Annotated in this window: 58 protein-coding genes and 2 pseudogenes (1 of these 60 cut by a window edge); 30 read left to right on the top strand and 30 right to left on the bottom strand. The window is 73.3% G+C overall.

Annotated elements, in window-relative coordinates; genetic code table 11:
* On the bottom strand, positions 1-852 hold the 5' portion of the coding sequence (locus IEY96_RS30555) for a Gfo/Idh/MocA family protein (RefSeq protein ID WP_189198268.1). The gene continues 117 nt to the left of window position 1, outside the view; 852 of the gene's 969 nt are visible here — the first part of the coding sequence; its start codon is at positions 850-852; its stop codon lies beyond the left edge, outside the window.
* A 58-nt stretch (positions 853-910) separates the two neighbouring features.
* Positions 911-1,033: pseudogene (locus IEY96_RS30550) on the bottom strand (DUF397 domain-containing protein); the annotation flags it as partial.
* A gap of 245 nt (positions 1,034-1,278) precedes the next feature.
* Here IEY96_RS30550 and IEY96_RS30545 point away from each other — a divergent pair.
* Positions 1,279-2,106, top strand: a complete 828-nt coding sequence (locus IEY96_RS30545) for an NUDIX hydrolase (protein WP_189198267.1) — start codon at positions 1,279-1,281, stop codon at positions 2,104-2,106.
* A 3-nt stretch (positions 2,107-2,109) separates the two neighbouring features.
* Here the strand turns inward: IEY96_RS30545 and IEY96_RS30540 are convergent, their stop codons facing one another.
* The gene (locus IEY96_RS30540) at positions 2,110-3,066 is read right to left on the bottom strand and encodes a helix-turn-helix transcriptional regulator (RefSeq protein ID WP_189198266.1); all 957 of its coding nucleotides are present in this window, start codon (positions 3,064-3,066) and stop codon (positions 2,110-2,112) included.
* A gap of 63 nt (positions 3,067-3,129) precedes the next feature.
* Here IEY96_RS30540 and IEY96_RS30535 point away from each other — a divergent pair, with 63 nt between their 5' ends.
* A complete protein-coding gene (locus IEY96_RS30535; RefSeq protein WP_189198265.1) occupies positions 3,130-4,320 on the top strand; it encodes an epoxide hydrolase family protein in 1,191 nt (396 codons plus the stop codon).
* A gap of 73 nt (positions 4,321-4,393) precedes the next feature.
* On the opposite strand, the gene pstB is transcribed toward IEY96_RS30535, so the two are convergent.
* The 7 genes from pstB to IEY96_RS30500 form a co-directional block, all read right to left on the bottom strand.
* Positions 4,394-5,170 (bottom strand): phosphate ABC transporter ATP-binding protein PstB, encoded by a 777-nt coding sequence (gene pstB / locus IEY96_RS30530; RefSeq protein WP_091317434.1) that lies wholly within the window; start codon positions 5,168-5,170, stop codon positions 4,394-4,396.
* A 20-nt stretch (positions 5,171-5,190) separates the two neighbouring features.
* Positions 5,191-6,279 carry a phosphate ABC transporter permease PstA gene (pstA, locus tag IEY96_RS30525; RefSeq protein ID WP_189198264.1) on the bottom strand — a complete coding sequence of 363 codons (1,089 nt, stop codon included), beginning with the start codon at positions 6,277-6,279 and terminating at the stop codon, positions 5,191-5,193.
* Positions 6,276-7,361, bottom strand: coding sequence for a phosphate ABC transporter permease subunit PstC (gene pstC, locus IEY96_RS30520; protein ID WP_189198263.1), 1,086 nt, complete (start codon positions 7,359-7,361; stop codon positions 6,276-6,278). Before pstC ends, pstA begins: the two co-directional genes overlap by 4 nt.
* Positions 7,362-7,405: 44 nt before the next feature.
* The gene (gene pstS / locus IEY96_RS30515) at positions 7,406-8,509 is read right to left on the bottom strand and encodes a phosphate ABC transporter substrate-binding protein PstS (RefSeq protein ID WP_189198262.1); all 1,104 of its coding nucleotides are present in this window, start codon (positions 8,507-8,509) and stop codon (positions 7,406-7,408) included.
* Between the two features lie 298 nt (positions 8,510-8,807).
* Entirely contained in the window at positions 8,808-9,734 is a 927-nt protein-coding gene (gene mshD / locus IEY96_RS30510) for a mycothiol synthase (protein ID WP_189198261.1), read from the bottom strand.
* Positions 9,735-9,800: 66 nt separating this feature from the next.
* Positions 9,801-10,670 (bottom strand): polysaccharide deacetylase family protein, encoded by an 870-nt coding sequence (locus IEY96_RS30505; protein ID WP_189198260.1) that lies wholly within the window; start codon positions 10,668-10,670, stop codon positions 9,801-9,803.
* A 155-nt stretch (positions 10,671-10,825) separates the two neighbouring features.
* A complete protein-coding gene (locus IEY96_RS30500; protein ID WP_091267462.1) occupies positions 10,826-11,539 on the bottom strand; it encodes a winged helix-turn-helix transcriptional regulator in 714 nt (237 codons plus the stop codon).
* A 249-nt stretch (positions 11,540-11,788) separates the two neighbouring features.
* Between IEY96_RS30500 and IEY96_RS30495 the strand changes: the two genes are divergently transcribed.
* The 6 genes from IEY96_RS30495 (at position 11,789) to IEY96_RS30475 (ending at position 16,236) form a co-directional block, all read left to right on the top strand.
* Positions 11,789-12,829 carry a hypothetical protein gene (locus IEY96_RS30495; RefSeq protein ID WP_189198259.1) on the top strand — a complete coding sequence of 347 codons (1,041 nt, stop codon included), beginning with the start codon at positions 11,789-11,791 and terminating at the stop codon, positions 12,827-12,829.
* Between the two features lie 82 nt (positions 12,830-12,911).
* Positions 12,912-13,697 (top strand): LmeA family phospholipid-binding protein, encoded by a 786-nt coding sequence (locus IEY96_RS30490; RefSeq protein WP_189198258.1) that lies wholly within the window; start codon positions 12,912-12,914, stop codon positions 13,695-13,697.
* 83 nt (positions 13,698-13,780) lie between these two features.
* Positions 13,781-13,858: an Ms5788A family Cys-rich leader peptide gene (locus IEY96_RS33450; RefSeq protein ID WP_311202345.1), complete on the top strand. Its 78-nt coding sequence runs from the start codon at positions 13,781-13,783 to the stop codon at positions 13,856-13,858.
* A gap of 205 nt (positions 13,859-14,063) precedes the next feature.
* A complete protein-coding gene (locus IEY96_RS30485) occupies positions 14,064-14,912 on the top strand; it encodes a sulfurtransferase (RefSeq protein ID WP_189198257.1) in 849 nt (282 codons plus the stop codon).
* A gap of 5 nt (positions 14,913-14,917) precedes the next feature.
* Positions 14,918-15,241 carry a DUF1416 domain-containing protein gene (locus IEY96_RS30480; protein WP_107075761.1) on the top strand — a complete coding sequence of 108 codons (324 nt, stop codon included), beginning with the start codon at positions 14,918-14,920 and terminating at the stop codon, positions 15,239-15,241.
* A 137-nt stretch (positions 15,242-15,378) separates the two neighbouring features.
* Positions 15,379-16,236 carry a hypothetical protein gene (locus IEY96_RS30475; RefSeq protein WP_189198256.1) on the top strand — a complete coding sequence of 286 codons (858 nt, stop codon included), beginning with the start codon at positions 15,379-15,381 and terminating at the stop codon, positions 16,234-16,236.
* Positions 16,237-16,245: 9 nt separating this feature from the next.
* Here the strand turns inward: IEY96_RS30475 and IEY96_RS30470 are convergent, their stop codons facing one another.
* From IEY96_RS30470 to IEY96_RS30460, 3 genes are all read right to left on the bottom strand, one after another.
* Positions 16,246-18,300, bottom strand: a complete 2,055-nt coding sequence (locus tag IEY96_RS30470) for an amylo-alpha-1,6-glucosidase (protein WP_189198255.1) — start codon at positions 18,298-18,300, stop codon at positions 16,246-16,248.
* A complete protein-coding gene (locus IEY96_RS30465) occupies positions 18,297-18,677 on the bottom strand; it encodes an SCP2 sterol-binding domain-containing protein (RefSeq protein ID WP_189198254.1) in 381 nt (126 codons plus the stop codon). Before IEY96_RS30465 ends, IEY96_RS30470 begins: the two co-directional genes overlap by 4 nt.
* A gap of 85 nt (positions 18,678-18,762) precedes the next feature.
* On the bottom strand, positions 18,763-19,137 hold the full coding sequence (locus IEY96_RS30460; RefSeq protein WP_189198253.1) for a DsrE family protein: 375 nt from the start codon (positions 19,135-19,137) through the stop codon (positions 18,763-18,765).
* Positions 19,138-19,149: 12 nt separating this feature from the next.
* Between IEY96_RS30460 and mtfM the strand changes: the two genes are divergently transcribed.
* Together mtfM and IEY96_RS30455 are read left to right on the top strand one after the other, a co-directional pair.
* Positions 19,150-19,254 (top strand): small membrane protein MtfM, encoded by a 105-nt coding sequence (mtfM, locus tag IEY96_RS33245; RefSeq protein WP_046570768.1) that lies wholly within the window; start codon positions 19,150-19,152, stop codon positions 19,252-19,254.
* The gene (locus IEY96_RS30455) at positions 19,248-19,838 is read left to right on the top strand and encodes a heme-binding beta-barrel domain-containing protein (protein ID WP_189198252.1); all 591 of its coding nucleotides are present in this window, start codon (positions 19,248-19,250) and stop codon (positions 19,836-19,838) included. Before mtfM ends, IEY96_RS30455 begins: the two co-directional genes overlap by 7 nt.
* A 70-nt stretch (positions 19,839-19,908) precedes the next feature.
* On the opposite strand, the gene IEY96_RS30450 is transcribed toward IEY96_RS30455, so the two are convergent.
* On the bottom strand, positions 19,909-20,757 hold the full coding sequence (locus IEY96_RS30450) for an aminotransferase class IV (protein WP_189198251.1): 849 nt from the start codon (positions 20,755-20,757) through the stop codon (positions 19,909-19,911).
* 67 nt (positions 20,758-20,824) lie between these two features.
* Between IEY96_RS30450 and IEY96_RS30445 the strand changes: the two genes are divergently transcribed.
* From IEY96_RS30445 to IEY96_RS30430, 4 genes are all read left to right on the top strand, one after another.
* Positions 20,825-21,253, top strand: coding sequence for a Fur family transcriptional regulator (locus tag IEY96_RS30445; protein ID WP_107077489.1), 429 nt, complete (start codon positions 20,825-20,827; stop codon positions 21,251-21,253).
* The gene (gene ygfZ, locus IEY96_RS30440) at positions 21,250-22,362 is read left to right on the top strand and encodes a CAF17-like 4Fe-4S cluster assembly/insertion protein YgfZ (protein WP_189198250.1); all 1,113 of its coding nucleotides are present in this window, start codon (positions 21,250-21,252) and stop codon (positions 22,360-22,362) included. The genes IEY96_RS30445 and ygfZ overlap by 4 nt, the downstream gene beginning before the upstream one ends.
* A gap of 118 nt (positions 22,363-22,480) precedes the next feature.
* Complete coding sequence (locus tag IEY96_RS30435) at positions 22,481-23,308, top strand: beta-keto acid cleavage family enzyme (protein WP_189198249.1); 828 nt, start codon at positions 22,481-22,483, stop codon at positions 23,306-23,308.
* A gap of 94 nt (positions 23,309-23,402) precedes the next feature.
* Positions 23,403-24,362: an asparaginase gene (locus IEY96_RS30430; RefSeq protein WP_189198248.1), complete on the top strand. Its 960-nt coding sequence runs from the start codon at positions 23,403-23,405 to the stop codon at positions 24,360-24,362.
* A gap of 14 nt (positions 24,363-24,376) precedes the next feature.
* Here the strand turns inward: IEY96_RS30430 and IEY96_RS30425 are convergent, their stop codons facing one another.
* Positions 24,377-25,174, bottom strand: a complete 798-nt coding sequence (locus IEY96_RS30425) for an alpha/beta fold hydrolase (RefSeq protein ID WP_229791984.1) — start codon at positions 25,172-25,174, stop codon at positions 24,377-24,379.
* Positions 25,175-25,285: 111 nt separating this feature from the next.
* Here IEY96_RS30425 and IEY96_RS30420 point away from each other — a divergent pair, with 111 nt between their 5' ends.
* The 5 genes from IEY96_RS30420 to IEY96_RS30400 all read left to right on the top strand — a co-directional run bounded on the left by IEY96_RS30420 (position 25,286) and on the right by IEY96_RS30400 (position 28,632).
* Positions 25,286-25,906 (top strand): helix-turn-helix domain-containing protein, encoded by a 621-nt coding sequence (locus IEY96_RS30420; protein WP_189198247.1) that lies wholly within the window; start codon positions 25,286-25,288, stop codon positions 25,904-25,906.
* Positions 25,903-26,607: a hypothetical protein gene (locus IEY96_RS30415; RefSeq protein ID WP_189198246.1), complete on the top strand. Its 705-nt coding sequence runs from the start codon at positions 25,903-25,905 to the stop codon at positions 26,605-26,607. Before IEY96_RS30420 ends, IEY96_RS30415 begins: the two co-directional genes overlap by 4 nt.
* A 71-nt stretch (positions 26,608-26,678) precedes the next feature.
* Entirely contained in the window at positions 26,679-26,999 is a 321-nt protein-coding gene (locus IEY96_RS30410) for a DUF2516 family protein (protein ID WP_189198245.1), read from the top strand.
* Entirely contained in the window at positions 26,996-27,883 is an 888-nt protein-coding gene (locus IEY96_RS30405; protein WP_189198244.1) for an alpha/beta fold hydrolase, read from the top strand. The genes IEY96_RS30410 and IEY96_RS30405 overlap by 4 nt, the downstream gene beginning before the upstream one ends.
* 11 nt (positions 27,884-27,894) lie before the next feature.
* Positions 27,895-28,632, top strand: a complete 738-nt coding sequence (locus IEY96_RS30400; RefSeq protein ID WP_189198243.1) for an alanyl-tRNA editing protein — start codon at positions 27,895-27,897, stop codon at positions 28,630-28,632.
* Positions 28,633-28,649: 17 nt separating this feature from the next.
* On the opposite strand, the gene IEY96_RS30395 is transcribed toward IEY96_RS30400, so the two are convergent.
* Positions 28,650-29,318 carry a nucleotidyltransferase domain-containing protein gene (locus IEY96_RS30395; RefSeq protein WP_189198297.1) on the bottom strand — a complete coding sequence of 223 codons (669 nt, stop codon included), beginning with the start codon at positions 29,316-29,318 and terminating at the stop codon, positions 28,650-28,652.
* A 77-nt stretch (positions 29,319-29,395) separates the two neighbouring features.
* Between IEY96_RS30395 and IEY96_RS30390 the strand changes: the two genes are divergently transcribed.
* Positions 29,396-30,310 carry an SDR family oxidoreductase gene (locus IEY96_RS30390; protein ID WP_189198242.1) on the top strand — a complete coding sequence of 305 codons (915 nt, stop codon included), beginning with the start codon at positions 29,396-29,398 and terminating at the stop codon, positions 30,308-30,310.
* Here the strand turns inward: IEY96_RS30390 and IEY96_RS30385 are convergent.
* Positions 30,301-31,299: a helix-turn-helix transcriptional regulator gene (locus IEY96_RS30385; protein WP_189198241.1), complete on the bottom strand. Its 999-nt coding sequence runs from the start codon at positions 31,297-31,299 to the stop codon at positions 30,301-30,303. The two genes, IEY96_RS30390 and IEY96_RS30385, sit on opposite strands and share 10 nt — an antisense overlap.
* A 64-nt stretch (positions 31,300-31,363) precedes the next feature.
* Between IEY96_RS30385 and IEY96_RS30380 the strand changes: the two genes are divergently transcribed.
* Complete coding sequence (locus IEY96_RS30380; RefSeq protein ID WP_189198240.1) at positions 31,364-32,158, top strand: EI24 domain-containing protein; 795 nt, start codon at positions 31,364-31,366, stop codon at positions 32,156-32,158.
* 1 nt (position 32,159) lies between these two features.
* On the top strand, positions 32,160-32,675 hold the full coding sequence (locus IEY96_RS30375; protein ID WP_189198239.1) for an O-acetyl-ADP-ribose deacetylase: 516 nt from the start codon (positions 32,160-32,162) through the stop codon (positions 32,673-32,675).
* Here IEY96_RS30375 and IEY96_RS30370 read toward each other — a convergent pair.
* From IEY96_RS30370 to IEY96_RS30335, 8 genes are all read right to left on the bottom strand, one after another.
* Positions 32,672-33,577, bottom strand: coding sequence for a GNAT family N-acetyltransferase (locus IEY96_RS30370; RefSeq protein ID WP_189198238.1), 906 nt, complete (start codon positions 33,575-33,577; stop codon positions 32,672-32,674). The two genes, IEY96_RS30375 and IEY96_RS30370, sit on opposite strands and share 4 nt — an antisense overlap.
* Before the next feature lie 10 nt (positions 33,578-33,587).
* The gene (locus tag IEY96_RS30365) at positions 33,588-34,052 is read right to left on the bottom strand and encodes a RidA family protein (RefSeq protein WP_189198237.1); all 465 of its coding nucleotides are present in this window, start codon (positions 34,050-34,052) and stop codon (positions 33,588-33,590) included.
* An 83-nt stretch (positions 34,053-34,135) separates the two neighbouring features.
* On the bottom strand, positions 34,136-35,143 hold the full coding sequence (locus IEY96_RS30360) for a LacI family DNA-binding transcriptional regulator (RefSeq protein WP_189198236.1): 1,008 nt from the start codon (positions 35,141-35,143) through the stop codon (positions 34,136-34,138).
* A gap of 19 nt (positions 35,144-35,162) precedes the next feature.
* Positions 35,163-36,530, bottom strand: a complete 1,368-nt coding sequence (locus IEY96_RS30355; RefSeq protein WP_189198235.1) for a GH1 family beta-glucosidase — start codon at positions 36,528-36,530, stop codon at positions 35,163-35,165.
* The gene (locus IEY96_RS30350) at positions 36,527-37,360 is read right to left on the bottom strand and encodes a carbohydrate ABC transporter permease (RefSeq protein ID WP_189198234.1); all 834 of its coding nucleotides are present in this window, start codon (positions 37,358-37,360) and stop codon (positions 36,527-36,529) included. Before IEY96_RS30350 ends, IEY96_RS30355 begins: the two co-directional genes overlap by 4 nt.
* Positions 37,360-38,346, bottom strand: coding sequence for a carbohydrate ABC transporter permease (locus IEY96_RS30345; protein ID WP_189198233.1), 987 nt, complete (start codon positions 38,344-38,346; stop codon positions 37,360-37,362). The genes IEY96_RS30350 and IEY96_RS30345 overlap by 1 nt, the downstream gene beginning before the upstream one ends.
* Positions 38,347-38,415: 69 nt before the next feature.
* A complete protein-coding gene (locus IEY96_RS30340) occupies positions 38,416-39,726 on the bottom strand; it encodes an ABC transporter substrate-binding protein (RefSeq protein ID WP_189198232.1) in 1,311 nt (436 codons plus the stop codon).
* A gap of 197 nt (positions 39,727-39,923) precedes the next feature.
* Positions 39,924-40,679: a maleylpyruvate isomerase family mycothiol-dependent enzyme gene (locus IEY96_RS30335; protein WP_189198231.1), complete on the bottom strand. Its 756-nt coding sequence runs from the start codon at positions 40,677-40,679 to the stop codon at positions 39,924-39,926.
* Between the two features lie 70 nt (positions 40,680-40,749).
* On the opposite strand from IEY96_RS30335, the gene IEY96_RS30330 reads away from it, so the two are divergent.
* Entirely contained in the window at positions 40,750-41,841 is a 1,092-nt protein-coding gene (locus IEY96_RS30330; protein ID WP_189198230.1) for a UDP-N-acetylmuramate dehydrogenase, read from the top strand.
* 106 nt (positions 41,842-41,947) lie between these two features.
* On the opposite strand, the gene IEY96_RS30325 is transcribed toward IEY96_RS30330, so the two are convergent.
* Positions 41,948-42,733 carry a class I SAM-dependent methyltransferase gene (locus IEY96_RS30325; RefSeq protein WP_189198229.1) on the bottom strand — a complete coding sequence of 262 codons (786 nt, stop codon included), beginning with the start codon at positions 42,731-42,733 and terminating at the stop codon, positions 41,948-41,950.
* Positions 42,733-43,497, bottom strand: coding sequence for an SDR family NAD(P)-dependent oxidoreductase (locus IEY96_RS30320; RefSeq protein WP_189198228.1), 765 nt, complete (start codon positions 43,495-43,497; stop codon positions 42,733-42,735). Before IEY96_RS30320 ends, IEY96_RS30325 begins: the two co-directional genes overlap by 1 nt.
* A gap of 171 nt (positions 43,498-43,668) precedes the next feature.
* Between IEY96_RS30320 and mshA the strand changes: the two genes are divergently transcribed.
* The 3 genes from mshA to IEY96_RS30305 all read left to right on the top strand — a co-directional run bounded on the left by mshA (position 43,669) and on the right by IEY96_RS30305 (position 46,720).
* On the top strand, positions 43,669-45,030 hold the full coding sequence (gene mshA, locus IEY96_RS30315) for a D-inositol-3-phosphate glycosyltransferase (protein WP_189198227.1): 1,362 nt from the start codon (positions 43,669-43,671) through the stop codon (positions 45,028-45,030).
* 48 nt (positions 45,031-45,078) lie between these two features.
* Complete coding sequence (locus IEY96_RS30310) at positions 45,079-45,612, top strand: type III secretion system chaperone family protein (RefSeq protein WP_189198226.1); 534 nt, start codon at positions 45,079-45,081, stop codon at positions 45,610-45,612.
* Positions 45,613-45,853: 241 nt separating this feature from the next.
* Positions 45,854-46,720: a hypothetical protein gene (locus IEY96_RS30305; protein WP_444543429.1), complete on the top strand. Its 867-nt coding sequence runs from the start codon at positions 45,854-45,856 to the stop codon at positions 46,718-46,720.
* Positions 46,721-47,117: 397 nt separating this feature from the next.
* On the opposite strand, the gene IEY96_RS30300 is transcribed toward IEY96_RS30305, so the two are convergent.
* Together IEY96_RS30300 and IEY96_RS30295 are read right to left on the bottom strand one after the other, a co-directional pair.
* Positions 47,118-48,374, bottom strand: coding sequence for an MFS transporter (locus tag IEY96_RS30300; RefSeq protein WP_189198224.1), 1,257 nt, complete (start codon positions 48,372-48,374; stop codon positions 47,118-47,120).
* Between the two features lie 102 nt (positions 48,375-48,476).
* The gene (locus IEY96_RS30295; protein ID WP_189198223.1) at positions 48,477-49,799 is read right to left on the bottom strand and encodes an MDR family MFS transporter; all 1,323 of its coding nucleotides are present in this window, start codon (positions 49,797-49,799) and stop codon (positions 48,477-48,479) included.
* Positions 49,800-49,949: 150 nt separating this feature from the next.
* On the opposite strand from IEY96_RS30295, the gene IEY96_RS30290 reads away from it, so the two are divergent.
* Positions 49,950-50,717 carry a phosphoglyceromutase gene (locus tag IEY96_RS30290; RefSeq protein ID WP_189198222.1) on the top strand — a complete coding sequence of 256 codons (768 nt, stop codon included), beginning with the start codon at positions 49,950-49,952 and terminating at the stop codon, positions 50,715-50,717.
* A 50-nt stretch (positions 50,718-50,767) separates the two neighbouring features.
* Here IEY96_RS30290 and phoU read toward each other — a convergent pair whose 3' ends face one another.
* Positions 50,768-51,421: a phosphate signaling complex protein PhoU gene (gene phoU / locus IEY96_RS30285; protein WP_189198221.1), complete on the bottom strand. Its 654-nt coding sequence runs from the start codon at positions 51,419-51,421 to the stop codon at positions 50,768-50,770.
* A gap of 212 nt (positions 51,422-51,633) precedes the next feature.
* On the opposite strand from phoU, the gene IEY96_RS30280 reads away from it, so the two are divergent.
* The 3 genes and pseudogenes from IEY96_RS30280 to IEY96_RS30270 form a co-directional block, all read left to right on the top strand.
* Complete coding sequence (locus IEY96_RS30280) at positions 51,634-52,926, top strand: sensor histidine kinase (RefSeq protein ID WP_189198220.1); 1,293 nt, start codon at positions 51,634-51,636, stop codon at positions 52,924-52,926.
* 23 nt (positions 52,927-52,949) lie between these two features.
* Positions 52,950-53,633, top strand: coding sequence for a response regulator (locus IEY96_RS30275; protein ID WP_091317550.1), 684 nt, complete (start codon positions 52,950-52,952; stop codon positions 53,631-53,633).
* A 564-nt stretch (positions 53,634-54,197) separates the two neighbouring features.
* A pseudogene (locus IEY96_RS30270) lies at positions 54,198-54,457 on the top strand (hypothetical protein); the annotation flags it as partial.

Genomic DNA, 54,457 nt, shown 5'->3' with positions numbered 1-54,457 from the left:
CACCTCGATCGCCTCGTGCTGGTAGCCGCCGCCGGTCAGGTCGGCCGGGATGGTCTCCGGCTCCGCGCCGAGCCGGTGCAGCACCGCGGCGCCGGGCCGGTAGAACGGCTCCGGAAGGTCGATCCGGCCGGTCGTGCCGGTGATCGCGGCGGTGATCGCCGTGGCGCCGACCATCCCGCAGCTCAGCGTCGCCACCGCCCCGGAGTTCCAGCCCAGGACGATGCCCGTGTTCTCGTCCACCTTCTCCGGGCTGAGCCTGGCCCAGGCCTGCACGTGCTCGGGGACGCCGAGCAGGAGGTGCGCCAGGCTCAGCGGGTAGACCCCGAGGTCGAGCAGGGCGCCGCCGCCGAGCGTCCGCGCCCGCATCCGGTGCTCCGGCGGGAACGGGCCGGCCGCCCCGAAGTCCGCCCGGACGTGGGTCACCTCGCCGATCGCGCCGTCCCGGATCAGCTCCAGCACCCGCAGGATGAGCGGGTTGGTCCGCATCCACATGGCCTCCATGAGGAAGAGACCGCGGGCGCGGGCCGTCTCGACCAGCTCCGTGGTGGTGGCCAGGTCGAGCGTGCAGGGCTTCTCCACCAGCACGGCCTTGTCGCCGGCCAGGCAGGTCAGGGCCGCCTCGTGGTGCGCGGCGTGCGGGGTGGCGACGTAGATGACGTCCACGTCCGGGTCCGCGGCCAGTTCCGCCCAGGAGGCGTACGCCCGGGGCACGTCGTGCCGCCGGGCGAACAGCTCGGCGCTCTCCCGGGTACGCGAGCCGACCGCCACCAGCTCGGCCTCCGGCACCAGCCGCAGGTCCTCGGCGAAGCGGGCGGCGATGTGGCCGGTGGCCAGGATTCCCCAACGCGTCATGCCGGCACGCTATCCCGGGCCGTCGCGCCGCCGGACAGAAGATCCACCCGTCGGGAAATCAGGACCGGTGAGCGACCCCGGCGACGAAGGCGCGCCACGCGGCCGGGGAAATGACCAGCGCCGGCCCGCTCGGGTCCTTCGAGTCCCGCACGCCGACGATCCCGGGCCGCTGACCGACGAGGAGGCCCGCGCCATCGCGCTGAGGCTCCGGTGAGCCGAGCGTCCCGACCGCTTCTCGGCGAGGTGGCGCGGTCGCCCGGTGCGGGACACCGCCACTCCGGCGAGATCTTGGACAGTTTCCGCTCGTGACGAACGGAAACTGTCCAAGATCGGAGCCGCCCTTTGTCGGCGGTGGCCGGTCTGACGCCGTCGTGGCCGTCCTGCTGCCGGACTGATGATCGACTGGTCGGGAACTAGGCTCGGGTCATGACGATCGACGGCTTCGCCGCACCCCCCGCCCTGGTGGAGCACGCCCGCCGGTTCCGCGCCGAGGGCGGCGTGCCGGCCGTGCCCCGGGTCGCCGCCACCGTGCTGCTGCTCCGCCCGGCCGGCGCCGACTTCGAGGTGTACCTGATCCGCCGGGTGGCCGCCATGGCCTTCGGCGGCATGTACGCCTTCCCCGGCGGCGGCGTGGACCGCTCCGACTCGCAGGCCCACCTGGGCTGGGCCGGCCCGACGCCGGCGGGCTGGGGCGAGCGGCTCCGCCTCGACCCGGCCGCCGCGCAGGCGGTGGTCTGCGCCGCCGCGCGGGAGGTCTTCGAGGAGGCGGGCGTGCTGCTGGCCGGCCCGGACGGCGGGACCGTGGTGGGCGACGTGAGCGGGGACGACTGGGAGGCGGCCCGGCAGGACCTGGTGGCCCGGCGGACCGGCTTCGCCGACCTGCTGGCCGGGCAGGGCCTCACCCTCCGCTCCGACCTGCTGCTGCCGTGGAGCCGGTGGATCACCCCGGAGTTCGAGCCGCGCCGCTTCGACACGTACTTCTTCGTCGCTTTGCTGCCGGAGGGGCAGCGGACCCGGGACGTCTCCGGCGAGGCCGACCACACGCTGTGGCTGCGCCCGGCGGACGCCCTGTCCCGGGCGGAGGCCGGTGAGCTGACCATGCTTCCGCCCACGATGGTCACCCTCGGCGAGGTCGCCGCCGCCGGCGACCTCGCCGGCGTGGCCCGTGCGGCGGCCGGACGCGACCCCGGCACCCCGGTCACGCCGCACCTCGACCTCTCCGACGCCGAGGCGCCCCGCTTCCGCCTCTCCTGAGGGTCAGCCGGCGGCGCGGAGGTAGCGGGCCGCGAGGGCGCGCAGCAGGTCGGCCAGTTCGGGCGGGTCTTCCACCGTGAAGTCGAGGTCCAGCAGGCCGAGCCAGACCGCGATGGTCTCCAGGCGGTCGGCGCCGGTGTGCAGGAGGCAGGTCGCGTCGCCGGTCGGCTCGACGGTGCCGACGGCCGGGTTGATCCGGTCGGCCACCACCTCGGCGGGGGCGTGCACGCGGATCGTGGCCCGGTGCCGCCAGGCGGCCGACGAGACCCCGTGCCGGACCCGGTCCACCACGTCCCCGGGCAGCTCGCGGGCCGCGAACCGGGGGCCGGTCGGGGTACGCGGGCTGATCCGGTCCACCCGGAAGGTGCGCCAGTCGTCCCGCGCCGGGTCGAAGGCCACCAGGTACCAGCGCCGGCCCCAGTTGACCAGCCGGTACGGCTCGACATCCCGCCGGTCCGCGGTCCCGTCGTGCCGGACGTAGTCGAAGCGCAACCGCTCCCGGTCCCGGCAGGCGGCGCTGAGGACGCTGAGCGTCTCGGCGTCCACGGTCGGGCCCGGCTCGTCGTGCGGCACCCGGACGGTGTGCGTGTGCAGGGCGGTGACCCGGCGGCGCAGCCGGTGGGGGAGCACCTGCTCCAGCTTGGCCAGCGCCCGCAGCGAGGTCTCCTCGATTCCGGCGACGCTGCCGCCCGCTGCCGTCCGCAGGCCGACCGCCACCGCCACCGCCTCCTCGTCGTCGAGGAGCAGCGGGGGCAGGGCCGCGCCGGCGCCCAGCCGGTAGCCGCCGACGGCGCCCCGGGTGCCGTGCACGGGGTAGCCGAGGGCGCGCAGCCGCTCCACGTCGTTGCGCACGGTCCGGGTGCTCACCGCCAGGCGCTCGGCCAGTTCGGTGCCGGTCCAGTCGCGCGGGGACTGCAACAGCGAGAGCAGGCGCAGCAGGCGCGCCGAGGTCTCCAACATTTCCCGGATTCTGCCAGGGCATTAGGAAGGGAGTGTTCCTAATCGATCCCTACGCTCGTGGGCATGGTAGACAACACCGCGATCGTCCCGTTCCGTATCGACGTCCCGCAGGCCGACCTGGACGACCTCGCCGACCGGCTGGCCCGGACCCGCTGGGCCGAGGAGCTGCCCGCCGACCCCGACCCGGCCGCGCCCGCCGGCCCCGTCCCGCCCGGTTGGGAGTACGGCGTCCCGCTGAGCTGGGTGCAGCGGCTGGCCGAGCGCTGGCGCACGGCGTACGACTGGCGGGGGTGGGAGGCGCGGCTCAACGCGTACCCGCAGTTCATCACCGAGATCGACGGGCAGCGGATCCACTTCCTGCACGTCCGCTCGGCCGAGCCGGACGCCACTCCGCTGATCCTCACCCACGGCTGGCCCGGCACCGTCGCCGAGTGGCTGGACGTGATCGGTCCGCTGACCGACCCGCGGGCACACGGCGGCGACCCGGCCGATGCCTTCCACCTGGTCATCCCGTCGGTGCCCGGCTTCGGCTTCTCCGGGCCGACCCGGGAGCGCGGCTGGAACCGGCACCGGGTGGCCCGCGCCTGGGCCGAGCTGATGCGCCGCCTCGGCTACGAGCGGTACGGCGCGGCCGGCAACGACCTCGGCGCGTTCGTGTCGCCCGAGGTGGGCCGGGCCGACCCGGAGCACGTGCTCGGTGTGCACGTCACGCAGGTCTTCTCGCTGCCGTCCGGTGATCCCGCCGAGCTGGCCGCGCTCACCGAGGAGGAGCGGGGCAAGGTGGCGTTCGCCGACTGGTTCGTGCAGCGGCGGGGCGGCTACGACAAGCTGCACTCCACCGAGCCGCAGAACGTCGCGCACGCGCTGGCCGACTCGCCGGTGGGCCTGCTCGGCTGGCTGGGCCAGCTCATGGGGGACCAGATCGACCCCGACCACGTGCTCACCAACACGACCATCTACTGGCTGACCAACACGGCCGCCTCGGCGGCCCGCTACTACTACGAGGACGCCGAGGTGGTGCACCCGACGCAGAAGGTCAACGGCCGGGGCACGGTGGCGCCGGAGCCGACCACGGTGCCGCTCGGCCTGGCCAACTTCGCCTGGGACTTCCAGTCGATCCGTACGCTCGCCGAGCGCGACCACAAGAACATCGTCTCCTGGCACACCTACGACCGGGGCGGGCACTTCGCCGCCCACCAGGTGCCCGACCTGCTGGCGGCGGACCTCCGGCAGTTCTTCGCCGCGCTGCGCTGAGGCGGCCGGACGCGGACACGCCGAGGGCCCCGGTCGGGATCGACCGGGGCCCTCGCGGACCGGGACCAGCGGCTCAGCCGAAGCGGCCGGTGATGTAGTCCTCGGTCTTCTTCTGGCTCGGGTTGCTGAAGATCTTCTGCGTGTTGTCGTACTCGATGAGCCGGCCCGGGTCGCCGGTCTTCTCGATCGAGAAGAAGGCGGTCCGGTCCGACACCCGGGCGGCCTGCTGCATGTTGTGCGTGACGATGATGATGGTGAACTTGTCCTTGAGCTGGAACATCAGGTCCTCGATGGCCAGCGTGGAGATCGGGTCCAGCGCCGAGCAGGGCTCGTCCATGAGCACCACCTGCGGCTCGACCGCGATGGTCCGGGCGATGCAGAGCCGCTGCTGCTGACCGCCGGAGAGGCCGGCGCCGGGCTTGCCGAGCCGGTCCTTCACCTCGTCCCACAGGTTCGCCGAGCGGAGCGCCTTCTCGGCCGCCTCCTCCAGGATCGACTTGCGCCGGACGCCGTTGAGCCGCAGGCCGGCCACCACGTTCTCGAAGATGCTCATGGTGGGGAACGGGTTCGGCCGCTGGAAGACCATGCCGATCATCCGGCGGACCGCGGTGACGTCCACGTCCCGGTCGTAGATGTCCTGGTTGTCGATGGTCAGGCTGCCCTCGACCCGGGCACCCGGGAGCACCTCGTGCATCCGGTTGATCGACCGCAGGAAGGTGGACTTGCCGCAGCCGGACGGGCCGATCAGGGCGGTGACGGTCTTTGGTTCGACGGTCAGGCTGATGTTCTCGATCGCCTTGAACCCGCCGTAGTAGGCGGTGACGTCGGTGGCTTCGATGCGCTTGGCCATGGTGGTGGTACCTCCGGGGTTCATCGGCCGAGCCGGTTGCGACGGGCCAGCAACTTCGCCGCGACGGTCAGGATGAGGACGAGGGCGACCAGCGTCAGCGCCGCGGTCCACGCCCGTGCCGGCGAGTACTTCGAGGCCTCGCCGGCCTGCTGGTAGACGAAGAGAGCCAGCGACGACTGGTTGTTCTCGAACGGGTTGAAGTTGATCGCGGCGCCGCCGCCGGCCACGAGCAGCACCGGCGCGGTCTCGCCGGCGGCCCGCGCGATGGCGAGCATGATGCCGGTGACGATGCCGGGCAGCGCGGTCGGCAGCACGACCCGCAGGATGGTCTTCCACTTCGGCACGCCGAGGGCGTACGCGCCCTCGCGCAGCGGGGCCGGGACGAGGCGGAGCATCTCCTCGGTGGAGCGGACCACGGTCGGCAGCATGAGCACGCTCAGCGCCAGCGCGGCGGCGAAGCCGGAGAAGCCCGGCCGGCCGTCGTTGAACCACGGCGAGACGACCAGCACCCAGAAGGCCAGCACGAACAGGCCGGTGACGATCGACGGGATGCCGGTCATCACGTCCACGAAGAAGCGGATGGTGAAGGCGAACCGGCCCCGGCCGTACTCGACCACGTAGATCGCGCAGAGCACGCCGAGCGGGACGGTGATCAGCGTGGCGATGCCGACCTGCTCCAGGGTGCCGACGATGGCGTGGTACGCGCCGCCGTTGGCGTCCCGGGCCCCGATGTTGTTCATCGAGGTGCCGAAGAAGTTGCCGTCCAGCCGCTCGGAGCCCTTGCTCACCAGGGTCCAGACCACCGAGGCCAGCGGCAGCACCGCGAGCACGAAGGCGGAGTGGATGAGCGCGCTCCAGGTCCGGTTGCGGGCGGCCCGGCGGCCCTCCACCGCGTTGGCGGCGGCGTAGAGGCCGGCCAGGTAGAGCAGCGCAGCGACGACCACGACCAGGACCGGGCCGCCGATGCCGGCGCCGTAGACGACGCCGGCCGAGGCCAGCAGGGCCACGACGGCGATGACGGGCGCGGCGTACGCCGGAAGTCGCCGGGCCCGCAGCGTGACCGGCTGGGCCGGCGGCTGCGGGCGGTGGGAGGTGACGGTGGCGGTCATGCGGCTGACTCCGTGAACTCGCGGCGGCGGTAGATGATCGCCCGCGCGGTGATGTTGACGATCAGCGTGATCGCGAAGAGCACCAGGCCGGAGGCGATCAGGGCGCCCCGGCCGGTGTCGTTCGCCTCGGCGAACCGGTTCGCGATGTTCGCGGCGATCGAGTTGCCACCGCTCTGGAGGATGTTGAACGAGATGGCGTACGTGGAGCCGAGGGTCAGCGCCAGGGCGATGGTCTCGCCGAGTGCCCGGCCCAGGCCCAGCATCACGGCGGCGATCACACCCGGCCGGCCGTAGGGCAGGACGGCGGTGCGGACCATCTCCCAGCGGGTGGCGCCCAGCGCGAGGGCGGCCTCCTCGTTGGCGGTCGGGGTCTGCCGGAACACCTCGCGGGAGAGCGAGGTGACGATGGGCAGCACCATGATCGCGAGCACCACCGAGCCGAGCAGGATCGAGTTCCCGTACGGGCCGTCGCCAAAGATCGGGATCCAGCCGAAGTACCGGTTCAGCCAGGCCGACAGGTCGGCGACCGGCTGGGCGAAGTAGTCCCGGCCCCAGAGACCGAAGACCACGCTGGGCACGGCGGCCAGCAGGTCGATCAGGAAGCCGAGGCCGTTGCCCAGCCGGCGCGGGGCGTAGTGCGACAGGTAGAGGGCGATGCCCAGCGCCACCGGCACCGCCATGAGCAGGGCGAGCAGCGCGGTGAGCACGGTGCCGAAGGCGAGCGCGCCGATGCCGAACTTCGGCGGGTCGTCGTTCGGGAACCAGCCCTCGAAGGTCCAGAAGGACTCGCTGTTGGCCCGGAGGGCCGGCACGGCCTTGGCGATCAGGAAGATCGCGATGGCCGCGATGACCACCAGGACGGTGGTGCCGGCGGCCAGGGTCAGGCCACGGAACGCGCGTTCCGCGCCGAAGGCCCGGGCCCGGGGCAGCCCGCCGCCGCCACCGAGACCGTTGTCGGGCATGCCAGGGGTACCGGAGGGCTCGGCCACACGCGCCGAGGCACCGGCGGGCCACTCGTGGCTCGTGGCCACGCGGGTCCCGCCGGTGCCGGCGTGCGCCGAGCGGTGAGGGGTGTCACCCATCTGCTCGCTCGCTTCGGGGTAGGGGAGGTGTCTCGGTCAGCGGGTCAGGAGAGGCTCTTGACCGCGGTCTCGACCTTGGCGCGGACGGTCTCGGGCAGCGGGGCGTAGCCCAGCTCGACCAGGTCCTGCTGGCCCTCGGCGCTGGCGGCGTGGCCCAGCAGGCCCTTGACCAGCGGCAGCTTGTCGGCCGCGAGGCCCTTGCTGCAGACGATCTCGTAGGTCGCCAGGACGATCGGGTACGCCCCGGCCTCCTTGGTGTTGTAGTCGATCGACATCTTGAGGTCGTTGCCCTGGCCCTCGAACTTGGCCCCGGCGATGGTCTTGCCGGCCGACTCGGCGGTCAGCTCGGTGAACTCACCCGCCCCGTTCTTGACCTTGGCCTTCTTGAGGCCGCCGTTCTCGGCGTACGACCACTCGACGTAGCTGATGGTGCCGTCGGTGCTCTTGACCTTGCTGGCCACACCGTCGGACTTGGCCGCGCCCACGCCGCCCGGGGCCTTCCAGGCCTTGGCGTTGCCGAAGGTCCAGTCGGACTCGGCGGTCTTGGACAGGTACTTGGTGAAGTTGTCGGTGGTGCCCGACTCGTCGGAGCGGTGCACCGCCTGGATCGCGGTGGACGGCAGCTTGGCGTCCGGGTTGTCGGCCTTGATGGCCGGGTCATCCCACTTGGTCACCTTGCCGGCGAAGATCTTCGCCAGGGTGGCCGGGGTGAACTGGAGGTTGTCCGCGCCGGTGACGTTGTAGACGACGGCGACCGGGCCGATCACCATCGGCAGGTTGAGGGCCTGGCCGCCGCTGCACTTGGCGTCCGCCTGCGGCTGCTCCTCCGGCTTGAGCGCGGAGTCGGAGCCGGCGAAGTCGGCGGTGCCGGCGATGAAGGCCTGGATGCCGGCGCCCGAGCCGGTGGGCTCGTAGTTGATCGTGGTGCCGGCGCACTTCTGCTGGTACGCCTTGATCCACTCGGCCATGGCGTTCTTCTGGGCGGAGGAACCCTGCGCGTTCAGCGTGCCCTTGCCGCAGTCCACGGCAGCAGCCGAGCCGGAGGCGGAGGTGCCGGTCGACTCGTTGTTGTCCGAGCCGCAGGCGCTGAGACCGAGCACCGCGGTAAGAGCGAGGCAGGCAATGGCGCCGTGCCGCTGGAGCTTCACCTGAGGGGTTTCCCTTCACGTCTTTGGTCAGGTCGCCCGGTCTCCCGGGTGCCGGCGCTGACCGGCTGACACGAAAGGTAGAAGTGCCAGGTAGACGGTTCGCCGGTCGGAAGTGAACGGAAGATGAACAGGCGCGGCCGGCCGGGTGGCCATAGCCTGAGGGCCCGTTGTCCGTTTCGTGAACTCGCGGCCCACTATCGCTAATAATACGATTTTTCCGGGCACCTGTTATCCGGCCGAGTCCACCGCGTGACGCGGCCGTGACCGCTGGGCGGGACGGAGAAGGTGGGGTGGTCCCTCAGCCGAGGTGGTAGTTCACGTGGGCGGACCAGCGGGCGAAGCCGAGCCGCTCGTAGAGGGCCACCGCGGCCATGTTCGACTCGTCCACGTAGAGCATCGCCCGGTCCAGCCCGCGCCGGTCCCGCAGGTAGGCCAGGCCGGCGGTGGTGAGCGCCCGGCCGAGGCCGCCGCGGTGCGCGCCCGGGTCCACGCCGAGCACGTAGACCTCGCCGATCCGGGCCGAGCCCGGACGCTCGTGCACCTTGGTCCAGTGGAAGCCGAGCAGGCGGCCGGTGGCCGTGTCCTCGGCGAGCAGGAAGCCCTCCGGGTCGAACCACGGCTCGGCGAGGCGTACGCGCAGGTCGGCCTGGGTCCACCGGCCCTGCTCGGGGTGCTGGGCGAAGGCCGCGTTGTTGACCGCCAGCCAGGCGTCGTCGTCCTGGCCGGGCCGGAACGCGCGCAGCCGCACCCCGTCGGGCAGGGTCGGCTCGGGCAGCGCGGCGGTCAGCGGGCGGCGCAACTGCCACAGCACCCGGGCGCGGGTGAAACCCAGGTCGACCGCGAGCGCGGCGGCCGACGGGTGGTCGCCGTGCGCCCAGGCCCGCAGCGGTCCGGCCGCGGCGGCCAGCACGCCCCGCGCGAGGGCCCGTCCGGTGCCGCGTCGCCGGTACGCCGGATGCACCACCAGCTCCACCCCGATCCCGTCGGCGGGGGCGGTGGTGTCGAGGTGGGCGTACCCCGTCAGGGTGTTGTCGGTGGCCCGGGCGGTGAGGTGCACGGCCGGCGCCTGCGGGTCGCGCATCCGGAGCAGCACGTGCTCGTCGAGCGGGTCCGCGCCGTCCGCGTCGCCGGCGGTGCGGGCCAGCGCCAGCACCTCGGCGACCTCGACCGGCGCCAGTCGGTCGGCGCGGGCGACACGGTCGGCGGTCGGCGCGGTGCTGCTCATTCCGCCACCGTAGCGGCCGGCGAGCCGCCGATCATGCCGGACGCGGGCACCGGACGGTGGCGGTGGTCACGTGGTGCCGGTGGGCAGCGCCTCCAGCTGGAAGCGGTCCAGCAGTTCGGGGAGCAGGTGCTGCAACGCCTCGACCGTGCCGGAGCGGTCGCCGCCCGCGTCGTGCATCAGCACGATCGAGCCCGGGCCGGTCTGCGCCAGCACCGCCGTCTCGATCCTGGCGGCGCCGGGCGCCTGCCAGTCCGTCGGGTCCACCGCCCAGTGCAGCGGCGTCATGCCCAGTTCCTCGCAGGTGGACACCACGGGGTACGTCCACGCCCCGCCCGGCTGCCGGAAGTACTCGATCCGCGCGCCCGGCGCCGCCGCCCGGATCGCGTCGTTGGTGCGCAGCAGGTCGTCCCGGATCGCGTCCGGCGACCGCTTGCCCAGCGTGATGTCGTGATTCCACGAGTGGTTGCAGATGGTGTGCCCGTCGGCCACGATCGACCGCACCAGGTCCGGGTGGTTCTCCGCGTTCTCGCCGACCACGCAGAAGGTGGCCTTCACGCCGTACTCCTTCAGCAGGGCGAGCACCTGCGGGGTCCAGTGTGGATCGGGGCCGTCGTCGAAGGTCAGGGCGATCCGGGCCGAGCCGGTGGAGGTCCGGGCGCCGTACGGGCCCTCGCTGTCGTCGGCCTGGCGGGCGTCGGCCGGCGCGCTCGGGCTGGCGTCCGGGCTCGGCCCGCCGTAGCCGCCGGCCGGCGGGCCGGGGAAGTCGGTGCTGGGTGGCTGGTCGCCGTAGTGCGGGGCGTGGACGCTGGCGGCCACGCCGGTGTCGCGGTGCGGGTGGTCGGGCACCAGGCTGCGCCCGAGCGCGTACGCGGAGCCGAGCAGCGCGGCCACCACCAACGTCACCATGCCGGCCGCGCGCAGCGTCGAGGCCGACATCAGCGGACCCGACCGTTCGTCGCCCCCGTGTTCACCACACGCACCGTCGCCCCCTTCGCCCGGCAGATCCGGCAGTCAGAGTAGGTCTGACTGAGTGGGCAAAAAGGGCGAACCGGAGGAACCGCCCCCGATCGGGGACGGTGCGGAGGTCCCGGTCAGACCGGCAGCGGTGCGGGCTCCGACTCCGGCAGCGAGCGCGACGGCGGCACCACGAACTTGTAGCCCACCTGGCGCACCGTGCCGATCATCGACTCGTACTCGGAGCCGAGCTTGGCGCGCAGCCGCCGGACGTGCACGTCGACCGTGCGGGTGCCGCCGAAGTAGTCGTAGCCCCAGACCTCGCGAAGCAGCTGGTCCCGGGTGAAGACCCGGCCCGGGTGCTGGGCGAGGAACTTGAGCAGCTCGAACTCCTTGTAGGTGAGGTCGAGCGGGCGGCCCTTCAGCTTGGCCGCGTAGGTGTCCGGGTCGATGGTCAGCTCGCCGGCCCGGATCGAGCCGCCGGCGCCCGCCGTGGCGTTGCTCAGCCGGCCGACCGCGAGCCGCAGCCGGGCCTCCACCTCCGCCGGGCCCGCACCGGCCAGGATCACGTCGTCCACGCCCCAGTCGGCGTTCAGCGCGATGAGCCCGGCCTCGGTGACGACCGCGACCAGCGGGACGCCCAGCCCGGTGGCGTGCAGCATCCGGCAGGTCGCGCGGGCCTCGCTCAGCTCGGCGCGGGCGTCCACCAGGACGGCGTCCGGGGTCGGGCCGGAGACCAGCGTGCGCACGTCGCGGGGCGCGGTGCGGACCGAGTGCGGCAGCAGGTCGAGTGCCGGCAGCACCGCCGATGGCTCACCTGCGCGCGCGGTCACCAGCAGCAGGAGCTCCACACGATCACCTCCGTCCCGGCGGCTCTGCGGCCGCGCGCGACCAGCGGCCGCCCCGAGAGGTGGCGCTGAGAATTTGCGTGGGTCCCGGCGTCGCTGACGGGCGGGTAACGGCTTGAGCGTAACCGATCGCCCGGCCTTCACCTCTGTGCCCTTTCCTGTTTGTCTGATCTGCCCCCGATCGCGGCGCGGGTTTTAACGTTGCCGAAACCGTGACTCCGCCGGGCCGGCCCGATCTGGCACGATCGGGGCGTGTTTCCCTCCACCTCGCCCGACACCGGCCGTGACCCGTGGCCCGACGACGCGGCTTCCGGCCCCGCCCGTGGCTACCCGCCGGCCCCGCGCACCGGGCCGGCCGACGAAGACGCGGGCGGGCGGGAGCGGAAGGGCCCCCGCCGGCTCCGCAAGGGCGGCCCCGGCCGCCGGCCGGACGACGAGCCCGAGGAGGTGCCCGAGGAGGAGGTGCCGCCGGTCCCGGTGCGCCGCCCGCTCGCGCTGACCGTCGCGGGCTTCGCCGCGCTGCTCGGCGTGGGCCTGGTGCTCGGCGCGCAGACCGCCGGCCCGGGGCACCGGCTGCCCTTCGCGTTCATCATCTTCGGCGTCCAGCTGCTCTTCGTGCTGGCCTGGACGATGGCCATGCGTCCGCCCGCGCTGCTGGTCGTCGCCCTGGTCAGCGCCGGTGCGGCCGCGATCGCCGACGCCGCGGCCGTGCAGTCGGAGATCGCCGGCCTGGCCCCCCTCGGCTACGCCGCCGCCGCCGGCTTCGTGCTCGGCGTGCTCGGCCAGCTCGTCCGCCGCGTGGACCGGGTCCGGGTGACCGACTCGCTGGGCAGCACCCTGCTGATCGTGGTGGGGGTGGTCGCGTTCGCCACGCTGATCGTGCTCAGCCGGATCCCGAAGGGCACCCAGGCCATCACCGTCTGCCTCACCGCCACCGGGGTGGCCCTCCTGGTGGCCCGGCTGACCGACGCGGTGGCCCCCTGGCCCCGGCTCGCCCCGCAGGTGCCCCGGGGCGCCGCCGGCGTGGTCGCCGGCGCCATGCTCGGCACCCTGACCAGCGCCGTCCTCGGCAGCTACCTGGTCGGCTTCACCCCGACCAGCGCCGCGCTGGTCGGCCTGGTCACCGCGGGCACCGCCGTGCTGGCCGACCTCGCCGTCGGGTACGCCGAGGCGGGCCGGCTGATGGCCGGCGAGCCGCCGACCATGTGGGTAGCCCGGCACATGCAGGGCCCCCTGGGCGGCTTCGCGCTCGCGGCGCCGGCCGCGTACGCCATGTGCGTGCTCTTCCTCTGAGCCCCGCGATTGGGGCGACGGCGCCTCGGGTAAGTACGGTTGCGCCGCGAGACGCGGTGATGCGGCGAGGTCAGGAGGCGGCGTGGCAGAGGCGTACCCGGCGAACGAGGGCCGACCCCGGCGGCGGGGCCGGAAGGTGCTGGTCGGTTTCGTCGTCCTGCTGCTGGTCCTGGCCGGGCTCCTGGTCGTCGCCGACCGGGTGGCCGCCGGCGTCGCCGAGCGGGCCATCGCCGACCAGGTGAAGCAGGAGGTCGCCAAGCAGGACGCGCAGTCCGCGGCGCCCCAGGTCGAGGTGGGCGGCTTCCCGTTCCTCACCCAGGTGCTCGCCGGGAAGTACGAGCGCATCTCCATCGTGCTGACCGACGTGCAGGGCAACGTGCAGGGCGACGCGGTCAGCGTGCCGCGGCTGGACGTGGACGCCCGCGACGTCAAGGCGTCGTTGGACACCCTCCGCTCCGGCCGGGGCGACGTGGTGGCCGAGAGCGTCGACGGCCGGGGCACCGTGACCTACGCCAGCCTGGCGAAGCTGCTCGACCGCCCCGGGCTCACCCTGGGCGAGCGGAACGGCAAGCTCGCGGTCACCGCGCCGGTCGACATCCTCGGCGCCAAGCTCACCGTGAACGGCACCGCCGACGTGACGGTCGCCAACGGCAAGGTGGCCCTGCGCTTCAACGACCTGACCGCCGAGGGCCTGCCCAACCTGCCGCTCGCCAAGACGCTGCTGGCCAACTACGCCAGGGGCATCTCCGTCGACGTGCCCCTGCCGGAGCTGCCCTTCCAGCTCAACGTGCGCAAGGTGGAGCCCCGGCCGGAGGGTCTCGTGGTCACCGCCGACGCCCGGAACGTGCCGATCAACTCCGCCGGCTGACGCTCCGCCCGCCGCCCGGGCCGTGTCCCGGATGCTGGTCGGCCCGGTGGCGCCGGCCGGGCCGGCTGGTAGTCTCCCTCTCCATGGGGACGCTCCTCACCAAACGGCGCGCGGTCGACCTGTGCCGCGTGGCCACCTGCCTGTGTCGCCCCGTCATCTGACGGCGGGGCTGTCCTCGGCCGCCTAGCGGCCACCGGCACGCAGGGTCCGCGTACCCTCCCGGTTCTCCCCCTGATCGCCCGGCAGCGGCGCCGTCGCACGTACCCGTGATCCGTTCCTAGCTCTGGGTCCCGCGCGTGGTGCGACAATCACCGACTTCGATCTCCGCGCGCTGGCTCACCATCCATCCTCACAGGGAGTGATCTGATGAGTCGCGACACCGCACTCGTCTCGGCCGAGTGGGCCGAGAAGAACATCGACGCCCCGGGCGTCGTCTTCGTCGAGGTCGACGAGGACACCTCGGCCTACGACACCGGCCACATCGCGGGCGCCGTCAAGCTCGACTGGCGTACCGACCTCCAGGACCCGGTGCGCCGGGACTTCGTCAACCAGGCCCAGTTCGAGGCGCTGCTCTCCGAGCGCGGCATCGCCAACGACGACACCGTCATCCTCTACGGCGGCAACAACAACTGGTTCGCCGCGTACGCGTACTGGTACTTCAAGCTCTACGGCCACCGCGACGTCAAGCTGCTCGACGGCGGCCGCAAGAAGTGGGAGCTGGACGCCCGCCCGCTGGTCACCGACAAGGTGGAGCGTCCCGCGACGCAGTACGTCGCGCAGGCGCCGGACACCTCGATCCGGGCGTTCCGCGACGAGGTGGTCGACGCGATCGGCAGCAAGAACCTGGTCGACGTGCGCAGCCCCGACGAGTACGCCGGCCGGCTGCTCGCCCCGGCCCACCTCCCGCAGGAGCAGGCCCAGCGTGCCGGCCACGTGCCGACCGCGATCAGCGTGCCGTGGTCGAAGGCGGCCAACGAGGACGGCACCTTCAAGTCCGACGACGAGCTGCGCAAGATCTACGCCGACGCCGGGCTGGACGACAGCCGGGAGACCATCGCCTACTGCCGGATCGGCGAGCGCTCCTCGCACACCTGGTTCGTGCTCCAGGAGCTGCTCGGCCAGCGCAACGTGAAGAACTACGACGGCTCCTGGACCGAGTACGGCTCGCTGGTCGGCGTGCCGGTCGCGCTCGGCGACGAGCCCGGGGAGGCCTGATCACCATGACCGCTCCCACCGCTGCCGGCTGCGCCGCCCCGGACCAGGCCGCCCCCCTCCCGGCCAGCCTGGACCTGGAGAAGGAAACCGTCATCACCGGCCTGGTCAAGGCCGAGTCCGGCGAGGCCGTGCCGGGCGCGTACGTCCGGCTGCTCGACTCGACGGGCGAGTTCACCGCCGAGGTGGTGACCTCCCCGGCCGGCCAGTTCCGGTTCTTCGCCGCGCCGGGCAACTGGACCCTGCGGGCGCTCTCCCGGCACGGCAACGGCGACACCGCCGTCGCCGCCGCCCGCGGGATCAACGAGGTGACCGTCACGGTCGCCGCCTGACCCACGCTCTGATCGTGGCCCGCCGCCCCACCCGGGGCGGCGGGCCACGCCCCGTTCCGGAAGCCCGTCACGGGCGTTCCCGGGCCGGGACGCCGGGCGCGACCGGGCAGCTCGTCGCCGCGTGACACCATGGCCCGGTGAGTGGTGCCGTCCAGGCGGGATACGCCCCGCCGACCCGTCCCGACCAGCCGGCCCCCGGCCGGCGATGGCTGCGCTGGCTGGTGGCCGCCACGGTGGCGTGGGCGGTGCTGCTCGCCGGGCTGACCTGGTGGTCGGTGCGGCACGACCCGCCGACCGTGAAGGAGCAGCGCTCGCTGGACCAGGCCGGCCCCGTGGTGGACCGGGCGCTCGGCCGGTTGACCGCCGCGGTGGGGCGGGACGGGGTGCCCGCGCTCCTGCCGGACCGGATCGAGCGGGGCTGCCGGGTCACCCCGCTGGACGACGGCGCCGAATTGGAGCGCGGCGTGGAGGTCGTGCTGGCCGGTGACGACGTACGCCAGATGCTCCAGCGGGTGGCCGACCGGCTGCCGCCGCACTGGCGGGCGGGCGTCTCCACGTACGACGGCGAGCCCTTGCTGCGCGCCGACGCCGGGGAGTTCGTGGCGGTCGAGGGCCGGCCCGGCGGGCCCGGCCGGGTGCTGCTCACCGTGGCCACCGGCTGCCGGCCGGTCGGTGCGGGCTACCGGGCCCCGGCGGCCGACGCGGTCGCCGAGACCGCGGAGGCGCAACGGGCCGCGCGCCACTGGGGCGGTGCGGCCGGCCCGGTCCGGGTTCTTGTGGCACCCTGCCCGGGGGGCGGCACGGCCCGCACGGCCCGGGCCGAGACGGCCGGCGGGCCGACCGGATCGCCGCTGGCGGCGGCCTTCCGGGACACCGCCGGCGGCTCCCCGGTGCTCCGCGACACCACCGAGGAGTACGCCCTGCGGGGCAGCTTCGCGGTGCTGGCCGAGCGGGTCGACGACCGGGTCCGGGTGGCGGTCACCACCACCTGCTGACCCGCGCGGTCAGTGCTCGCGGCGGTGGTCGTGCGGCGTGCGGCTGCGGCCCAGGGCGTCCACCCGGCCCCACCGGCCGGGGATGTCCAGCAGCTCGACCCGGCCCATCCCGTTCGGGACGGCGGGATCGATGATCAGGTGCTCGCCCTGCGGCTCCAGGCCGAGCATCACCCGCAGCAGCAGCAGCGGGGTGCCCGCCGACCACGCCTGCGGGCTGCACGCGGTGGGGTACTCCACCGGATAGTCGGTGAGACCCCGCTCGTAGCCGGCGAACGCCTCCGGTAGCCGCCCGTCGAAGTAGCGGGACGCGCTCAGCATCGCGTCGCAGATCTGCCCGGCCTCCTCCCGGAAGCCGTACTTCCACAGGCCCCACGCGATGATCGAGTTGTCGAACGGCCAGACCGTGCCGACGTGGTAACCGATCGGGTTGTACCGGCCCTGGTCGTCGGCGAGGGTCCGCACCCCCCAGCCGGAGAAGAGCCGAGGCCCGAGCAGCTGCTCGGCGACTGCCGCCGCCCGGGACTCGTCGACGATGCCGCTCCAGAGCAGGTGCCCGATGTTGGAGGAGAGCGCGTCCACGTGCCGCCCGTCCGGGTCCAGGGCGAGCGCGAAGTACTCCCGCTCCGGGATCCAGAAGTCCCGGTTGAACCGTTCCTTCAGCGCCGCCGCCTCGCGCTCCAGCCGGTCGGCGTACGCCGGGTCGTTCCAGTGCTCGCGGGCCAGCCGGGCGCCGCGCAGCTTGGCGTCGTACGCGTAGCCCTGGAGTTCGCAGGTGGCCCGGGGGAACGGCGGCAGCCGGCCGTCGGAGTAGGAGATCGAGTCCCAGGAGTCCTTCCAGCACTGGTTCTGCAGGCCGGTCTCCGGGTTGCGGGTCATGTACCAGACGTAGCCGGTGCCGAGCAGGTCGCCGTAGGAGTCGAGCCACTCCAGCGCCCCCCGGGCCTCCTGCTCAAGCTGCCGGACCAGCTTCGCGTCCCCGGTCCACCGCTCGTACTCGTCGAGCAGGATCACGAAGAGCGCGGTGGTGTCGGCCGAGCCGTAGTACGGGGAGTGCGGCTGCTCCTGGAAGCCGGAGGTCTCGCCGTAGCGCAGTTCGTGCAGGATCTTGCCGGGCTCCTCGTCCCGGAAGTCGTCCAGCCGGCTGCCCTGGAGGCCGGCCAGCATGAGGATGGTCGGCGGGACCAGCTCGGGCAGGAACGGCAGCACCTGGAGCGAGGTGAAGATGCTGTCCCGCCCGAACAGGGTCATGAACCAGGGCAGGCCGGCGGCGAGCAGGCGTACGCCCAGCGCGATCGACTCGTACCGGAGGGCGGCCAGGTCGTTCAGGCTGCGCCGGTACGCCCCGGCCAGCGGCTGGCAGTCGCAGCCCAGCTTCGGGGCCCGCTCGATCACCTCGTTCTGCTCGGCGTGGATGGCCGCGACCGAGCGGTGCCCGCCGAGCGGCAGGGTGGCGCGGATGTCCTCCCCCCGCGCCCCGAAGATCATCGTTTCCACGTGCAGCTGGGTGGTCCACTCGCCGTGCGGGCCGACCCGCAGCTGGAAGGTCAGCCCCTCCCGGTCGAAGTCGGCGGGCGCGGTGCTGGTCACCACCGCCTCACGGTGGAACCCCTCCCGGCGGTAGGTGAGCCGCAGCCGGTCGCCGCTGACCGTGGGCGTGGTGCGCCCCTTCTTCTGCCGCTGGTGCTTGATCTCGAACAGGTCGGCGAAGTCGGAGCCGATATCCAGCCGGAGGGTGAACTCCACCTCCTGGCCGGAGTGGTTGAGCAGGGTCAGCTCCTCGTCGAAGCTGCCGCCGATCGACCGGCTGCGGATCACGGAGACCTTGGCGTCCAGGTAGTGCGTCGGCTCGCCGGGGACCAGGAAGAACCGGGTTCGGTACGACATCGAGTCGTCGATCGAGAGCGGGTGCAGCCGCTCCCCGTTGAGGGTGAGCAGCCAGGTGGAGATGAACCGGGTGTCGAAGGAGAAGAGCCCGGTGGGGAAGTCGAACGACGGCTCGATGTCACCGCGCCGGTCGCTGACCAGGAAGGTGTTGCCGTCCAGGATGCTGACGCGTTCCTTCATCCCGACCGCCGGACGTGTTCCCGGGCGGTCTCCCGGGGGTCCCGGACGCCGGGCGGGTCGGGGAAGAACCGCCGGAACACCAGAAACAGCACCACGTTGCCGCTGAACGTGGCCTCGTTGCGCAGCACCGCCGCCATGCCGGCCTGCCGGCCGGTAGCCAGATCCTCGAACAGCTCGGCGCTGACCGTGAAGATGGCGTCCGCGGGCAGTTGCTCCCGGGTCACCCGGACCGCCGCGGGCGCCAGCTCCAGGTACCAATGCTCGGTGCGGTTGCCGGTGGTCAGGTCGATCTGGAGGCGGCCACGGGTCGGGCCGCGCAGTACCGCCGGGGCCCGCGCCGGCAGGGACCCGAAGAACCGCTCGATCGCCTCACCCACAATCGAATCGTAGGCAGCGACCGGACATGTCGGGCCAGGATCGGCAGTCCACGCGGAACGGACATTCGCCGCGCGGTCCGATGGGTCAGTAGACCAGGGCCTGGGCGCCCTCGGTCATCGCCTCCTCGACGAAGACCGCGGCCCCGGCGATCCGTACGCCGGGAATGACGTCGTCCTGGCCGATGTCCCGGCGGGCCGCGCACTGGGTACAGGCGGTCACCTTGCCGGTGGTCAGGACGACGTGCAGCAGCTCGGCCAGCGGCGCGGAGTGCGGGAGTTCGAAGTCCTGCGCCCGCCCGGGCAGCGCGAACCAGGTCGATTCGCCGGTGAGCCAGAGCGACACGTCGACCCCGGCGGCGGCCGCGGTGGCGGCGACGGTGAAGGCCTGCGCGCAGCGCTCCGGGGCGTCCGCGCCGGCGGTGGCCTTGACGACGAGAGTGCGGGCCATGACGCCCAGCATAGGATGGCCGGGATGGTTACCGAGATCGGGTTCGTCAGCCTGCTGGTCGCCGGCCTGGGCGCGCTCGCCGGTGGCCTCGTCTACCTCGCTGTTCGCATCTCGAGAGGAAAATGGTGAGCGAGAACCCGCTCCAGCCGCCGTGGCTGAACGCGCCGCCGGTCGACCCGTACCCGTACGAGGAGAGCCACGACCTGCGCGTCGGCCCGAAGCTGCACCGGAGCCTGGACGGCCTGCTTCCGTACATCGGGGTGTGGCGCGGGCGGGGTCGCGGCGGGTTCCCCACCATCGAGGACTTCGACTTCGCGCAGGAGATCCGGATCAGCCACGACGGCCGGCCGTTCCTGTTCTACGAGTCCCGCGCCTGGATCCTGGACGAGCAGAGCCGCCCGGTCCGCCCGGCCGGCCGTGAGGTGGGCTGGTGGCGTCCGGTGCTGGACGGCGACCGGGTCACCGACGAGCTGGAAGCGCTGATGACCACGCCCACCGGCGTGATGGAGCTGCACATCGGCAAGCGCAAGGGCACCCAGATCGAGTTCGTCACCGACGCGGTCGTCCGCACGGCCACGGCCAAGGAGGTCACGGCCGGCGCCCGCCTCTTCGGCATCGTCGAGGGCGCCCTCCTCTACGCCCAGGAAATGGCCGCCGTAGGCCACCCCCTGAGCCCCCACCTGTCCGCCCGCCTGACGCGCGTGGCCGGCTGACCCCCCCTTCACCCCGCTGATCAAGAAGTTTGCGTCAGGAATCCGGCCCCGGCAGACGCAAACTTCTTGATCAACGCGCCTCGAAGCCCAGGAGGGTGAGGAGGGGTGCGGTCACCGGGGAGTGGGGGCGGGGAGATTTGTCGAGGGATCGGATCTCTGCCAGGCCGCGGAGGGACGACGTGAGCCAGATGGCGTCGGCCTTGTGGAGGTCGGTCGGGGTCGGTAGGCGTTCCTCGGGCTGGAGGCCCAGCTCGTGGGCGTGGTCGAGGAGCCAGGTGGCGGTGACGCCGGGGAGGATGCCGGTCTGCGCCGCCGGCACCGTGCACAGCGCCGTGCCGGTCAGCCAGACCACGTTCGCGGTCGGCGCCTCCAGCACGTAGCCGTCGGTGGAGACCCACAGCACGTCGTCCACGCCGGCCCGCTCCGCCCAGCGGCGGGCGGCGGTGCTGACCGCGTACGAGGTGGACTTCACACCGGCCGGCAGCCAGCCCAGCTCGGGGCGGGACCGGGCGGCCACCCCGAGCGGCAGGGTGGCGACCGTCACCCCGTCCCGCCGGGCCCGCCGCGCGGCCGCCGGTACCTCGCCCAGCGTGGCGTAGATCGTGGCCGGCCCGCCGCCCTCCGGCCCCCGGGTGCAGACCAGCCGCAGCGCGCCCTCGACCTCCGGCGGCCAGCCCGCGCGGACCGTGTCGAGCAGCTCGACCAGCACGTCGGTGGGGGGCAGGGCCAGCCCGATCACGGCCGCGCCGGCCCGCAGCCGAGCCAGGTGGGCGTCGAGCAGCCACGGCTGCCCGCCGCGCAGGTGCAGAGTCTCGAAGAGGCCGTCGCCGTGCAGCACGCCCCGGTCGTCGCCGCGCAGCACCGCCTCGCCGGCCGGTACGACACCCCGGCCCGGCACGGCCACCCGCGTCGCCACCACGAGCGCAGCGTAGTGGCGTACCCCGGCGGCGGGCGGACCGGCGCGGCGGCCGAACTATGATCGGACGGTGTCCGAATCCTCCCTGGCGGAACTGCTCCGCTCCCGTGGGCTGCGGCTGACGGCGCAGCGGCAGCTGGTCCTCCAGGCTGTCCTGGACCTGGGGCACGCCACGCCGGAGCAGGTGCACACGGCGGTGCGCGAGGTGGCCGCCGGGGTCAACATCACCACCATCTACCGCACGCTGGAGCTGCTGGAACGGCTGGGCCTGGTGACCCACACCCACCTGTCGCACGGCTCGCCGACCTACCACGCGGCGGGTGAGCACCAGCACGTACACCTGGTCTGCCGGGAGTGCGGCGCGATCGACGAGATCGACCCCGAGCTGCTCCGGCCGCTCGCCGAGCAGTTGGCCGCGCAGCGGGGATTCCAGGTCGACATCGGGCACGTGGCGCTCTTCGGCGTCTGCGGCCAGTGCGAGGACGGGGAGCGCCAATGATCGACATCGCGGGAGCGGTGGCCGCCGAGGCTATCGACGAGGAGACCCGGGACCAGCCCGAGCCGGTCCACCGGGCGGCCGGGGTCGGGCCGGTGGCCGCCCACTACGGCGACCCGATGCGCGAGCAGCGCACCCTGGCCACCGGCGTCGGCCTGGTCGACCGCTCGCACCGGGGCGTCATCGCGGTGCCGGGCGAGGAGCGGATGACCTGGCTGCACACGCTGACCAGCCAGCACCTCGCCGCGCTGCGCCCGTGGCAGGGCACCGAGCTGCTGGTGCTCTCCCCGCACGGGCACGTCGAGCAGCACGCCATGGTCGCCGAGGACGGCGAGACCACCTGGCTGGACACCGAGCCCGGGATGACCGGCGGTCTCCTGTCCTACCTGGAGAGGATGCGGTTCTTCAGCAAGGTCGACCCGCGCGACGCCACGGCCGACCACGCGCTGCTCTCGCTGGTCGGGCCCGAGGCCGCCGACGCGCTCGACACCCTCGGGGTCAGCGGACTGGCCGCGCCGGACGTGGTCGCGGTGCCGGGTCCGAAGTTCCGCTCCGGCGAGCTGCCGTCCCGGCCCTCCGTGGTGTACGACGTGAAGCCGCTGGCCGTCGGCGGCTGGGCCCGGCGGGTGGCGCTCGGCGTCGACCTGCTGGTGCCTCGCCCGGCCATGGCCGGGGTGGTCGACGAACTGCGCGGCGCCGGCGTGCCGGTGGCCGGGCTGTGGGCGTACGAGGCGGTGCGGGTGGCCGCCCGGCAGGCCCGGGCCGGGGTGGACACCGACCACCGGACCATCCCCGCCGAGGTGGGCCTGATCGGCTCGGCCGTACACCTGGACAAGGGCTGCTACCGCGGGCAGGAGACGGTGGCCCGGGTGCACAACCTGGGCAAGCCGCCGCGCCGGCTCGCCCTGTTGCACCTGGACGGGGTGACCACCGACCAGCCCCCGGCCGCGGGCACGCCGGTGACCCTCGACGGCCGGACGGTCGGCTTCGTCGGCACCGCGGTGCACCACTTCGAGCTGGGTCAGATCGCCCTGGCCGTGGTCAAGCGGAACGTCGCCGACGACGCCCGCCTGATGGTGGGGGAGACGGCCGCCGCCATCGATCCGGCGTAAGGGCTGTTGTCCCGGCGGGCCTGAAGCGGAAACTTTCCCGCGTCCGGCGGCGGGTGCGGCTGATCCTGCTGCGATCCGGCTGTCGACCGGAGGGCAGTCGGCGGTCTAGGATCCGGGCATGACCACAGGGACGTTGATCACGGTTGCCCCCACCGGCGCGGAGTCGGCCAAGGCGGAGGTGCCGGCACTGCCGGTGACCCTGGACGAGCTGCTGCTGACCGCCAAGGAGTGCGAGGCGCTCGGCGCCGCCGTGATCCACGTCCACATCCGCGACGACGAGGCGAAGCCGACCCTCGACCAGGGCCGGCTGCGGGAGACCGTGGCGGCGCTGCGGCAGAGCACCGACCTGATCGTGCAGCTCTCCTCCGGCGGCGCGGTGACCGACCCGGAGTCCGCCCGGCTGGCCGTGCTCGACGCCGGCCCGGACATGGCCTCCTGCACCATGGGCACGGTCAACTTCGGCGACGACGTGTTCCTCAACCGCTGGGAGTTCATCGTCGACCTGCACACCCGGATGCAGGAGCGGGGCGTCGTCCCCGAGTACGAGATCTTCGACCTCGGCCACCTCACCGCGCTCCAGCGCCTGCTCGGCAAGTACGGCCTGCCGCACGGCGGGCACGTGCACGTCGACTTCGTGATGGGCGTGCCGGGCGGCATGCCGGGCACCACGGCCACCCTGGTCGCCGCCCAGCAGATGCTGCGCGACCTGCCCGAGGGCACCACGTTCTCGGCCACCGGCATCGGCCGCAGCACCATCCCCGTGATGCTGGCCTCGCTCTCGGCCGGCGGTCACCTCCGGGTCGGCATGGAGGACACCGTCACCTACGCCAAGGGCCGCCCGGTCGAGTCGAACATGCAACTGGTCGCCCGCGCGGTCGGCTTCGCCCAGCTCGCCCAGCGTCCGCCGCTGACCACCACCGAGGCCCGGGCGCTGCTCGGCCTGTAAGCCACGATCCGCCCGGCACCCCTGTACGTCGGCGGCCGACGCCGCTGGTCACCCCGGTGCCGGGCCCGCCGGGCCCCTCGGTACCGTCCACTCCGTGGGAAAGACGTACGAGGGCGGCGTGCCGCTCGCCGAGGTGGTCCGGTCCGGGTTCGTGGAGGGCGTCCACCGTGGTTCCGTGGTGGTGCTCGACGCCGCCGGCGCGCCGGTGTCCGGGGCGGGGGACGTCACCTCGCCGATCTTCCCCCGGTCGTCCAACAAGCCGATGCAGGCGATCGGGATGCTCCGGGCCGGCCTGCCGCTGACCGACCCGGCCGACGTGGCGCTGGTCTCGGCGAGCCACGCCGGCGAGGAGTTCCACGTCGAGCGGGTCACCGCTCTGCTGCGCGGCGCCGGCCTGACCGGGGAGGCGCTGCACTGCCCGCCGGACCTGCCGGTCGGCGAGGCGGCCCGGGAGGCGGTGCTGCGTGCCGGGGGCGGGCCGACCCGGACCCTGATGAACTGCTCCGGCAAGCACACCGGGATGCTGCTCACCTGCCTGGCCGCCGGGTGGCCGCTGGACGGCTACTGGCGCCCCGAGCACCCGCTCCAGCAGCGGCTCACCGCCGCGATCGAGGAGTTCACCGGGGAGAAGGCGGCGGCCGTCGGGGTGGACGGCTGCGGCGCGCCGGTGCTCGCCGTCTCGCTGACCGGGCTGGCGCGGGCCTTCCTGCGGCTGGTCTCCGCCGAGCCGGGCACCGTCGAGCGGACCGTGGCCGACGCCATGCGCGCGTACCCGGAGCTGGTCGGGGGCACCCAGGCCGACGACACCCGGCTGATGCGGGGCGTACCCGGGCTGCTGGCCAAGGTCGGCGCGGAGGGCGTGATCGCGGCGGCGGTGCCCGGGTTCGGCGCCGTCGCCCTCAAGATCGACGACGGCGCGGGCCGGCCCCGGATGCCGGTGCTCGTGTCGGCGCTGCGCCGGCTGGGCGTAGAGGCCCCGGTCCTGACCGAGTACGCCGAGATCCCACTGCTCGGCGGGGGCCTCCCGGTAGGCGCGGTCCGCCCGGTCTGGTAGCCCGCAGCGACTCGTCAGGGGAGGAAGTCGAGCAACGCGGCGTTGACCGGTTCGGGGCGCTCCAGCGGGAGCAGGTGGGCGGCGTTCGGGACGTCCGGGAGCCGCACGCCCTGCGGGGCCTCGGCGGCGATCCGGTCGGCCAGCCGGCGGATGTCGGCCAGGTCGTCCGCGCCCGCGGCCGCCAGCACCGGCATCCGCAGCTCGGCCAGCCGATCGATCGCCGGTGGGTCGAGCTCGCCGGCCTCGACCGCGCTGAGCGCCTGCTCGGCGGCGAGCGCCCGGCGGTCCAGCTCCTCGGCGAACCGGATCAGCTCCGGGTCGACGTCGGCCGGCTCGCGGGTCGGGCCGACCACCCAGAACCGCACCTCGCCGGCCGCGGTCGCCGCGAAGTCCTCCGGGTCCACGTCGCCGACCAGCTCCTCCCAGAGCCGCTCGGTCTCCTCGGACCACTCGTTGCCGGAGACCGGGGCGCCGAAGAGGGCCAGCGCGGCCACCCGGTCCGGGTACGCCAACGCGGTGTCCACCGCCACCTTGCCGCCGAACGAGCAGCCCACCAGGGCGGCCTGCGCGACGCCCAGCGCGTCGAGCAGTCCGATCACGTCGTCGTGGTGCGCGAACGGGGCGGGTGGCAGCTCGGAGTCGCCGTAACCGCGCAGGTCGACGGCGATGACCCGGTGCCGGGCGGCGAGCGCGGGCAGCTGGTTCCGCCACATCCGCCGGTCGGCGATGCCGGCGTGCAGCAGCACCACCGGGCTGCCGCTGCCGGCCTCGTCGTACGCGAGCGAGGCACCGTTGACTTCGATCTTGATCACAGGGGAACCGTACGGACGCGACAGCCGGCGCGCAACCGGCTATGGGTGACTTCGCTAACTCCGGCTAGCACTTTGCTTGCAGCAGCTAGCACCGGGAGCTAGCGTGGAGTCATGGCCACCAGCAAGGACCTTCCCGACGTCGGCGGGTTCATTCGCGACCTGCGCCGCAATGCGAAGATCTCGCTGCGCCAGCTCGCCGAGCAGGCCGGCGTCAGCAACCCGTACCTGAGCCAGATCGAGCGCGGCCTGCGCAAGCCCAGCGCCGAGGTGCTCCAGCAGCTCGCCAGCGCCCTGCGCGTCTCCACCCCGGCCATGTACCTGCGGGCCGGGCTGCTGGACGACAAGGAGGGGCAGGGCGTGCTCGCGGCGATCGCCGTCGACCCCGAGCTGACCATGGCCCAGAAGCAGTCGCTCACCCAGATCTACGAGACGTTCCGCCGGGAGAACGCGCGCCTCGCCGAGGCGACCGCGACGGCCCAGGCGGCCACCGAACCGGCCGAACCGGCCCCGCCGGTCGAGCCCGCCACCGCGCCGGAGGCCCCGGCCACCGTCGCGCCGGCCGCGACCGGCCCCACGACGCCGGACGGCACCCCGACCGAGGCGGTCCTCGAGTCGGTCGCCGTCACCGAGGCGGGCTCCGCGCCCGCCCCGACCACCGCCGTCCCCCAGAAGAAGACCGCCCGCAAGGTGGTCCGGAAGGCCGCCGGCGCGGCCGAAGAGGAGCAGTCATGACCCAGCCGAAGACCAACCGCATCCCCGCCCCCGTCTACGCCGCCGCCGGCGCCGGCGAGCTGGCCCTCCAGCAGCTGCGCAAGCTCCCCACCGTGGTCAGCGACCTCGGCACCCGGGTCGTCGCCGACCTCGGTGGCAAGGCCGTCGTCACCGGCTTCGAGCTGCGCCAGAAGGCCACCGAGACGCTGAAGACCGCCAACCTGACCGCCACCGGGCTGCGGGAGAAGGCCGGCTCGGGCGACCTCGACCTGGACAAGCTGCGCGAGGCCGCCAACCTGGACAAGCTCCGGGAGGCCGCCAACCTCGACAAGCTGCGCGAGGCGGCCGGCCGCAACGCCGCCGCCGTGCTGGCCGGCGCCCAGGCCGCGCAGGAGCGCGCCCTGGCCGCGTACGCCGAGCTGGTCGCCCGCGGTGAGCGGGTCGTCGGCGCGGGCGTCCTGGAGGCCGCCGACACGGTGAACGCCGACATCGAGGCGACCGAGGCCGACACCACCCCGGCCGCTCCGGCCGCAGTGCCCACGCCCGCCGCGCCGGCCGAGGTGCCCACCCCGGCCGAGGTGGCCGAGGTCGTCGAGGCCCGGCCCGCCGCCGTGAAGCGGACCCGGGCCAAGGCCACCACCGCCAAGGCGACCGCGACCAAGGCCACCCCCTCGGCGAAGCTGCCGAAGACCGCGAAGCGGACCCGCCCGGCCGCCGAGTGAGTCGAGCCTGACCGAGACCCCGGACGGCGTCCTGTCGGACGTTTCCGGGGTCTCGGCATAAGCTTGCCGACATGGCCTACGCCGCGCCGCTCTTCTACCTCGAAGTCCGTTTCGTGATCGAGCTGATCCTGCTCGTCTTCGCCCTGGTGATCGAGGCCGTCTCCCTGGTGCACGCGATCACCCAACGATCCGACGCCTTCGCGGCCATCGGCACCCTCCCCAAGGGTGGCTGGATCGCCATCCTGCTGGTCTGCATGCTGCTCACCCTGCTCGGTGTCGGCGGGGGCGTGATCAGCATCTTCGGTCTGATCGGTATCGCCGCGGCGCTGATCTACCTGCTGGACGTCCGGGTCGGGCTGCGCGACCTGCACGACGGCCGGGGCTTCTGGTGAGAAGCTTCCGCTGGCCACCACCGCCGGACGGCGGTCCCCGCACCTGGGGTCCCGGCCCCGGCGCGCCCCGCACCGGCCGGCCGGCCCTGCCCGAGCCGGAGACCGAGCTGGTCACCACCCCGCACGGCGTACGCCTGGAGCGGCTGGTCACCGGCACCGGTGACCCGGTCACGGTGTTCGCGCACGGGCTGGGCAACGGCATCGCCACCACCCGCCCCTTCGGCAGCGGCGTCACCGGCCGGCGGCTCTTCTTCCAGTTCCGCGGGCACGGCCGCTCCGACTCGCCGCCCGGCCCGTGGAGCTACCTCGACCTGGCCCGTGACCTGCGGGCCGTCGCCGACCTCGGCGGCGCCACCCGGGCCTTCGGGGCCAGCCTCGGCGCCGGCGCGCTCTGCCGGCTGCTCGTCGAGAGCCCGGAACGCTTCGAGAAGTTGGTCTTCTTCCTGCCGGCCGTGCTGGACACCCCGCGCGGCGAGGTGGCCCGCACCCGGCTCACCGACCTGCTCGACGCCGTGGCCGACGGGGACGCCTCCGCGCTGGCCGACGTGGTGTCGCTGGAGCTGCCGCCCTCGGTCCGCAACACCCCGGCCGGCTGGGCCTACCTGCGGCAGCGGCTCGACCAACTGCTCCGCGACGGGCTCGCGCCGGGCCTGGCGAGCCTGCCCGAGCAGGCCCCGCTGCGCGACGCCGGGGCGCTCGCCGCGGTCACCGCGCCGGCCCTGGTGATCGGGTGCGCGGGCGACGACCTGCACCCCGTCGCCGTCGCCGAGCAGTTGGCCGCCGCGCTTCCCGGGGCCACCCTGCACGTGTACGACCGGCCCGGCGTGCTCTGGACGGAACGCGCCGACCTGCGGGAGCGGATCTCGACGTTCCTCAACGGGTAACGTCGGCGGTCATGGGCGTCACACACCACGGCCGTACGCACCGACTCGACCTCGCCGACCCCACCCTGCGGGAGTGGACGTGCACGGTGCTGGCGGCCGCTCCCGAGCAGGGCATCGTGCTGGACCGGTCGGCCTTCTACCCGGGCGGCGGCGGACAGCCGCCGGACCACGGGGTGCTGCTCTGGCAGGGCGTGCAGACCCGGATCGTGGGCACCCGCAAGGGCGACGACCTCTGGCTCGTCCCGGCCGAGGGTGACCCGGTGCCGCCGGTCGGCACCGCCGTCACCGGCGCGGTCGAGGACACCCGGCGGACCATGCTCATGCGCACCCACTCCGGCCTGCACGTGCTCTGCGGCGTGGTGTTCCGCGACTTCGGCGCGCTGGTCACCGGCGGCAACATGGAACCGGGCGAGGCCCGGATGGACTTCAACCTCCCCGAGGTGCCGCCGGACTTCAAGGCCCGGATCGAGGATCTGGTCAACGCCGAGGTGGCCGCGGACCGGTCGGTCGCCGTCCGGGTGCTGCCCCGGGCGGAGGCGCTGGCCCTGCCGGACATCATCCGCACCCAGTCCAACCTGATCCCGCCGGAGGAGCAGGAGGTGCGGATCGTCGACATCGTGGGGCTGGACGTGCAGGCCGACGGCGGCACCCACGTCGCCTCCACCGCACAGATCGGCAAGGTCCAGGTGGTCAAGGTGGAGAGCAAGGGCCGCGCCAACCGCCGGGTACGCGTCCGCCTGGTCGACTGAGGTCGAGCCGTGCCGGGTCAGGGCAGGAATGCCGCCCGGACGTCGAGCAGCCACCGCTCCACGGTCTCCTCGTCCGGGCGCTCCGGCAGCGGGGTGCGGATCCGGTCGAAGTCCCGCTCGGCAGCCGCCACCAGCTCCTCCGCCTCGGCCAGCGCGCCACCGGCCACCCGCTCGCCGAACGCCCGGAACCACTCCGGGTCGGCCAGCCGGATCTCCAGCACGCCGGTCGCGTAGAGCACCCGGCCCTGGTGCAGCAGCCGGGCCAGGTGCCGGGCGTGCTTCGCCGACCGCCGCCGGCCACCGACGGAGGAGTCGCGGGTGGTCAGCTTGCGGAACTGCTGGCTCGCGTAGCCGAGGTAGGCGTCCCGGACCCGGGGCGCGCTGAGGAACCCGCCGCGGATGCCGATGAGCCGTTCCCCGAATTCGGTGCGGGTCTCGTAGCACTCGTCGGGCAGCCACATGAGCTCGGTGGCGGTCGGGTTCCCGCTCAGCGCGAGGCGGGCGTACTTCGCGCACTCGTGCAGGGTCACGTCGGGATCCGTCGTCACCACGGACTCCCGGGGCGGGTGCAGGCCGTGGAAGGCGACCGTTGGCGCGGCGAAGACGCCGATCCGGTCCACGTCCGAGTCCGGCCCGGCCAGCCCGTACGCGACCGAGCCGACGATCCCGGAGAGCAGCAGGTGCATGCGGGCCATGATGGCCGATCCGGATCGCTTCGGAAAACCGGACTTCGGCCGTCAGGTATCGGTGTCACGGTGGTGGCATGACCACACCGCTGACAGGGAAGATCGCGCTCGTCGCCGGCGCGACCCGGGGCGCCGGCCGGCAGATCGCCGTCCAGCTCGGCGCCGCCGGGGCCACCGTCTACGCCACCGGCCGCTCCACCCGCGCGCGCCGCTCCGAGATGGACCGGCCGGAGACCATCGAGGAGACCGCCGAGCTGGTGACCGCCGCGGGCGGCACCGGCATCGCCGTCGCCGTCGACCACCTCGACCCCGAGCAGGTCCGTCGCCTCGTCGCGCGGATCGACGCCGAGCAGGGCCGCCTCGACGTGCTGGTCAACGACATCTGGGGCGCCGACCCGCTGATCACCTGGGAGAAGCCGGTCTGGGAGCAGCCCCTCGACGCCGGCTTCCGCACGCTCCGGCTGGCCGTCGACACCCACATCATCACCAGCCACTTCGCGCTGCCGCTGCTGATCCGCCACCCCGGAGGGCTGGTGGTGGAGATCGGCGACGGGACCAAGGAGTACAACGACACCGAGTACCGGCTCTCGGTCTTCTACGACCTGGCCAAGGTCTCGGTGAACCGGCTCGCCTTCAGCCAGGCGCACGAACTGGCCCCGCACGGCGCCACGGCGGTCGCGCTCACGCCCGGCTGGCTGCGTTCGGAGGCGATGCTGGAGCACTTCGGCGTCACCGAGGCCAACTGGCGCGACGGCGCGGCGAAGGACCCGCACTTCGTCATGTCGGAGACGCCGGCCCTCGTCGGGCGCGCGGTGGCCGCCCTGGCCGCCGATCCGGACCGGGCCCGCTGGAACGGGAAGTCCGTGGACAGCGGCGGGCTGGCCCAGGTGTACGGCTTCACCGACCTCGACGGCACCCGCCCGCACTGGGCGCGCTACTACGAGGAGGTGGTCCGGCCCGGCAAGCCGGCCGACGACACCGGCTACCGCTGACCGGCGTCGGCGTCGGCGTCGTCGGCGTAGAGCGCTGCGGCGCGGCGGGCCGCCGCGGCGCAGCGGGCCCGCAGCTCGGGCGGGTCGAGCACCTCCACCTCGGGACCGAGCGCCAGCAGTTGGCCGTACGCCACCTCGACCGACTCGACGGGCAGCCGGAGCACCACCCGGCCCTGCCCGTCGGGCGGTCCGGCGGCGGCGACCGCCTCGGCGTGAACGAACGGCGCGTCGACCAGGTGCCGCAGCCCGCGCAGCCCGGCCGGGCTGAGCCGCACGGTGACCTCGGCCCGGAGCATGTCCCGCAGGAACGCCTCGGCCTGCTCCCGCCAGTACGCCCCGAGGTCGAAGCCCTCGTCCCGGACGAAGCTCTCCCCGCCCACCTCCACGCCGACCACCCGGTCCACCCGGTACGTCCGCCACCCGTCGCCGACCCGCCCGACCAGGTACCAGACGCTGTTCTTCAGCACCAGCCCGTACGGCGCGACCGCGCGGGTCACCTCGCGGTCACCGCGCCGGTAGCGCAGCTCGACCAGCAGGTCCCGCCAGACCGCCCGGGCCAGCTCGGTCAGCCACGGGGGCGGGCCGGCCTCGCGGAACCAGCCCGGCACGTCCAGATGGAACCGCTGGCCGGTCCGGGCGGGCGCGTCCCGCAGGCTCGGCGGCAGCGCGGCGAGCACCTTCAGTTCGGCGGCGGCCACCGCGTCGGCCAGCCCCATCTCCCCGGCCGGCCCGGGCAGCCCGGCCAGGAAGAGCGCCTCGGCCTCGTCCCGGGTCAGCCCGGTCAGCCGGGTCCGGTAGCCGCCGAGCAGGCGGTAGCCGCCGGCGCGGCCCCGGTCGGCGTACACCGGCACCCCGGCCGCGGAAAGCGCCAGCACGTCCCGGTAGACGGTGCGCTCAGAGACCTCCAGCTCGCGGGCCAGCTCGGCCGCGGTCATCGTCTCCCGCGCCTGGAGCAGCAGCACCAACGAGATCAGCCGGGAAGCGCGCACCCGCCCATCCTCCCTCCGGCGCGGGACCGGGCCGGGATGCGGGCGACCACTAGGCTCTCCGGTCGTGGACGCACCCCGCCTCGCCGCGCCCGTGACCGGCGCCGTCACCCGTTTCCTCGCCGGCGCCGGCCTGCTGCTGCGCGGTCTCGGCCTCTACGTCCGCAGCCCGGGGCTGATGCTGCTCGGGATCGTGCCGGCGCTGATCTCCGGCGTGCTCTTCGTGGCCCTGTTCGCCACCCTCCTGTACTTCGTGGACGACCTGGCCGCGCTGGTCACCCCGTTCGCGGACGACTGGTCGCAGACCTGGCGGAGCCTGATCCGGGTGGCGGCCGGCCTGGCCGTCGTCGGGCTGGCCGGCCTGCTCGGTGTGCTCACCTTCACGGCGGTCACGCTGGCCGTCGGCGACCCGTTCTACGAGAAGATCTCCGAGCGGGTCGAGGAGCGCCTCGGCGGCACGCCCGGGGCCGTCGAGGTGCCGTTCTGGGCCTCGCTGCGCCGCAGCATCCTGGACTCGCTGCGCCTGGTGGCCATCTCCGCGCTGGTGGGCGTACCCCTCTTCGTGGCCGGCTTCATCCCGCTGGTCGGGCAGACGGTGGTCCCGGTGGTCGGCGCCCTGGTGGGCGGCTGGTTCCTCGCCCTTGAGCTGGTCGGCGCGCCGTTCTACCGGCGCGGCATGCGGCTGCCGGAGCGGCGGTCGTTGCTCCGGGCGGACCGGCCGACCACCCTGGGTTTCGGAGTGGCGGTCTTCCTCTGCTTCCTGATACCGCTCGGCGCGGTGCTGGTCATGCCGGCCGCTGTTGCCGGGGCCACCCTGCTGGCCCGCCGGTCGCTCGGGCAGTCCGTCGTCGAGGAGGGGTGACATGGAGACGGTCCTCATCCAGGGGGACATCACGGCGCAGCAGGTCGACGCGATCGTCAACGCGGCCAACTCCTCGCTGCTCGGCGGCGGGGGCGTGGACGGCGCGATCCACCGCAGGGGCGGACCGCCCATCCTGGAGGAGTGCCGGGCGCTGCGCGCGACCCGCTACCCGGACGGCCTGCCCACCGGTCAGGCGGTCGCCACCACCGGCGGCCACCTGCCGGCCCGTTGGGTGGTGCACACCGTCGGGCCGGTCTTCTCCCCGCGCGAGGACCGGTCGGCGCTGCTGCGCGACTGCTATGCCAACAGCCTCCGGATCGCCGACGACCTGGGCGCGCTGAGCGTCGCGTTCCCGCTGATCTCCGCCGGCGTCTACGGCTGGCCGGTCGAGGACGCGGTGGCGCAGGCGCTGGCCGTGCTGCACGCGGCCACCCCGGTCAACGTCACCGAGGCCCGGCTGGTGCTCTTCGGCGCCGACACCTACGCGACGGCCGTCCGGGTCGCCGCCGGGCGCTAGTCGAGGTTGCGCAGGCAGGACCACTGGCTGGCCACCGGCCGGTAGCCGAGCCGGGCGTTGACCGCCAGCATCGGCGCGTTCGCCTCGTCGTTCGAGGTGTACGCGGTGCGTACCCCGGATGTCGCCGCCCGGTGCAGGGCGGCCTGCTTCGCCAGCCGGGCCAGCCCCCGGCCCCGGTGCTGCGGGACGGTGCCCGTGAAGTCGGACCACATCCGATCGCCGTCCCGCTTGACCAGGCTGACGGCGGCCAGCGTGCCGTCCACCTCGGCCAGCGTGCTGGCGTCCCGGTCCAGCCCCAGGTTGTCCCAGACCTCGTGGTGCCAGGTGTCGTAGCCCAGCGCGTCGGTCGGCACGTCGCCCGGCTCGTCCAGCGACGACTCGGCGTCCACCCGGTGGACCTCGCGCGGGTCCACGTCGGCGGCCGGCAGCAGCCGTACGCCGGGCGGCGGCTCGGGCATCGGCGGCGCGGGCCGGAGGTCGAGCGCGGAGTAGCGCAGCTCCCGGCTGGGTGTGAAGCCGTGCCGGCGAGCGAACGGCAGGGACCCGGGCTGGGACCAGGTGAGCAGCCGCTTCGCGTCGAGCAGGCGCAGGTGGGCGAGCGCGGCGTCCAGGAGGGCTGTGCCGAGTCCCCGGAGCCGGTGCGCCGGGTGGACGTGCAGGGTCGAGATCTCCCCGACGTTCGCCGTGGAGGTCTGGATGTTCCGGTACGCCGAGACCCAGCCGACCACCTGCCCGTCCGTCTCCGCCACCCAGGCCGCCCAGTCCTCACCGGGCGGCGGCTGGGCGATCATGCGTCGGGTCGACTCGACGCCGCGCACCAGGTACGGGTGGACGACGCCGCGCAGCGCCACGACACCGGGCGCGTCCTCGGGACGGGCGGGTCGGATCAGGTTCTCGGTCATCCGGCCGACCCTAGAGCGGTCGCCCGCCACCGGCGACGGGATTATCGCGGCCGGGATCGGGGGCGGGTTCGGCCCGGACGGCGGCGACCGCCTCGACCTCCACGAGCTGATCCGGGTAGCCGAGCACGGCCACTCCGAGCAGCGTGCTGGGCGGATCGTGGTCGCCGAACGCGTCCCGGACGACCTGCCAGACGGACACCAGGTCGGTGCGGTCACCGCTGGCCACGTAGACCGTGGTCTTGACGACGTCGGCGAGCCCGGCGCCGGCGGCGGCCAGGGCCGTCTCCAGGTTGGCCATCACCTGCCGGGCCTGGGCGGCGGGGTCGCCGGGCGCGACGGTCCGCCCCTCGGCGTCCAGCGGGCACGCCCCGGCCGTGAAGATCAGCCGCGCGGGCGGCACGACCTCGGCCGCGTACGCGTACTCCGCGACGTCGGAGAGCCGGGGCGCGCGGATCAGGTGCGAGGTGCCGGTCATCGCGCGACCCTAGCGCCGGTCGCTCCCGGCCCGCGACGGAATACCAGCGGCTCCGCTCTCCGCGCGCCTCGTCCCGGCCCTCGTCACGCCGACTCGCGGACCACCAGCTCGGTGGGGAGCACGAGCGCCTGCTCGACCTGCTCGCCGGCGGCGATCCGGAGCAGTTGTCGGGTCATGGCCCGCCCCAGCTCCACTATCGGCTGCTTCACGGTGGTCAGCGGCGGCTCGGTGTACGCCGCCGTCTCGATGTCGTCGAACCCGATCACCGCGACGTCGTCCGGCACCCGCCGGCCGGCCTCCCGCAGGGTGCGCAGCGCGGCGTGCGCCATGAGGTCGGACGCCGCGAAGACCGCGTCCAGCTCCGGGTCGGCGGCGAGCAGTTGCCGCATGGCCGCCGTGCCCGACTCCCGGGTGAAGTCGCCGTACGCCACCAGCTCCGGCAGGCCGGCCGCGGCGACCGTCTCCCGGTAGCCGATCAGCCGTTCGATGCCGGCGACCATGTCCTGCGGCCCGGCGATGGTGGCGATCCGCCGCCGACCGGTTCCGATCAGGTGGCGGACCGCCTCGGCCACCCCGCCGACGTGGTCCACGTCGACGTAGGGCACCTCGGCGCCGTCCAGCGGGCGGCCGCTGCACACCACCGGGATGCCGAGCCGGGCCAGCCGCCCGGGGAGCGGGTCCTCGCCGTGCAGCGAGGCGAAGAGCACCCCGTCGACGTGCCGCCCGGTGGTGTACCGCTCCACCCGTTCGTGCCCGGCCGGCGAGCCGGCCAGCATCAGCACGAGCTGCTTGTCCGCCGCCTCCAGCTCCTGGGCCGCGCCGCGGATGATCCCCGGGAAGACCTGGTCGTCGGAGAAGACCCGGGTGGCCGCCTCGGGCATGACCAGCGCGACCGAGTCGGTGCGCTGGGTGACCAGGCTGCGGGCGGCGAGGTTCGGGACGTACCCCAGTTCCTCTACCGCCCGGCGCACCGCCTGCTGGATCGACTCGGCCACCGTGGTGGAGCCGTTCACCACCCGGGAGACGGTGGCCCGGGACACGCCTGCCCGTCTGGCCACCGCCTCCAGGGTCGGTCGCTGTGCCGTCGTCATCCCCGTCACCACCACCTCGTCACAGCCCGTTCCGGGAGATCACCTCCTGGTACCAACGGGCACTTTCCTTCGGTGTGCGCCGCTGGGTCAGGTAGTCGACGTGGACGATCCCGAACCGCTTCCGGTAGCCCTCGGCCCATTCGAAGTTGTCCAGCAACGACCATACGAGATAACCGCGCAGGTCGACGCCGCGGGCGATGGCCTCGTGCACCGCGCGCAGGTGCCCGTCGAGGTAGGCGACCCGGTCGGTGTCCGCCACCCAGCCGGATCCCTCGGTGTCCCGGTCCGGGAAGGCCCCGCCGTTCTCCGTGATGATCAACGGTAGTCCCGGGTAGTCGGCGGCCACCCGTTCCAGCAGCCGGGTGAGGCCGGCCGGCTCGATCATCCAGCCCATGTCGGTGAGTGGCCCGACCGGCGGCAGGAACTCGACGCCGCCCTCGGTGCCCGGGTACGCGCTGCTCCCGGCGCCGCCCGCCCGGCCGGCCACGTAGGTGGGCGCGTAGTAGTTGAGCCCGAGCAGGTCGAGCGGCGCGGCGATCACCTTCTCGTCCCCGTCCCGGAGGAAGTCCGGCTCGACGATCCGGCCGATGTGGGCCAGCACGTCGTCCGGGTAGCCGGCGCCGGTCAGCGGGTCCAGGAAGATCCGGTTCTGGAGGCCGTCGACCAGCCGCACCGCGGCGGCGTCGGCCGCGCTGCCGGCGTCCGCCGGCTGCACGTCGGCCAGGTTGAGGGTGAGCCCGACGACCTCCGCGCCGGCCGCGCGCAGCGCCCGGGCCGCGAGGCCGTGGCCGAGCAGCAGATGGTGTACGGCCCGGAAGGCCGCCCCCGCGTCCCGCCGGCCCGGCGCGTGCACCCCGTTGCCGTAGCCCAGGTACGCCGAGCACCACGGCTCGTTGAGCGTGGTCCAGGTGCGGACCCGGTCGCCGAGGCGCTGGTGCACGGCGAGGGCGTAGTCGGCGAAGTGCTCGGCGGTCTCCCGCGCGGTCCAGCCGCCCCGGTCCTCCAGCGCCTGCGGCAGGTCCCAGTGGTAGAGCGTGACGATCGGGTCGATGTCCCGATCCAGCAGCGCGTCCACGAGCCGGTCGTAGAAGTCGAGGCCGCGCGGGTTGACCGGGCCGGTGCCGTCGGGCCGGATCCGGGGCCAGGCCACCGAGAAGCGGTACGCCCGCAGCCCCAGGTCCGCCATCAGCGCCACGTCCTCGGCGTACCGGTGGTAGTGGTCGCAGGCCACGTCGCCGGTGTGCCCCTGGAACACCGCGCCGGGCGTACGGCTGAAGGTGTCCCAGATGGACGGGCCGCGCCCGTCCTCGGAGACCGCGCCCTCGATCTGGTACGCGGCGGTGGCCGCCCCCCAGACGAAGCCCTCCGGAAAGCGCAGCTCGGTCATGCCTTCACCGCGCCTTCCATGATCCCGCCGATGATCTGGCGGCCGAACACGACGAACACCAGCAGCAGGGGCAGGGTGGCGATGGCCGTCCCCGTGAACACCTGCGACATGTCCTGGTAGTAGCCGTCGGACAGAGCCCGCAGGGACAGTTGCACGGTCGGGTTCTCCGGATCGTTGAGCACCGCGTACGGCCAGAGGAAGTCGTTCCAGGTGGTCATGAAGGTGAGCAGGCCGAGCACGGCGGCGGCCGGGCGCAGCGCGGGCAGCACCACGTTCCAGTAGATCCGCGCGGTGTTGCAGCCGTCCATCCGGGCGGCCTCGATCAGTTCGGTGCTCACCGCCTGGCCGGCGTACTGGCGCATCATGAACACGCCGAAGCCGGTGACCAGGGCCGGCACGATGACCGCCGGCAGCCGGTCGTTCCAGTTCAGCTTGGTCATCAGCATGTACAGCGGGATCACGCCGAGCTGGGTGGGCACCATCATGGTGGCCACGATGACCAGCAGCAGCGCGTTGCGCCCGCGGAAGCGCAGCTTGGCGAAGGCGAACCCGGCCAGGGTGGAGAAGAAGACCACGGAGACGGTGACCGTGCCGGCCACGATCGCCGAGTTGATCAGGCCGGTGAGGAAGTACGCGTCGGTGTTGTCGAACAGCCGGGCGATGTTGGCGCCGAGGTTGCCGCCCGGGGTGAGCGGGGGCGGGACCTGGCCCATGGCGTCGCTGGTCCGGCTGGCCACCACGAACATCCAGTAGATCGGGAAGATCGACATCAGGGCCGTGACGCCCAGCGCCAGGTAGGTGAGCCGGCCGGGCGTCCAGAGGCGGGTCATCAGGAGTCCTCCTTGCGCGCGCCGCCGCCGAGCCGGCGGAGGAGCAGGACGTTGATGGCCGCGACCACCGCGATGAGCGCGAAGAGCAGCCAGGCGATCGCCGAGCCGTAGCCGAAGTTGTAGTGCGGCGCGAAGGCGTTCTCGAACATGTACATGGTCACCGTCTGCGACTCGCGCAGCGGTCCGCCGCGGATCGCGTTGGTGCCGGAGTTGAACAGCCGGGGCTCGGTGAAGAGCTGGAGGCCGCCGATGGTGGAGATGATGACCGCGAAGATGATCGTCGGCTTGAGCAGCGGCACGGTGATCGACCAGAACTGCCGCGATCGGCTCGCACCGTCGATCGAGGCGGACTCGTAGAGGTCGCGTGGGATGGCCTGCATGGCGGCCAGGAAGATCAGCGCGTTGTATCCGGTCCACCGCCAGTCGACCATCGTGGAGATGGCCACCCAGGAGGCGAGCCGGTTGGCCTTCCAGTCGATCGCGTCGACGCCGACGTGGTCGAGCAGCCAGTTGATCATGCCGAACTCGCGCCCGAAGAGCACCGCGAAGACGATCGCCACGGCGGCGGTCGAGGTGACGTTCGGGATGAGCACCGCCATCCGCCAGGTGGTCCGGGCCCGGAGCCGCCGGTTGAGCAGGTTGGCCAGCCAGAGCGCCAGCAGCAGTTGCGGGACCGTGGAGATGACGAAGATGCCGAGGGTGTTGACCACCGAATGCCAGAAGTCGGGGTCGGCCAGCAGCTGGCTGTAGTTGTCGAACCCGACGAACGGGTGCTCGGCGCCGAGCAGGTCCCAGTCGTGCAGCGAGACCCAGAAGGTGTAGACCAGCGGGTAGATCCCGAAGACCCCGAAGAGCAGGAAGAACGGGGCGACGTACAGGTAGGGCGAGTACTTCGTGTCGAACCGGCTGAGCCGGACCCCCCGGGAGGGGCGGGTGGTGCGGGGCGCCGGTGCGACCGGCGGACGGGCGTCGAGCTGGACTGCCATGGCCCGGGACTCCTTTCCGCCGTGCGGGCGGCACCCGTCACCGGGGACCGCCCGCACGCCTGGCTCGGGTTACTTGGCAGCGGCCTTCTTGGCGTTCTCGACCGCGTCGGTCCAGCCCTGCTCCGGGCTGCGCTTGCCCAGCTCCACGGTGCGGACGGCGTTCTCCACCTCGGTGCGGACGGCCTGGTTCTTCGGGCCCATGTAGACCGGCTTCAGGCTCTTGGCGCCCTCGGCGAAGATCTTGCCGACCGGGGCCGCCGAGAAGTACGCGTTCGTCGAGTCGACGATCGCCGGGTCCGACAGCGCCTGCGGGGAGGAGGGCAGCGGGCCCTTCGCCTTGAATGCGCCGATCTGGCCCTTGGCGCTGGTCAGGAACTTCGCCAGCTCGATCGCCTCGGCCTGGTGCCGGCCCTGCTTCGGCACGGCGAGGAAGGAGCCGCCCCAGTTGCCGCCGTTGCCGGGGACCTGCGCGATGTCCCACTTGCCCTTGGCGCCCGGACCGGCGTTGCCCTCGATGACCCCGGTCATCCAGGCCGGGCAGGCGATGGTGGCGAACTTCGACTGCTTGAACGCGGAGACCCACTCCTCCGACCACGACCCGTACTTGCCGGACAGGCCGGAGTCGATGATGTCCATGGTGGTGTCGTACGCCTGCTTGACCGCCGGGTTGCTGTCGACGACCAGGTTGTTTCCGGTGTCGTAGTAGCTGTAGCCGGTCGTGTTGCCGGCGGTCTGGAGCAGGATGGTGTTGAACGTGTTGGTCGCCGCGTCGAGGAACGAGGCGCCGGTGTTCCTCGCCTTGAACTGCTCGCCGACCTTGATGTAGTCCGGCCAGGTGGGCCAGAGCTTCGAGACCGCCTCCCGCTCGGTGGGCAGGCCGGCCTTGGCGAACAGGTCCTTGCGGTAGCACATGGCCATGCCGCCGACGTCGGTGCCGAGGCCGATGAGCTGCTTGCCGTCGGCGGTGAGCCCCTGGTTCCACTTCCAGTCCAGGAAGTTGCCCTTCAGGTCGGCGGCGCCGTGGTCGAGCAGGTTGACGAAGTTCTGCGGGTTGGCCTTGTACTCGACCAGCAGCCCCTCCTCGATGGCGACGATGTCGCCCGCGCCCTTGCCCGCGGCGAGCCACTGGGTGAGCTTCGGCGAGTACTCGTCCAGGTTGCTGCCGGTGCCCCGCTCAACGATCTTCACGTTGGGGTGGCTGGCCATGTACTCCTTGTAGAGCTCGTCGTAGCCGAACTGGCCGAAGACGTCGACGGTGAGCGTGACCGGGCCATCGGCGGCGGCCTCGTCGTCACCGCCCCCGCAGGCGGTGGCGCCCAGCAGCGCGGTGGTGGCGACCAGGGCCACCGCGGCCAGGCGGCGACGCGTGAAGGTGACCATCTCTTATCTGACCCCTCTAGGTGTATCGGGTGGTGGCGGATGGTTCCGGTACTCAGAGAGCGCTCTCACGACAGGGTGGTGGTTGCCCCCGACCCTGTCAAGAGAGCGCTCTCAGGGCGTCCGGAAAAAGGCGGAGAGTGGCGCTCCGATGGGAAACGCCACTCTCCGCCCGATGTCCCGGAGGGCCCCGCGGTGGGTCAGCCCACCCGCAGCCCGTCCAGCAGGCGGCGGTCGCCGGCCACCCCGAGGGCCTCGAAGCTGATCCGGCCCATCACCGCCAGCAGCAGGTCGCTGGCGGTGCCGGCGACCTGGGCGCGGGCGTGGTGGTCGTCGTGGTCGAGGATCGTCGCGGTGTCCAGGAGGGCCATCCCCTCCCCGCGCAGCCGCAGGTACCACTCCTGGGCGGCGTCGGTGGCGGTCAGCTGGACCACCCCGTGCCACTGGCCGGGTTGGATCCGCCGGCCCGCCGGCAGCCAGGTGTCCAGCACCTCGCTCACCCCGTCGGCCGCGAGCTTGGCCTCGATCGGCTCACCCGCGCCGATGGCGAGCTGGGCGTCCCAGCGGTGCACGGCGGTCTCGTGCGCCATCCGGCGCGGCCAGAAGGCCGCCTTCTTCGGCTGCGGGGCGAAGTTCCAGGCCGGGGCCTCCGGGTCCAACGTGTCGAAGAGCGCCAGCAGCCGCTCGTACTGCTGGCCGTACCACTGGGCCGGGGTCAGGCCGGCCGGCGGCTCCGGGTCGTGCCGCTCCGGGCGGCTCGCCGTGCCGGCGGTCACCACGGTGCGGGCCCACACGTAGACCCGGGCGAGGTGGTGGGCGAGGTCGGAGACCGTCCAGCCGGGACAGGACAGCACCGGGGTCTCCGGGGGCGCCTCCGCGACGGCGGCGGCGAAGGCGGGACCCTCCGTCCGCAACGCGCCGATCCAGAAGTCCTTCGTGCCGTGCAGTCTGCTCATCGCCATCCTCCCGGGGGTGACCGGGCCACCAGTGGGTGCCGCGGCTACCCCTCAGCCTAGGGTGAAAGGCGTGTCAGACGTCTACGCCGAACCGACGACCGGAGCCGACCCGACGGACCACGCCACCCTGGCGCGCTACACCACGCTGCGCCTCGGCGGTCCCGCCGGGCGGCTGGAGATCGCCACCAGCGCCGACGAGATCGTCCGGCAGGTGCGGGAGGCGGAGGCCCGGGAGCAGGCTGTCCTCCTGCTGGCCGGCGGCAGCAACGTGGTGATCGGCGACCAAGGCTTCCCCGGCACCGTCGTGCTGATCCGCTCCCGAGGGTTCCGGGTGGTCGCCGAGGACGCCGACACGGTCACCGTACGGGTCGAGGCCGGCGAGCCCTGGGACGACCTGGTCGCCGCCACCGTCGAGCGCGGCTGGTCGGGGCTGGAGTGCCTCTCCGGCATCCCCGGCTCGGCCGGCGCCACCCCGATCCAGAACGTCGGGGCGTACGGCCAGGAGGTGTCCGAGACGATCGTCGCCGTGGAGGCGTACGACCGGACCCACCGCACCGTGGTCCGGATCCCGGCGGCGGACTGCGGGTTCGCCTACCGGGGCAGCATCTTCAAGTACAGCGACCGCTGGGTGGTGCTCTCGGTCGACTTCCGGCTCACCCGCTCCCCGCTCTCCGGCCCGGTGCGCTACGCCGAACTGGCCCGCGCGCTCGGCGTCGAGGTGGGCGACCGGGTGCCGCTGGCCGACGCCCGGGCCACCGTGCGACGGCTGCGCGCCGGCAAGGGCATGGTGCTCGACGCGCAGGACCCGGACACCTGGTCGGTGGGCTCGTTCTTCACCAACCCGGTGCTGGAGCGGGAGGCGTACGAGCAGTTCCGGGAGCGCGCCGCCGACCTGGGCGAACCGCCGTCCTGGCCCTGCCCGGGCGACACGGTCAAGGTGAGCGCCGCCTGGCTGATCGACAAGGCCGGCTTCGGCAAGGGGTACGCCGGCCCCGAGGGCGTGGCCATCTCCACCAAGCACACCCTGGCCCTCACCAACCGCACCGGCACCGCAAGCACGGCCGCCCTGGTCGCCCTAGCCCGCGAGATCCGCGACGGCGTCAAGGCCCGCTTCGGCGTCCCCCTCCACCCCGAACCCGTCCTGATCAACTGCACCATCTGACCCCGCGTCCCACCTGCCCCTCGTCGATCATGAAGTTAGCCGTGGCGAAGCGGACATGAGGCTGCTGCCAACCTCATGATCAACGAGGTGGGAAGGGTGGTTGTGGTCAGGTGGTGGGGGCGATGGTGGGCCAGGGGAGGGTCAGTTCGCCCAGGCGCCAGCGGTTCGGGCGGTCCAGGACGGGCCAGCCTGCCGCCTTCACGGCGGCGACCGTCCTCGTCCAGCGGTCGCGCGGGCCGAAGGGGGCGTAGCCGGCGGTGGACTGCCAGGCGCCCTCCAGGGCCTGGATCAGGTCGCGGACCGGCTCCCCGGGGACGTTGCGGTGGATGAGCGCCTTGGGCAGCCGCTCGGCGAGCTGGGCCGGGCTGGCCAGGGTGGTGAGCTTCGCGGCCAGGGTCAGCGTGCGCGGGCCGGTGGCGTCGAGCAGCACCCAGGCGCCGAGCCGCCCCAGCTCGTCGCAGGTCCCCTCGACCAGCAGCCCGCCCGGCGCGAGCCGCCCGGTGACCGTACGCCAGGCGTCGGCCACCTCGCCCTCGTCGTACTGGCGTAGCACGTTGAACGCACGAACCAGGGCCGGGCGCAGCCCGGCCAGCTCGAAGCCGCCCCGGGCGAAGGTGAGCCCGGGCGGGTCGGCGGCCGGCTGGGCGGCGGCCACGCGTACCGGATCGATCTCCAGCCCGACCACCCGGACGTCGGCGCGGACCGCGGCGGCCAGCCGGGCCCGCAGCTCGACAGCGGTGACCGGGGTGGCGCCGTAGCCCAGGTCAACCACGAGCGGGTCGGCGGCGGCGCGCAGGGCGTCTCCGCAGGTCGCGGCGATCCAGTTGTCCACCCGCCGGAGCCGGTTCGGATTCGTCGTGCCCCGGGTGACCACCCCGAGCGGCCGGGCCATCAGGAGACCCGGTGCACCTTGTGCTGGGCGGCCTGGGCCAGCGGGCGGACCACGAGCTGGTCGATGTTGACGTGGTGCGGGCGGGTGGCGCACCAGGCGACGCAGTCGGCCACGTCCTCGGCGACCAGCGGCTCGGCCACCCCGGCGTAGACCGCGGCGGCCCGGTCGGCGTCGCCACCGAACCGGACCAGGCCGAACTCCTCGGTCTTCACCATGCCCGGGTCGATCTCGATCACCCGCACCGGCCGGCCGCACAGCTCCAGCCGGAGCGTGCCGGCGATCGCGGTCTGCGCGTGCTTGGCCGCCGTGTAGCCGCCGCCGCCCTCGTAGACGACGTGCCCGGCGGTGGAGCCGACGATCACGACGGTGCCGGCGCCGGAGGACTCCAGCGCGGGCAGCAGCGCCTTGGTGACCCGGAGCGTGCCGAGCACGTTGACGTCGTACATCCACTGCCAGTCGCCCACGTCGGCGGACTCCACGGGGTCCAGGCCGCGCGCCCCGCCGGCGTTGTTCACGAGCAGGGTGACCGGGTCGGGCGCGGCGGCGGCCGCGGCGGCCAGGCCGGCGACCGACTCGTCCGAGGTCACGTCGCACTCCACCGCGGTGGCCGCGCCGCCGGCCGCCTCGATCTCCGCGACCAGGCCGGCCAGCCGGTCGGTACGCCGCGCGGCGGCGAGCACGTGGAAACCCTCGGCGGCCAGGCGGCGGGCGGTGGCGGCGCCGATCCCGCTGGACGCCCCGGTGACGATCGCGACTGAGGTCATCCGGTCATTCTCACCCGCCGTCCCGCTCCGCGCGGTGATGAGGTCCGTCACGCCCGGGGCCCGCCGCGACGCATTTCCGAAGCCCGATGGGGAAGATGACATCCGGCGCGGAGGTTGACCGAGAAGCGCCGGTCGTGCGGGACGGCATCAACCGTGACAGAGGGAGCGGACGTGGCGGATTTGCACACCGGTGTCGGTCGTCAGCGAGGTGCCCTGCCGTGGCCCCGGCCGCGCCGGATCGCCACCCTCTCCGTCCACACCTCGCCGCTGCACCAGCCCGGCACGGGCGACGCCGGCGGCATGAACGTCTACATCCTGGAGGTCGCCCGGCGGCTCGCCGAGGCCGACGTCGAGGTGGAGATCTTCACCCGGGCCACCTCCGGCGACCTGCCCCCGGTGGTCGAGACGGCGCCCGGGGTGAGCGTCCGGCACGTCACCGCCGGTCCCCTGGAGGGGCTGACCAAGGAGGAGCTGCCCGGCCAGCTCTGCGCCTTCACCGCCGGGGTGCTCCGCGCCGAGGCCGCCCGCCCGCCGGGCCACTACGACCTGATCCACTCGCACTACTGGCTCTCCGGCCAGGTGGGCTGGCTGGCCAAGGAGCGCTGGGGCGTGCCGCTGGTGCACACCGCGCACACCCTGGCGAAGGTCAAGAACGCCCAGCTCGCCGCCGGGGACCGGCCCGAGCCCAAGGCGCGCGTCATCGGCGAGGAACAGGTGGTCGCCGAGTCCGACCGGCTGGTCGCCAACACCCGGGTCGAGGCCCGCGACCTCATCGACCGGTACGCCGCCGAGCCCGCCCGGGTGGCCGTGGTGGAGCCCGGCGTGGACCTGGACCGGTTCCGCCCGGCCCCCGGCGACCGGGACGCGGCGGTCCTGGCGGCCCGTCGCCGCCTCGGCCTGCCGACCAGCGGCTACGTGGTGGCCTTCGTGGGCCGGATCCAGCCGCTCAAGGCTCCGGACGTGCTGATCCGGGCGGTCGCCGCGCTGCGCGAGCGGGAGCCCGCGCTGGCCGACGAGGTGACCGTGGTGATCTGCGGCGGCCCGAGCGGCAGCGGGCTGGACCGCCCCACCGCCCTCATCGAGCTGGCCGGCTCGCTCGGCGTCGCCGACCGGGTCCGGTTCCTCCCGCCGCAGACCGGCGACGACCTGCCCGCCCTCTACCGCGCGGCCGACCTGGTCGCGGTGCCCTCGTACAACGAGTCGTTCGGCCTGGTCGCGCTGGAGGCCCAGGCGTGCGGCACGCCGGTGCTGGCCGCCGCCGTGGGCGGGCTGGTCACCGCGGTCCGGGACGGGATCAGCGGGGTGCTCATCGACGGCCACGACCCGGTCGACTGGGCCCGTGCGCTGGCCCACCTGCTTCCCGAGCGGCTGCGCCGGGCCGCCCTGGGCCGGGGCGCCGAGCGGCACGCCCGCGCCTTCTCCTGGCACCGCACCGCCTCCGGCCTGCTCGCCGTCTACGGCGAGGCGATCGCCGACCACCGCGCCCGGCTGGCCCGCCGGCTCGGTGACCCCGCACTCACCTGTTCCTGGTGAGCGCACGTGGCCCGGCGGCCGCCGGTGGGCGGCCGTAAAGTGGGTGCGATGAGCCGCAGGAGTGAGGTCGCCGCGCTGATCGAGGCCGTCTGCGCGGAGCGCGAGCTGGAGTGGGAGTCCACCGGCGAGACGTCGTACGCGGTCACCCTGCCGGGCACGCACAAGCTCAAGACGATCTGCAACCTGATCGTCGGCGAGCACGCGCTGCGGGTCGAGGCGTTCGTGATGCGCCAGCCCGACGAGCGCCGCGAGGAGCTGTGGGCCTGGCTGCTCCAGCGCAACGCCCGGATGTACGGCGTGTCCTTCTCCATCGACGCCGTCGGCGACGTCTACCTGACCGGGCGGGTCAACCTGGCCGGGGTGGACTCCGACGAGCTGGACCGCCTGCTCGGGTCCGTGCTGACCTACGCCGACGAGTCGTTCGACAGCATGCTGGAGATCGGCTTCGGCACCGCCATCCGCCGGGAGTGGGAGTGGCGGGTCAAGCGGGGCGAGTCGACGGCCAACCTGGCCGCGTTCGCCCACCTCTTCGAGCCCTCGACCCCGGCCGGCTCGGCCGCCGGAGGTTCGGACCCGTCCTGAGGGGTATGCCGCACCGCGCGGTGCGGCAACTGGGACCCACCGCGGGCCGAGGACGGACTGTCGAGGAGCGTGTCCCATGGCTCAGCGCAACAGCTCAAGTCGCGGCACGACTGCGACCAAACGCCAGCCGGGCAACCAGACGGCGAACACCCCGGGGATCTCCGAATCCGAGATCTCCCGGATGAAGGTCGACGACATCCGGGGTCAGCTGCGCCGGCGGGGTATCTCCGGTACCTCCGCCATGCGCAAGCCGGACCTGGTGAAGACGCTGGTCCGGTCGCTGCGCTCGGAGGGCCGCGGCGGCGCGGCCCGGAAGAGCACGGGCCCGGCCGGCCGGGCGTCCGCCACGAAGCGGACGACCGCGGCGAAGAAGACCACCGCGGCGAAGAAGACGACGGCGGCACGCAAGACCGCGCCGTCCCGGGCCAAGGCCGCCCCGGCGGCGAAGGCCACGGGCGCCCGGGCCAAGGCGGCGCCGGCCAGGAAGGTGGCGGGCGCTCGGGCCAAGGCGGCGCCGGCCAGGAAGGCGGCGGGCGCTCGCGCCAAGGCGGCGCCGGCGAAGAAGGCGGCGGGTGCCCGGGCCAAGGCGGCGCCGGCGAAGAAGGCGGCGGGCGCTCGCGCCAAGGCCGCGCCGGCGAAGAAGACGGCGGGCGCTCGCGCCAAGGCCGCGCCGGCGAAGAAGGCCGTGGGCGGCGCGGGGCCGGCCCGAGGCGGGGGTACGGCGGTGACGGCCACGTCGGTCCGGGGCGGCCGGTCGGCCTCCCGGTCGGTGGGTTCGTCCCAGCAGATCATGTCGCTGGACGATCGTCCGGAGCGTCCCGGGCGGAGCCTGGTGACGACCAACCACGAGGTCATCCAGCGTTGGGCCCGGGCCCGCAACGCGAAGCCGGCCACCATCGCCGGAACGGAGCGGGGCGACCGTCCCGGGGTGCTGACGTTCAACATCCCCGGATACCGGGAGAGCAGCCGGATCCGCGAGGTGGGCTGGGACGACTGGTTCCGGACATTCGACTCGCGCGGGCTGAACCTGATCTACCAGGAGCAGATGCGGGACGGCCGGCAGAGCAACTTCTTCCGGACCGAGAACCCGAATCGCGAGGACGCCTGAGGTTTACGGGAATGGTCGACGGGAACTCGCTGTTGGCCAACGAAGAGACCGGAGCAGGGACAGCCGGATTTCCGACACGGGTGCTGTGACGGGCAAGACAGCAATCTGGGTTGATTCCGGAATCCGGGCGAACTAACTTTATTGCACCGCGCCACGCTTGGAAACGTTCGGGGGAGCGGCGGATCGATCAGATCCGCGCAAGCGAGGCGCGAGGGATCGGGTGGAGCACACCGTTGGGGGACGGTGCCACCCGTGGAACCGGCGGCGCGAGCGGGCGACGCTTACGGGGGTGAGGGTCGCCCGCCGCCGCCGGGCGTACGGTGCGAGCGCCCATCACGACGGGGGTCGTGGTGGGCGCTCGACGCCGTTCCGGGGACGTTCAGCGCCCCACCGACGTTCAGCGCCCCACCGACACCGTCTCCGCACGCTCCGCCGCCGCCCGCAGCGCGGCGACCCGGCGTTCCCGCGGCGGCCCGGCCAGCAGGTGACCGGCCGCCGCGACCAGGCCCAGGGCGCCCACCACGAGCCAGTGCCGTTCGCCGAGATGCTGGAGGCTGAGCCCGCCCAGCGCCGGCGCCACGAAGGACGCCGCCGGGAAGGTCAGGTAGAACACCGACTGGTAGCGGGCGCGTAGCTCGGGCGGGGCGAGGTCCGCGTTGATCTGCGCGTTCGGTGGCGCGGCGAGCATCTGCCCGACCGTCCACACCACCGCGGCGCCCAGGTAGAGCGGCAGGCCGTCGGCGACCGTCAGCGCCCCGAAGCCGAGCGCCATGAGCCCGGTGGAGACCGCCAGCACGACCGACTTCCGGTAGGGCTCGATGAGCCGGGGCACGAAGAGCTGCCCGACCACGATGAGCGCGCCGCCGAGCGCCACCACCAGCCCGTACGCCGAGGGGCGCAGGCCGTCGGCCCGCATCGCCAGCGGCATGATCGTCGAGGTCTGCATGGTGAGCACGGCCAGCAGGAAGGTCAGCCCCACGAAGGCCAGGAAGGTGCGGTCGGTCAGCGCGGTGTGCAGGCCGGGCCGCCGGCCCACCGCCGCCTGCGGGGTGACCGCCGGGCGGCGGGTCAGCGTCTCCGGGACCTTCAATGCGATGACCACGGCCGCCGCCAGCGTCGCCGCGGCGTCGACCAGGAACAGCGCCAGGAAGCTCGCCTCGGCGAGCACCCCGGCCAGCAGCGAGGCCACCGCCATGCCCAGGTTGAACGCCCAGAACTGGAGGTTGAACGCGCGGGAGCGGCGGGCCTCGGGCACCACGTCCACGATGGCGGCGACGAACGCCGGGCTGGGCATCGAGTGCACCGTCCCGACCAGCGCGGCCAGCACGGCGATCACCGCCAGGTGCCGGCTGAACGCCAGCCCCACCATCAGCCCGGCCGCGCCCAGGTGGGCGGCGAGCAGGGTGGACCGGCGGCCCCACCGGTCGGCCAGCACCCCGCCGAGCAGCGTGCCGGCCGCGCCGCCGGCCCCGTACGCCCCGACCACCAGGCCGGCCAGCGACGCCGAGGCGCCCCGCGCGGCGGTCAGGTAGAGCGACAGGAAGAGCATGGCGAAGGCGCCGGCCCGGTTGATCAGCAGGCCGGACCAGAGGTACCAGAAGGTGGCGGGGAGTCCGCCGGCCGTGTCGTCCCACCAGCGCCGCAGGCCGCGCACCCGTCCTCCATGAAGGTTTGTTAACCGTCCCGCCTCAGACCGTAGCCGCCCGCCCCGCCGGCGCCGGCCCGGCCCCGGCGATGACCACCGTCCGGGCGTACCTCAGGAGGCGCGGACCGGCTCGGCGGGTGCGGTGGCCGCGGCCTCGGCCGCCTCCGGCACCGGGGTCCGGACCACGGTGACCGGCGTGACCGGGGTGCCCGCGGTGCGGAGCCGGGCCGCGCGCCGCTCCCGGGCCGGGCCGGAGACCAGGTGGGCCACCGCCATCACGGCGCCGATCACGGCGCAGCCGAGCCAGAGCGCCGTGTTGCCGGCGTGCTCCCGGACCAGGCCGCCGAGGACCGGCGCGGTCGCCCCGGCGAGCTGCCAGGAGAGCGAGAAGGCCCCCTGGTAGCGACCGCGCAGGGCGGCGGGGGAGAGCTCGGCGATGAGGGTGGCGTTGGACGGCGAGTTGAGCATCTCGCCGACCGTCCAGATCAGCACGGTCAGGCCGTAGAGCCAGGCGGTGTCGGCGAACGCGGTCAGCCCGAACCCGACGCCCATCACCAGCGCGGCGAGCGAGAGCACGTGCGACCGGCTCCGGCCCTTGATCAGCTTGGGCACGAAGAGCTGGCCGACCACGATGAGCACCCCGTTGAGCGCGATCACCGAACCGTAGGTGGCCGGGCTCAGCCCGGAGTCGCCCATGGCGATCGGCAGCATGGAGATGTGCTGGAGGAAGACCACCGCGCCGAACAGGTTGAGCGCCACGAAGCCCAGGAAGACCCGGTCGGTGAGGATGGTCCGCAGGGCGCCGGCGGGGGCGGCCGCGCCCTTGCTCACCGGTCCGGCGTGCGCCGACCGCGTCTCCCCGACCCGGGTGAAGATGATCAGTGCGGTGACCAGCGTGGTCGTCGCGTCGACCAGGAAGAGCAGCAGGTAGCCGGACTGGGCGGCGACGCCGGCCAGCACCGCGGCGCAGGCGAAGCCCAGGTTGATCGCCCAGTAGTTCAGCGAGAAGGCGCGCAACCGGTCCTTCTCCGGCACCACGTCGACCATCATGGCGCCGAACGCCGGGCGGGCCGCCTCGGCGAAGGTGCCGAGCAGCAGCGCGCCCAGCGCCACCGCCCAGAGCGGCCGGGCCAGGCCGAGCGCGACCATCATGGTGGCCGCGCCGAGGTGCGCGGTGAACAGGGTGGGCCGGCGTCCCCACCGGTCGGTCAGGGTGCCGCCGATCGTGGTTCCGACCGCGCCGCCGACGCCCCAGAGCCCGATGACCAGGCCGGCCTGCGAGGCGGAGAAGTCGCGCTCCTGGGTGAGGTAGATGGCCAGGAAGACCAGGACGAACGAGCCGAGCCGGTTGATCAGGGTGCCGGTCCAGAGGTACCAGAAGGTCCTCGGTAGCCCGCCTGTGGTGTCCCGGAACCAGCCCTGCACCGTCCGCATCCCCGCGCCCCCGTTTGGTAATGACCGGCCTATCGCCAGCGCCTTACAACCTAGTCCCGCCCCGGAATGCCGGTCATCAGCTTTTCCACGTGGTGGTCGTCACGACCCGTCCCCGCGTGTCCGCCGACCCGGTACGGCAGGATGATCCGCATGACTGCGAGCGAGGGGCCCACCGTCGGGACGCTGGTCCTGCTCCGGCACGGTGAGAGCGACTGGAACGCCAAGAACCTCTTCACCGGCTGGGTGGACGTCGACCTGACGGCCAAGGGCGAGACCGAGGCGCGGCGCGGCGGTGAGCTGCTCCGCGAGCACAACCTGCTGCCCGACGTGGTGCACACGAGCGTGCTGCGCCGAGCGATCCGCACCGCCGAGCTGGCGCTGAACGCCGCCGACCGGCACTGGATCGCGGTGCGCCGGTCGTGGCGGCTCAACGAGCGCCACTACGGCGCCCTCCAGGGCAAGAACAAGAAGCAGACCCTGGACGAGTACGGCGAGGACCAGTTCATGCTCTGGCGCCGGTCGTACGACACGCCGCCGCCGCCGATCGACGACGCGGACGAGTGGTCGCAGGTCGGCGACGCCCGGTACAAGCTGCTGCCCACCGAGCTGATGCCGCGCACCGAGTGCCTCAAGGACGTCGTCGAGCGGATGCTGCCCTACTGGTACGACTCGATCGTGCCGGACATCCTGGCCGGCCGGACGGTGCTGGTGGCGGCGCACGGCAACTCGCTGCGCGCCCTGGTCAAGCACCTCGACCAGATCTCCGACGAGGCGATCGCCAAGCTGAACATCCCCACCGGCATCCCGCTCCGCTACGACCTGGACCCCGACCTGCGCCCGCAGGTCCTCGGCGGCACCTACCTCGACCCCGAGGCCGCCAAGGACGCCGCCGCCGCGGTCGCCAACCAGGGCCGCTGACGCCGACGACGAAGGCCCCCGGGTGACCGGGGGCCTTCGTCGTGTCCGGCTCAGCTGGCCGAGGGCGCGGTCTCGCCGGTGATCAGGTAGACCACGTGCTCGCCCGCGTTCACCGCGTGGTCGGCGAAGCGCTCGTAGAAGCGGCCCAGCAGGGTCGCGTCGATCGCCGTCTCCACCCCGTACGGCCAGTCGTCGCCGAGCAGCACGCCGAACAGGCTCTTGTGCAGGTCGTCCATGGTGTCGTCGTCGCGGTCCAGCTCGGCGGCCAGGTCGGCGTCGGGCTTCGCGAGCACCGAGGCGATCTTCTCGGCCATCCGGTCGGCGATCGCGGCCATGTCGGTGAAGACCGGGCGCAGCTCGGCCGGCACCGCCGGCGAGGGGTGCCGGCGCAGCGCCGTCTTGGCGACGTGGTCGGCCAGGTCGCCCATCCGCTCCAGGTCGGCGGCCACATGCAGGGCGGTGATCATGGCGCGCAGGTCGGAGGCGACGGGCGCCTGCCGGGCCAGCAGGTCGCAGACCCGCTCCTCCACGTGCCGGTACAGCTCGTCGATCTCGGCGTCCCGCGCGATCACCGTCTCCGACGCGGCGCGGTCCGCGGTGAGCAGGCCCCTGGTGGCCTGCCGCATGGCCGCCCGCACCCCCTCGGCCATGTCCACCAGCAGCTGGCTGACAATCTGCAGGTCAGCCCGGAACTCGTCGCGCATCGTCACTTCCTGGGGTCGGTGGTCACCGTCCCGACCGGATGAGCCGGGGTACGGCGTGAGCAGGTGCGCGACCCACGGTAGGCCGGGGGAACCGGCGTCGAGATGAACGCGGGTTAACGACGCGGGGCCCGCGAGTGAACATTCCCGGAAGTGAGAGTGATTCGTCCCGTTCTGACCGATCGCCGGGTGAACAATGACCCTACGATCGCCGGGTGGAATGGGCGGTGGCGGTCGTGGTGGCCGTGGCGCTGGCGACCGGGCTGGTCGCCGGCCTGCTGCTGTCCGGACCCGTCCAGCAGTGGCGGCGCCGGTCGGCGTCGCCGGGAGGCAGGATCTCCCGCCGCAGTCCAGGGAGGCCCGCGATTCCCGACGACCAGCAGGGCGTGCTCTCCGGGCTCGGCCGCAAGACGGTCGACTCGCTGCGCGCCGGCGTGGTGGTGCTCGACCCGGACGACATGCCGGTGCTGGTGAACCCGGCCGCCCGGGCGATGGGCCTGCTCCGCACCGGGGCGACACCCGGCTCCATCGCCGCGCACCCCTTGATCCGTACCCTCGCCGGGCAGGTCCGCCGCACGGGCGTGCGCCGCGAGATCGAGCTGGACCTGCCGCGGGGTCGCGACAGCGCGGGGGACAACCCGCTCGGCGTGCACCTGCGCGCCATGGGGCTGGGCGCCGGCTACATCTCGATCGAGGCGGCCGACGTCACCGAGTCGCACCGGCTGGCCCGGGTACGGCGGGACTTCGTGGCCAACGTGAGCCACGAGCTGAAGACCCCGATCGGCGCCCTCCAGCTGCTCGCCGAGGCGCTGGTCGACGCCACCGAGCCGGCCGGCGACGGGCCGGCCGAGCTCTCCGAGGACCTGGTCGCCGCCCGGCGGTTCGCCGAGCGGATCCAGCACGAGTCGACCCGGCTCGGCCGGCTGGTGCAGGAGCTGCTGGAGCTGACCCGGCTCCAGGGCGCCGAGCCGCAGCCCGCCCCCGAGCCCGTCTCGCTGGACTGGGTGATCGCCGAGGTGATCGACCGGACCCGCACCGCGGCCACCGCCCGGCACGTGGAGGTCCTCGTCGACGGGCAGCGCGGGCTCACCGCGTACGGCAGCGACAGCCAGCTCGCCACCGCGGTGGCCAACCTGGTGGAAAACGCCATCAACTACTCGGCCGAGGACACCACGGTCCGGGTGACCGCCCGGGCCACCGACGAGCACGTCGAGATCGCCGTCGCCGACCAGGGCATCGGCATCGCCCCGAACGAGGTCGACCGGATCTTCGAGCGGTTCTACCGGGCCGACCAGGCCCGCTCCCGGGCCACCGGGGGCACCGGGCTGGGCCTGGCCATCGTCAAACACATCGCCAGCAACCATGGCGGTCGGGTGGATGTGTCGAGCACTCTTGGTGGGGGGTCGACGTTCACCCTCCGGCTGCCCGCCCGCCCCCCGGACGACCTGGAGGCGACACTCTCCTCCGCTGAGATCGAGGCCGGCCCGGCCGAGCTCCGGCAGGTCTGACCGACAGGAAAGGAAACACCCCGTTGAGCCGCGTACTGGTGGTGGAGGACGAGGAATCGTTCTCCGACGCCCTGTCCTACATGCTCCGCAAGGAGGGCTTCGAGGTCTCCGTCGCCGCGACGGGTCCCTCCGCCCTCACCGAGTTCGACCGGACCGGCGCCGACATCGTGCTGCTCGACCTGATGTTGCCGGAAATGTCGGGCACCGAGGTCTGCCGCCAGCTCCGGCAGCGGTCCCACGTGCCGATCATCATGGTCACCGCCCGCGACAGTGAGATCGACAAGGTGGTCGGCCTGGAGATCGGAGCCGACGACTACGTCACCAAGCCGTACTCGCCGCGCGAGCTGGTCGCCCGGATCCGGGCGGTGCTGCGCCGGCAGAGCGCCGAGGCGGCCGAGTCGGGTGCGCCGACGCTGGCCGCCGGGCCGGTCCGGATGGACATCGAACGGCACGTGGTGACCGTTGACGGCGCCGGCGTGCAGCTCCCGCTCAAGGAGTTCGAGCTGCTGGAGCTGCTGCTCCGCAACGCCGGCCGGGTGCTCACCCGCGGGCAGCTCATCGACCGGGTCTGGGGCGCCGACTACGTGGGCGACACCAAGACCCTGGACGTGCACGTGAAGCGGCTGCGCTCCAAGGTCGAGCCGGAGCCGTCCGCGCCGCGCTACATCGTCACGGTCCGCGGCCTGGGCTACAAGTTCGAGCCGTGACCGGCCCCGAGGCGGGCTTCGGCGTCGGCCTTGGTTGATCCACCCTCGCCTGCGCCCTGCACCCGTCCGTCTGGGCCGAATGTCCGGTTCCCGTCAGCGTGGGAGCGTCGGTGGAACGCCATGGACGTCTCCGGGTGCGGGATACCTCCATGGCGTTCCACCGAGCGTGGTCCCCGGGCGCTGGGTGGAACGTCATAAGTGTCTTCGGGGTCCGGATGCACCCCATGGGGTTCCACCCACCGACCGCCGCTGGGCGGGGTGTCCGTTTCGCGGGTGGTCGGCGGCACCGTGGGGGCGGAATGGCGGGCGGGTGGGCGTCGTTGTATCCGGGTGAACGACCGAGGAGGACGCCCCGCGAGGCGGGGTGGCCGGGCCCGGAATGATGGTGGGCCGCCGGTCGTTGTACATGGTCCCGGCGCCGCGAAGAGGCCCTTGCCCCGCGCACCGGATGATCCCCCCGAGACTTTCCCCCCTTTTTTGAGCGCCTGACGGTGCTTGCGCACACCACACCCGGCCGACCCCCATCGGCTTGTGTGTGCGCCAACCCCCGAATGGAGCTTTCCCATGAACACGATGCTGCGTAAGAGCGTGCTGGGTATTGCTGGTCTGGCCTTCACCGGTGGCGTCTTTGCCGGTCCGGTCGCCGCTCACGCCGCTGAGCCGGTGAACAGCACCAAGCCGGTCGCGGTGGCCGTGCAGGCCGACAAGCCGGACACCGCGAAGCTGATCCCGCACGGTGTGCAGGGCGCGCAGTCGAAGATCGACCTGAACGACGAGCAGACCGCCAACGCCAAGGCGATCATCGCCGCGACGAAGAAGGCGGG

Source organism: Micromonospora fulviviridis, from assembly GCF_014648395.1.
Lineage (GTDB): Bacteria > Actinomycetota > Actinomycetes > Mycobacteriales > Micromonosporaceae > Micromonospora > Micromonospora fulviviridis.
Note: the sequence above shows the minus strand (reverse complement) of the source record. Positions and strands in the feature narration are given on the sequence as shown.

Coding starts and splice junctions, on each gene's coding strand:
- IEY96_RS30545 (WP_189198267.1), top strand. CDS start 1,279: ATGACGATCGACGGCTTCGCCGCACCCCCCGCCCTGGTGGAGCACGCC.
- IEY96_RS30540 (WP_189198266.1), bottom strand. CDS start 3,066: ATGTTGGAGACCTCGGCGCGCCTGCTGCGCCTGCTCTCGCTGTTGCAG.
- IEY96_RS30535 (WP_189198265.1), top strand. CDS start 3,130: ATGGTAGACAACACCGCGATCGTCCCGTTCCGTATCGACGTCCCGCAG.
- pstB (WP_091317434.1), bottom strand. CDS start 5,170: ATGGCCAAGCGCATCGAAGCCACCGACGTCACCGCCTACTACGGCGGG.
- pstA (WP_189198264.1), bottom strand. CDS start 6,279: ATGACCGCCACCGTCACCTCCCACCGCCCGCAGCCGCCGGCCCAGCCG.
- pstC (WP_189198263.1), bottom strand. CDS start 7,361: ATGGGTGACACCCCTCACCGCTCGGCGCACGCCGGCACCGGCGGGACC.
- mshD (WP_189198261.1), bottom strand. CDS start 9,734: ATGAGCAGCACCGCGCCGACCGCCGACCGTGTCGCCCGCGCCGACCGA.
- IEY96_RS30505 (WP_189198260.1), bottom strand. CDS start 10,670: ATGTCGGCCTCGACGCTGCGCGCGGCCGGCATGGTGACGTTGGTGGTG.
- IEY96_RS33450 (WP_311202345.1), top strand. CDS start 13,781: ATGGGGACGCTCCTCACCAAACGGCGCGCGGTCGACCTGTGCCGCGTG.
- IEY96_RS30485 (WP_189198257.1), top strand. CDS start 14,064: ATGAGTCGCGACACCGCACTCGTCTCGGCCGAGTGGGCCGAGAAGAAC.
- IEY96_RS30480 (WP_107075761.1), top strand. CDS start 14,918: ATGACCGCTCCCACCGCTGCCGGCTGCGCCGCCCCGGACCAGGCCGCC.
- IEY96_RS30470 (WP_189198255.1), bottom strand. CDS start 18,300: ATGAAGGAACGCGTCAGCATCCTGGACGGCAACACCTTCCTGGTCAGC.
- IEY96_RS30460 (WP_189198253.1), bottom strand. CDS start 19,137: ATGCTGGGCGTCATGGCCCGCACTCTCGTCGTCAAGGCCACCGCCGGC.
- mtfM (WP_046570768.1), top strand. CDS start 19,150: ATGGTTACCGAGATCGGGTTCGTCAGCCTGCTGGTCGCCGGCCTGGGC.
- IEY96_RS30455 (WP_189198252.1), top strand. CDS start 19,248: ATGGTGAGCGAGAACCCGCTCCAGCCGCCGTGGCTGAACGCGCCGCCG.
- ygfZ (WP_189198250.1), top strand. CDS start 21,250: ATGATCGACATCGCGGGAGCGGTGGCCGCCGAGGCTATCGACGAGGAG.
- IEY96_RS30435 (WP_189198249.1), top strand. CDS start 22,481: ATGACCACAGGGACGTTGATCACGGTTGCCCCCACCGGCGCGGAGTCG.
- IEY96_RS30420 (WP_189198247.1), top strand. CDS start 25,286: ATGGCCACCAGCAAGGACCTTCCCGACGTCGGCGGGTTCATTCGCGAC.
- IEY96_RS30415 (WP_189198246.1), top strand. CDS start 25,903: ATGACCCAGCCGAAGACCAACCGCATCCCCGCCCCCGTCTACGCCGCC.
- IEY96_RS30410 (WP_189198245.1), top strand. CDS start 26,679: ATGGCCTACGCCGCGCCGCTCTTCTACCTCGAAGTCCGTTTCGTGATC.
- IEY96_RS30400 (WP_189198243.1), top strand. CDS start 27,895: ATGGGCGTCACACACCACGGCCGTACGCACCGACTCGACCTCGCCGAC.
- IEY96_RS30395 (WP_189198297.1), bottom strand. CDS start 29,318: ATGCACCTGCTGCTCTCCGGGATCGTCGGCTCGGTCGCGTACGGGCTG.
- IEY96_RS30390 (WP_189198242.1), top strand. CDS start 29,396: ATGACCACACCGCTGACAGGGAAGATCGCGCTCGTCGCCGGCGCGACC.
- IEY96_RS30375 (WP_189198239.1), top strand. CDS start 32,160: ATGGAGACGGTCCTCATCCAGGGGGACATCACGGCGCAGCAGGTCGAC.
- IEY96_RS30370 (WP_189198238.1), bottom strand. CDS start 33,577: ATGACCGAGAACCTGATCCGACCCGCCCGTCCCGAGGACGCGCCCGGT.
- IEY96_RS30365 (WP_189198237.1), bottom strand. CDS start 34,052: ATGACCGGCACCTCGCACCTGATCCGCGCGCCCCGGCTCTCCGACGTC.
- IEY96_RS30360 (WP_189198236.1), bottom strand. CDS start 35,143: ATGACGACGGCACAGCGACCGACCCTGGAGGCGGTGGCCAGACGGGCA.
- IEY96_RS30355 (WP_189198235.1), bottom strand. CDS start 36,530: ATGACCGAGCTGCGCTTTCCGGAGGGCTTCGTCTGGGGGGCGGCCACC.
- IEY96_RS30350 (WP_189198234.1), bottom strand. CDS start 37,360: ATGACCCGCCTCTGGACGCCCGGCCGGCTCACCTACCTGGCGCTGGGC.
- IEY96_RS30345 (WP_189198233.1), bottom strand. CDS start 38,346: ATGGCAGTCCAGCTCGACGCCCGTCCGCCGGTCGCACCGGCGCCCCGC.
- IEY96_RS30340 (WP_189198232.1), bottom strand. CDS start 39,726: ATGGTCACCTTCACGCGTCGCCGCCTGGCCGCGGTGGCCCTGGTCGCC.
- IEY96_RS30335 (WP_189198231.1), bottom strand. CDS start 40,679: ATGAGCAGACTGCACGGCACGAAGGACTTCTGGATCGGCGCGTTGCGG.
- IEY96_RS30325 (WP_189198229.1), bottom strand. CDS start 42,733: ATGGCCCGGCCGCTCGGGGTGGTCACCCGGGGCACGACGAATCCGAAC.
- IEY96_RS30320 (WP_189198228.1), bottom strand. CDS start 43,497: ATGACCTCAGTCGCGATCGTCACCGGGGCGTCCAGCGGGATCGGCGCC.
- IEY96_RS30310 (WP_189198226.1), top strand. CDS start 45,079: ATGAGCCGCAGGAGTGAGGTCGCCGCGCTGATCGAGGCCGTCTGCGCG.
- IEY96_RS30305 (WP_444543429.1), top strand. CDS start 45,854: ATGCGCAAGCCGGACCTGGTGAAGACGCTGGTCCGGTCGCTGCGCTCG.
- IEY96_RS30295 (WP_189198223.1), bottom strand. CDS start 49,799: ATGCGGACGGTGCAGGGCTGGTTCCGGGACACCACAGGCGGGCTACCG.
- IEY96_RS30290 (WP_189198222.1), top strand. CDS start 49,950: ATGACTGCGAGCGAGGGGCCCACCGTCGGGACGCTGGTCCTGCTCCGG.
- phoU (WP_189198221.1), bottom strand. CDS start 51,421: ATGCGCGACGAGTTCCGGGCTGACCTGCAGATTGTCAGCCAGCTGCTG.